General features: G+C 36.1%; 43 protein-coding genes (2 of these 43 cut by a window edge). 23 read left to right on the top strand and 20 right to left on the bottom strand.

The genetic code is table 11. The features are described 5' to 3' along the window. The 3 genes from J690_RS13605 to J690_RS13600 all read left to right on the top strand — a co-directional run. A protein-coding gene (locus J690_RS13605) for an interleukin-like EMT inducer domain-containing protein (protein WP_032036418.1) crosses the window boundary here: on the top strand, positions 1-10,016 show its 3' portion. The gene continues 484 nt to the left of window position 1, outside the view; the window shows 10,016 of its 10,500 coding nt (coding positions 485-10,500); the start codon falls outside the window, past its left edge; its stop codon occupies positions 10,014-10,016. Between the two features lie 111 nt (positions 10,017-10,127). Beyond that, positions 10,128-10,415, top strand: a complete 288-nt coding sequence (locus J690_RS0104415; protein WP_227516815.1) for a hypothetical protein — start codon at positions 10,128-10,130, stop codon at positions 10,413-10,415. After that, positions 10,415-11,185, top strand: a complete 771-nt coding sequence (locus tag J690_RS13600) for a hypothetical protein (RefSeq protein WP_032036414.1) — start codon at positions 10,415-10,417, stop codon at positions 11,183-11,185. Before J690_RS0104415 ends, J690_RS13600 begins: the two co-directional genes overlap by 1 nt. A gap of 78 nt (positions 11,186-11,263) precedes the next feature. On the opposite strand, the gene J690_RS13595 is transcribed toward J690_RS13600, so the two are convergent. Further along, complete coding sequence (locus tag J690_RS13595) at positions 11,264-13,963, bottom strand: nSTAND1 domain-containing NTPase (RefSeq protein ID WP_032036413.1); 2,700 nt, start codon at positions 13,961-13,963, stop codon at positions 11,264-11,266. A gap of 213 nt (positions 13,964-14,176) precedes the next feature. Continuing rightward, on the bottom strand, positions 14,177-14,374 hold the full coding sequence (locus tag J690_RS13590; RefSeq protein WP_032036411.1) for a hypothetical protein: 198 nt from the start codon (positions 14,372-14,374) through the stop codon (positions 14,177-14,179). A 160-nt stretch (positions 14,375-14,534) separates the two neighbouring features. Here J690_RS13590 and J690_RS13585 point away from each other — a divergent pair, with 160 nt between their 5' ends. The 11 genes from J690_RS13585 (at position 14,535) to J690_RS13535 (ending at position 27,735) form a co-directional block, all read left to right on the top strand. Next, on the top strand, positions 14,535-16,070 hold the full coding sequence (locus tag J690_RS13585; RefSeq protein WP_032036409.1) for a hypothetical protein: 1,536 nt from the start codon (positions 14,535-14,537) through the stop codon (positions 16,068-16,070). After that, a complete protein-coding gene (locus J690_RS13580) occupies positions 16,070-16,723 on the top strand; it encodes a hypothetical protein (RefSeq protein ID WP_032036408.1) in 654 nt (217 codons plus the stop codon). Before J690_RS13585 ends, J690_RS13580 begins: the two co-directional genes overlap by 1 nt. A 73-nt stretch (positions 16,724-16,796) precedes the next feature. Continuing rightward, positions 16,797-18,755, top strand: coding sequence for a defense against restriction DarA-related protein (locus J690_RS13575; RefSeq protein WP_032036406.1), 1,959 nt, complete (start codon positions 16,797-16,799; stop codon positions 18,753-18,755). After that, positions 18,755-20,266 carry a hypothetical protein gene (locus tag J690_RS13570; protein ID WP_032036404.1) on the top strand — a complete coding sequence of 504 codons (1,512 nt, stop codon included), beginning with the start codon at positions 18,755-18,757 and terminating at the stop codon, positions 20,264-20,266. The genes J690_RS13575 and J690_RS13570 overlap by 1 nt, the downstream gene beginning before the upstream one ends. Positions 20,267-20,341: 75 nt before the next feature. Continuing rightward, the gene (locus J690_RS13565; RefSeq protein ID WP_032036403.1) at positions 20,342-24,172 is read left to right on the top strand and encodes a DEAD/DEAH box helicase family protein; all 3,831 of its coding nucleotides are present in this window, start codon (positions 20,342-20,344) and stop codon (positions 24,170-24,172) included. Positions 24,173-24,297: 125 nt separating this feature from the next. Then, a complete protein-coding gene (locus J690_RS13560) occupies positions 24,298-24,747 on the top strand; it encodes a hypothetical protein (protein ID WP_032036402.1) in 450 nt (149 codons plus the stop codon). A 74-nt stretch (positions 24,748-24,821) separates the two neighbouring features. Continuing rightward, the gene (locus tag J690_RS13555; RefSeq protein ID WP_032036401.1) at positions 24,822-25,634 is read left to right on the top strand and encodes a hypothetical protein; all 813 of its coding nucleotides are present in this window, start codon (positions 24,822-24,824) and stop codon (positions 25,632-25,634) included. Then, positions 25,634-26,329 carry a hypothetical protein gene (locus J690_RS13550; protein ID WP_032036400.1) on the top strand — a complete coding sequence of 232 codons (696 nt, stop codon included), beginning with the start codon at positions 25,634-25,636 and terminating at the stop codon, positions 26,327-26,329. The genes J690_RS13555 and J690_RS13550 overlap by 1 nt, the downstream gene beginning before the upstream one ends. Then, positions 26,322-26,540 (top strand): hypothetical protein, encoded by a 219-nt coding sequence (locus J690_RS13545; protein WP_032036398.1) that lies wholly within the window; start codon positions 26,322-26,324, stop codon positions 26,538-26,540. Before J690_RS13550 ends, J690_RS13545 begins: the two co-directional genes overlap by 8 nt. 122 nt (positions 26,541-26,662) lie before the next feature. Next, entirely contained in the window at positions 26,663-26,968 is a 306-nt protein-coding gene (locus tag J690_RS13540) for a phage holin family protein (protein WP_032036396.1), read from the top strand. Then, on the top strand, positions 26,965-27,735 hold the full coding sequence (locus tag J690_RS13535) for an NlpC/P60 family protein (RefSeq protein WP_031980780.1): 771 nt from the start codon (positions 26,965-26,967) through the stop codon (positions 27,733-27,735). The genes J690_RS13540 and J690_RS13535 overlap by 4 nt, the downstream gene beginning before the upstream one ends. A gap of 190 nt (positions 27,736-27,925) precedes the next feature. On the opposite strand, the gene gorA is transcribed toward J690_RS13535, so the two are convergent. The 7 genes from gorA to J690_RS13500 form a co-directional block, all read right to left on the bottom strand. Continuing rightward, complete coding sequence (gene gorA / locus J690_RS13530) at positions 27,926-29,278, bottom strand: glutathione-disulfide reductase (RefSeq protein WP_032036394.1); 1,353 nt, start codon at positions 29,276-29,278, stop codon at positions 27,926-27,928. After that, positions 29,271-30,485, bottom strand: coding sequence for an MFS transporter (locus tag J690_RS13525; protein ID WP_032036392.1), 1,215 nt, complete (start codon positions 30,483-30,485; stop codon positions 29,271-29,273). The genes gorA and J690_RS13525 overlap by 8 nt, the downstream gene beginning before the upstream one ends. A 242-nt stretch (positions 30,486-30,727) precedes the next feature. Next, the gene (locus J690_RS13520) at positions 30,728-31,291 is read right to left on the bottom strand and encodes a TetR/AcrR family transcriptional regulator (RefSeq protein WP_031980783.1); all 564 of its coding nucleotides are present in this window, start codon (positions 31,289-31,291) and stop codon (positions 30,728-30,730) included. Between the two features lie 96 nt (positions 31,292-31,387). Then, complete coding sequence (locus tag J690_RS13515; protein ID WP_013197541.1) at positions 31,388-31,942, bottom strand: OsmC family protein; 555 nt, start codon at positions 31,940-31,942, stop codon at positions 31,388-31,390. Positions 31,943-32,028: 86 nt separating this feature from the next. Next, positions 32,029-32,364, bottom strand: coding sequence for a carboxymuconolactone decarboxylase family protein (locus J690_RS13510; RefSeq protein ID WP_013197542.1), 336 nt, complete (start codon positions 32,362-32,364; stop codon positions 32,029-32,031). 27 nt (positions 32,365-32,391) lie between these two features. Next, entirely contained in the window at positions 32,392-33,186 is a 795-nt protein-coding gene (locus J690_RS13505) for an SDR family NAD(P)-dependent oxidoreductase (protein ID WP_031980784.1), read from the bottom strand. A 111-nt stretch (positions 33,187-33,297) separates the two neighbouring features. Next, positions 33,298-33,705: a thioredoxin family protein gene (locus tag J690_RS13500; protein WP_031980786.1), complete on the bottom strand. Its 408-nt coding sequence runs from the start codon at positions 33,703-33,705 to the stop codon at positions 33,298-33,300. Between the two features lie 281 nt (positions 33,706-33,986). Between J690_RS13500 and J690_RS13495 the strand changes: the two genes are divergently transcribed. The 3 genes from J690_RS13495 to J690_RS13485 all read left to right on the top strand — a co-directional run bounded on the left by J690_RS13495 (position 33,987) and on the right by J690_RS13485 (position 36,870). Next, positions 33,987-35,096: an alkene reductase gene (locus J690_RS13495; protein ID WP_031980787.1), complete on the top strand. Its 1,110-nt coding sequence runs from the start codon at positions 33,987-33,989 to the stop codon at positions 35,094-35,096. Between the two features lie 83 nt (positions 35,097-35,179). Continuing rightward, entirely contained in the window at positions 35,180-35,881 is a 702-nt protein-coding gene (locus tag J690_RS13490; protein ID WP_031980788.1) for a DsbA family oxidoreductase, read from the top strand. Between the two features lie 695 nt (positions 35,882-36,576). Further along, positions 36,577-36,870, top strand: coding sequence for a hypothetical protein (locus J690_RS13485; RefSeq protein WP_025465974.1), 294 nt, complete (start codon positions 36,577-36,579; stop codon positions 36,868-36,870). A gap of 37 nt (positions 36,871-36,907) precedes the next feature. Here J690_RS13485 and J690_RS13480 read toward each other — a convergent pair whose 3' ends face one another. After that, complete coding sequence (locus J690_RS13480) at positions 36,908-37,444, bottom strand: GNAT family N-acetyltransferase (protein WP_032006906.1); 537 nt, start codon at positions 37,442-37,444, stop codon at positions 36,908-36,910. A 29-nt stretch (positions 37,445-37,473) separates the two neighbouring features. Beyond that, complete coding sequence (gigD, locus tag J690_RS13475; protein ID WP_004791887.1) at positions 37,474-37,923, bottom strand: Lrp/AsnC family transcriptional regulator GigD; 450 nt, start codon at positions 37,921-37,923, stop codon at positions 37,474-37,476. Positions 37,924-38,070: 147 nt separating this feature from the next. On the opposite strand from gigD, the gene kynU reads away from it, so the two are divergent. From kynU to J690_RS13455, 5 genes are all read left to right on the top strand, one after another. Continuing rightward, positions 38,071-39,321, top strand: coding sequence for a kynureninase (gene kynU, locus J690_RS13470; protein ID WP_032036388.1), 1,251 nt, complete (start codon positions 38,071-38,073; stop codon positions 39,319-39,321). 40 nt (positions 39,322-39,361) lie between these two features. Then, positions 39,362-40,768, top strand: coding sequence for an amino acid permease (locus tag J690_RS13465; RefSeq protein WP_032036386.1), 1,407 nt, complete (start codon positions 39,362-39,364; stop codon positions 40,766-40,768). Positions 40,769-40,775: 7 nt separating this feature from the next. Beyond that, a complete protein-coding gene (locus J690_RS13460) occupies positions 40,776-41,522 on the top strand; it encodes an alpha/beta hydrolase (RefSeq protein WP_032036384.1) in 747 nt (248 codons plus the stop codon). A 605-nt stretch (positions 41,523-42,127) separates the two neighbouring features. Next, positions 42,128-42,409 carry a ubiquitination-like system serine protease family protein gene (locus J690_RS0104410; protein WP_032036382.1) on the top strand — a complete coding sequence of 94 codons (282 nt, stop codon included), beginning with the start codon at positions 42,128-42,130 and terminating at the stop codon, positions 42,407-42,409. 561 nt (positions 42,410-42,970) lie between these two features. Further along, positions 42,971-44,149, top strand: coding sequence for a S8 family peptidase (locus J690_RS13455; protein WP_032032972.1), 1,179 nt, complete (start codon positions 42,971-42,973; stop codon positions 44,147-44,149). Positions 44,150-44,194: 45 nt separating this feature from the next. Here the strand turns inward: J690_RS13455 and J690_RS13450 are convergent, their stop codons facing one another. Continuing rightward, positions 44,195-45,649, bottom strand: coding sequence for a SulP family inorganic anion transporter (locus J690_RS13450; RefSeq protein WP_032036381.1), 1,455 nt, complete (start codon positions 45,647-45,649; stop codon positions 44,195-44,197). A 225-nt stretch (positions 45,650-45,874) separates the two neighbouring features. Further along, on the bottom strand, positions 45,875-46,507 hold the full coding sequence (locus J690_RS13445) for an SOS response-associated peptidase family protein (RefSeq protein WP_032036380.1): 633 nt from the start codon (positions 46,505-46,507) through the stop codon (positions 45,875-45,877). A 393-nt stretch (positions 46,508-46,900) separates the two neighbouring features. Here J690_RS13445 and J690_RS13440 point away from each other — a divergent pair, with 393 nt between their 5' ends. Beyond that, entirely contained in the window at positions 46,901-48,340 is a 1,440-nt protein-coding gene (locus J690_RS13440; RefSeq protein ID WP_032036379.1) for a glucose/sorbosone family PQQ-dependent dehydrogenase, read from the top strand. Positions 48,341-48,394: 54 nt separating this feature from the next. On the opposite strand, the gene J690_RS13435 is transcribed toward J690_RS13440, so the two are convergent. The 7 genes from J690_RS13435 to ptsP form a co-directional block, all read right to left on the bottom strand. Continuing rightward, entirely contained in the window at positions 48,395-48,838 is a 444-nt protein-coding gene (locus tag J690_RS13435) for a universal stress protein (RefSeq protein ID WP_032036377.1), read from the bottom strand. 147 nt (positions 48,839-48,985) lie between these two features. After that, positions 48,986-51,076 (bottom strand): putative bifunctional diguanylate cyclase/phosphodiesterase, encoded by a 2,091-nt coding sequence (locus tag J690_RS13430; protein ID WP_032036375.1) that lies wholly within the window; start codon positions 51,074-51,076, stop codon positions 48,986-48,988. A 579-nt stretch (positions 51,077-51,655) separates the two neighbouring features. Beyond that, positions 51,656-51,871 carry a hypothetical protein gene (locus J690_RS13425; protein WP_017480975.1) on the bottom strand — a complete coding sequence of 72 codons (216 nt, stop codon included), beginning with the start codon at positions 51,869-51,871 and terminating at the stop codon, positions 51,656-51,658. Positions 51,872-52,065: 194 nt separating this feature from the next. Continuing rightward, the gene (locus tag J690_RS13420; RefSeq protein WP_002121027.1) at positions 52,066-52,530 is read right to left on the bottom strand and encodes a MarR family winged helix-turn-helix transcriptional regulator; all 465 of its coding nucleotides are present in this window, start codon (positions 52,528-52,530) and stop codon (positions 52,066-52,068) included. 844 nt (positions 52,531-53,374) lie between these two features. Next, positions 53,375-55,093: a fructose-specific PTS transporter subunit EIIC gene (locus J690_RS13415; protein ID WP_032036373.1), complete on the bottom strand. Its 1,719-nt coding sequence runs from the start codon at positions 55,091-55,093 to the stop codon at positions 53,375-53,377. After that, positions 55,080-56,027, bottom strand: coding sequence for a 1-phosphofructokinase (gene pfkB, locus J690_RS13410; RefSeq protein WP_032036372.1), 948 nt, complete (start codon positions 56,025-56,027; stop codon positions 55,080-55,082). The genes J690_RS13415 and pfkB overlap by 14 nt, the downstream gene beginning before the upstream one ends. A 15-nt stretch (positions 56,028-56,042) precedes the next feature. Next, on the bottom strand, positions 56,043-57,671 hold the 3' portion of the coding sequence (gene ptsP, locus J690_RS13405; RefSeq protein WP_032036371.1) for a phosphoenolpyruvate--protein phosphotransferase. The gene runs 1,224 nt beyond the window's last position; 1,629 of the gene's 2,853 nt are visible here — the last part of the coding sequence; its start codon lies beyond the right edge, outside the window; its stop codon occupies positions 56,043-56,045.

Genomic DNA, 57,671 nt, shown 5'->3' with positions numbered 1-57,671 from the left:
TTGCAGGTGTGCCTATTGACCCTAAAGCTATTGAGGGGGCATTTAAAGACGCTCTTGATAAGTTAGAGAGTTTAAAAGAAGACTTAAAAGAACAAGGCGAAAAAATTGATGAAAACAAAGATCAGATAAGCCAAGAAATTGATGAAAAAATAAAAGAAGTAGAGGAGTTAATTGATAATATTAAAGATTCTGAAGCCTATAAATTGCTTGAAGAAGGTATTAATCATATTGATGAAGAAGTGCAAAAAATTCATGACCAAGTAAAAGAAGTAGGTCAGATTGCACAAAATAAAGTTGATGAAATTCGGGCTTATATTGATCAAGAAATTGTCGATACAAAACAGATTGTTGAGCAGCATGTCAGTGATGCAAACATTCGTTTGGATGAAGCCAATCAACGTATTGATCAATCAATTCAAGCGAATGAAGCGCTGGTGGCAGATGCTCAACAACGTGCTATTCGTGCTGAGAAAGAACTTGATGACAAAATTGGTTTCATCAAGAGAGAAACGGATTCTATTATTGCTGATGTTAGAAGTGATGCAGATGAAATTCGTATAGTTGCTGAAAATGCGAAAAAAATTGCAGATCAAGAAGTTTTAGACCGTAAAAAACAAGCAGCTGACACTCTAATTGTTATTGATCAAACTAAGGCCGCTTTAAAACAAGATATTGATCAAAACTTAGTTAAAGCTGGTCAAATGATTGATGATGCTAAATTAGCATTGGGTGAAGAAACAAATACTCTCATTAATCAAAAAATTGAACCAATAGTAAGCCAAACTGAAGCTGCAGTTAAGAAAGTAGATCAAGTAGCTGCACAATATGTTGAACTTGATAAGAAAGTTGATTCTGGCTTTCTGGCTGAAGCTGAAGCACGTGCAAATGATAAAGAGGCTTTAACTCAAAGTTTTGAGCTTAAGTTTGCTGAAATGCAAAACGAATTGGGTAAATCAAACGCCTTAATTTCAGAAGAATCTAAAACTCGTGCAGCTCAAGACAAAGCAATTACTGAACAAATTAGTATTGCTCAATCTCAAATTGGTGATAACAAAGCTGCCATTAATAGTGTTGAACGAACTGTAGTTGACCTTACCAAATCTGTGGCTGAAAAAACTGATCAAATACAAGCCAGTTTAGACACCACAAATGCAAGTTTATTAAGTGCGAATGAGTTAGCGCGGATGCAATCACTTGGTAAACCTTTACGTGATGATCCGACGTTTCTATCGGGGAATGGGGGATTAAGTGCCTATGCGGTACCAGCAGGCTCAACACTAACTCGACAAGCCAAATCAACGGATAACCCCGTAAATAGTACCCATGAGATGCTTTTAAGATCTACAGCATCTTTAGGTGGTGGCTGGTATCCAACTGTTCCTACACTTGTAGCTGCGCCTAATAAAACGTTTTTAATAAAACAAATTATTAAAATGCCAAAAGGGACATATTTATTACCTGTTGGCAATGCTACAGGTACTGGTTATTTACGAGTACTTGGAAATAAAGAAGGTACAGGCAAGTTTGAGGTTTATTACTCTGTTGTTCAGTGTGGCTATGATGCACCAGCAGCTATTCATGGGCATTTTCGTGTTTTAGCTGGCACTAATCCACCTTTACCAAGCACTTCAAGCCCAGTTGATGTAATCCTTGCTGATTATGAGGTCTGGGACATTACAGCACTAAATGACACCATTCCGAAAGCATGGCGTGATCAAATTACTGGTAATGCCTCATATATCGAAAAGGTTGAATCATCTGTAAAACTTGTTGATGAGAAACTTGTTTCAGAAGCAAAAAAACTTGAAGAACTAAAGACTGACTATAATTCAAATAAGACTAAAACAACGTCTGATTTAGCGACAATTACTCAGTCAGTTTCTGATGGAGATAAAGCCTTATCATTACGTATCGACCAAACGAAAGCAGCTCTGGAAGAAGCAGATCGTCTGTCTAATTCAAATATTCTAGAAGTAACTGAGTCACTAGCTGAATTTGAACAGTCTACCACGACAAAATTTACAGAACTTGATACAAGTATCTCGAAGGAAAATTTGAAGGTACAAGGTCAGATTGTAGATGTCCAAAAAAGTGTATCTACCTTAGAAAGTAATACAAACACTAAAATATCTGGCCTTTCTTCTTCACTTAAAACTACTGATGATATTGCTAAACTGGCTTTCGATAATGCAGCCGAAGCGCAGCAAACTGGTACAACAGCGGTAAAAGCTACTGAAGCACTTTCTCAAAATTTATTAAGTCTCAAGTCTCAAACTCAAGTAACTACTGGTGTGAGGGCAGTAGTAACAGCAAAAGGAATTGATGACTGGTCAACTTGGCGAACTACAGGTGAAGCTAAAGTACTTCAAGATTCTGATGCATTTGGCGGTTATATTCTTGAGCTTGGTAATAATGCTGGCAATGATGAAGCTTGGGTTCATTGGAAAGAATTAGTAAAAATTAATCCAGATACGCTTTATCGGGTGCGTGCACGTTTCCGTCGTGTTGCTGGTGAAAATGGAAGTATTTACTTAGGTATTGCATGTAAAACAGCAGATCAAATTAAGTATGTAACAACTACAAATAATCTTGCTGCAGACATGGGCTCATCAAATTACTTGTTGTCTGCAATTAAACCAAATTTAGGTGAATGGCAAGAAGTGGTACTTTACCTGAAAGGAAAATCTACAGGTGCAGCTACGGGACTTGGAACAATTGATAATCCGCGTACTTTCCCAGCACAAGCTGAATTTTATGCCCCAATGTTTATTGGTAACTATGCAGCTCAACCAGGTATAAGTCAGCTTAACTACATTATCGTTGAAGATAACAACTCTTTAGCTTCAGCAAATGATGCAACAGCAACTGCAAATGATTTATTCAAAACTGCTACTAATAGAACTGAGGCTGAAGCAGAACGGACCAGTAAGCTTGAATCAAGAATGCAGAATGCTGAAACAGGTATTCAGAGCAACGCTCAAGCATTATTGAAAACAGCTACAAAAAGTGATCTTGATAGCGCCATGGGACGTGTGGCTACTGATATCACAGCTGCAGTAGATAATATTAAAATAGGTGGGGTTAATGCGGTAGTTAATTCAGAAGCGCCAAGAAGCTCAACAGCATCAACTAGTCGTGAATACTTAATGTATGAACGAAGTAAAGAGCTCAAAGCTTTTTATGACGAAAATTTAGATAAGCCGGTTACTATTTCTTTTGACGTGAGTGTGCCCGTTGCTGGAACAGTACAGGTTTACTCTTCAAATGGATCTGCTCATTACTTTACAACTTCAGTTACTGTAACAAAAGCAAATGAGTTTCAAAGATTTGCAGTTACAGTATCCCCTAAAGTACATACAGGAAGTACTACCGAATCTACAATTGAGTTTTATGGAACATATGGTTCTGGTCGAATTCCAACGATTCAAAAATTACAGATCGAAGCAGGCAATAAGGCTACTGCATGGAGCCCAAGCCCACGTGATACTCAAAGCTCTTTAAATGCTAATGCGGAAGCAATTAAAGTCACTCAAGCTGAAGTGAAGAAGAATGGCGATACTTTATCTTCTCAAAGTATAGATATTTCTAAGCTTAGAAATGATCTAACTTTGACTAACACTGAAATAGGGAAAAAAGCCTCAAGCGAAGCACTTGAAACAACGAATTCAAAAGTAACAGAACAAGCTGGACAGATTAAAGCAGTTACTGAACAATCAAATACCTTATCAGCAAATCTTAACAAGTCTGCACCAGCTGGCACGAATTTGTTAATCAACTCTAATGTAGTAGGAACTTACAATGGAGTTTCATATCCTCATCTACGCTATAAAATGGGGGAAGACTGGGAAGTAGGAGCAAAATACACACTTCTTTGGTGTGCTGAGCATACTCGAGGTGCTGGTGATACAAACTCTAATTTAACTGTATATGCTGGTGGCGGAAGTCAGTGGGTTCAAGCTTGCCCTGCAGGTGCAGGTAAAGTAATTAATAAAGTTACTTTTACAAAAAGTTCTGCAGGCACAGGTAGAGAAATTCAATTCTATATGATTAATAAACCTACAGTAGACAAAAATTCTGTAGGTACTGTTTACTGGGCCGTATTGGTTAAAGAGGAATTTATAACTACTGACAGCTGGATTGCGAGTCCATATGACTTTAATGCAGCTTTTGATCAAGTATCTGCTAATCTCACTGAGTTTAAGCAAACATATGTGACTGAAAGGGATGCATTAGCACAGCGCACATCTAAGCTTGAAGTTGGTATGACAGATGTAGAGAAGAATATCTTTAACACTGCTCAAGCTCTAAATAACTACGCTACAAATGCAAAATTAGATGAAGTTACAGCTTCACAAACAAAGACGTTTAATACATCACTGACTAAATTGGATGAAGCACTGAAATCGGCAAATGACAGTGATTCATTGGCAGGCGATTATAACTGTAAGAATCCTGACATGTGGTATAGCCATTACGGTTATGACATGTCTCAGTATTTTAAAACTACGACAACTGGGAAAATTGGTAATACAGTTTTCAGAAAGGATACTTCAAATCCAGTTAACTGTTTTAATTACAATAAACAATCACTACCAAATACACGAACATATATTGTGAGTTTTGTTGTTCGTCGTAGCTCCGATTCAAACGGTCTTTGTTACATTCCAATTGGTCGTGCAAAAAATGATGGGGTATTTTCAACAGCAAATTATACTAGTGTAAGTGTTCCAATTGCTGAAATCCCAGCAAATGAAACTTGGACTCTTATTTCAAAAGTCATCAACATGACTTCAGTTGCTGATACATATCCCCAAATTCAGTTAGGTATTGCTTTAGGTCATACTGGAAATGCAGGGTGGTGGGAAGCGCAAGCATATAGAATTACACCAGTTCTAAATGAATCAGATGTAGACAGCACTATTGTTAAGTCTTCTATTCTTGTTGATTATTCAAGTAAGTCTGATACAACCAAAGCAATTTCAGCAGCTACTGAATCACTAGAAGCCAAATTCCGTCAGAAATTTGGTGATTTATGGACTAGCAGTTCAGCCACTCTTGATAGTACTCGTTACACAAAAACTGAAACGAACCAAGCGATTGCAGAGGAAAGTAAAATCATCAAAGCCGCTATTTCTACTAGCGGGGGCGATAATATTATTAAAAATGGTGATTTTTCTAAGCCTCTTGAAACTTCAAATTGGCGTCAAAATTCAGCAGTAGCAGGTAGCTTATTAGAAGTTTATAAGGACTCAAATGGGATTACTTGGGGGCATTTTAAATCAACCAATACAGCTACATATTTTAAAGGTTTTATTGAGACGATTACTTTAGCTGAAGGTCTAGAAGGGAACCAGAAATACACGTTGTCATTCAAGGCAAAATCATTGACAGCTGCACAATCACAAATACTCCTAATCATTCATCGTCGTGATGCTGCAGGTAGTAACAATCAAATTGGAACCTCTTGGAATAATATTTCTACAGATAAAGAAGTTTTATGTACTTATACATTTGATACTAATCTTGTTGATTTACAATATATTAATGTAATTTTATATGCTCAAATTGGATTTGCACCTGATTTTTTAATTCGTGAAGTACAAATTGAAAAAGGTGAGTTAGCAACTGGTTTTAGAAAAAATCCTCGTGAACTTGAAAAAGGATTAGAGGCTAATGCGACTGCAATTGAAGGTACCAAGGCAGATGTTAAAAAGAATGGTGAACAAATTGCATCCATTTCTGAAAATTATGTAACTTTAAAATCTGCGGTCGATAATAATAAATTATCTGCTGACGGTAAGTTTCAAGAAATTAACTCAACAATTAGCGACAACCAGCAAAATACAACACAGTCAATTTCGAACTTAGAGTCAAATTATAAACAACTTAATCAAGATCTTGGTCAAGTTTTCAATTATCGTGTCTACTCATGTGGTTGGAATGGCTTTTTCACAGGGATAAAAAACCTTAAAGGTGAAATCAAATCCGTAGCTTCAGCTCGCGGATTCTCAGTTCATGTTTTAGCTGCTGATGGGTCAATTGCTTCTTCAACTCGATACGATACATATGCTGCTATCGCGAATGCAACGGCGATGAGTAATGCTATCGCCGCGATTCCGAATGACACATTTGTTATTGTGACCAACTACGACAGTATCGGAGTAAATATTGCTACTGTTAAAAATGCCTTAATCTCTCTTGGGGCAAACCCATTTACAATTGATCAAATTACTGGCCGTGATGCATACATATTAGTAGGTCAAAAAGGAATTGGCTCGGGGAGAGGGATCGAATTACATTCAACACCTGATACGGGCCCAAATGGAGCCAAACAAATCATGCTTGCAGTTCAGGTCGTAAGTGGTATTCCGATTGGTTTGGCAAATAACAGTGGTAACTTACAAAAGGTGTTAGAAAACCACGCTCAAATACTTCAAGAAAAAATTACTCGATCTGATGCTAAAGAAGTCTTTGCAGAAGAAATTAAAGTCTTCAAAGCACAATTAGATACCTTACGTTATTCAGAAGAAAACTGGATTTTACTAGGTGATGATACTAAAAATTTAAGTATCACCACTGGTACCAATAGAACAGTTGCTGTTTGGGAACTTCAATACAAACATAAAGAAATTCCCATAGATAAAGGTGATCCAGTTGTTGCAAGAATCAAATATACCGCTGCAGCTGGTTTGGTTGGAGCGACTTGTAGCATTCAATTCCATGGAGCAACTTATAGCATTGGATTACCTTCATTTATAGTTGCTGCTAGTGGTGAAATTGAATTGACTGGTATTTTCCCTTCTGATGTAAAAGCAACTGCATTTGAAGCAATTCCATTAGGGCTGCGCTTTGATAATGCACCGTCAGGTGGAACTTTTACGATAACTAATATGTTTATCAGCCGTGGTAATTCTGCACCGAATTTTAAAGGCGGTTTTAGATCCTCTCTTAAGCAAAATGCACAGTTTGTAGAAGATACCTTTATCAAAGCAGATGCAAACAAAGGTGTTATTGCCCAGCAAATTCAACAATATGATGCTGGTGTACCTGGTGGATTATCTACAGTAGTGAAAACAACAAAAGCTACAGCTGATCAAACTTCACAAGATCTTGCAACTCTTAAAAATACTGAAATTTCGCAGTTACAAACAAGTACTAACAATCTTGGCTCGGCATTAGAAAACACAACAATGCTGGCAATGATGATCACTAACGGCAAGTTGGTGCAAGGAGACGTGAACTTTAAGAAGGGTAATAATGCAGTAGGTGTATATAACAATGCTGGCAATGGGAATGTTGCTGTTACACGTGTTGCAAAAAGTGCGGATAACCCGACTACATCAACACATGAGCTGGAAATCAAAACCATTGGAGCTGCTAATCCTACATGGGGTGGTTTTTATCAGGCCGTGAATGGCCGAGCAAATGCGGTCTTCGTTATTAAATACCTCATTAAATTGCCGATTGGATATAAGCTAGTGAATGCTGGTAACGCTATGGGTACTGGTGCAATTGATAGATTTATTGGAAGTACTGAGGGTACAGGAAAATTCGAAACTTATATTCGGATGATTAAATGCGGTGCCACAGGTTCAATTACTTACTCAGGACATGTTTATGTAGCTGGCGGATCTACACCAACTGTAACTGCACCTTTAGTGTGGACCTTAGCTCAAATTGAGCAATATGACGTTACTGATTACGCTTCAGCTGACCCGACATTACAAGATCTTGTTTCTACAGCTACAGACTCTATTTCAACATTAACCAATTTCAAAGAAACATGGGCGGCCAAACTTTCGGAGATGTCTTCAAAGTTAGACAGTAAAAACGGCGCTTATATTCTGAATGCGGATATGACAAATACTAATGTTGAGCGCGCTATTGCTGCATCATCACAGAAAATTACCTCAGAATATACTAATGCAATGAGCGTTCAGCCACTGGGTTCAGGTGGAGGCAAAATTTTCGTGAAGCCTTTGACTTGGCGTCAACCAATCACGACTACGGGAACTCTTGTAATTAAGACACCAATTACAATTGGTGCCTTCATGACTAAAGTTAAAATCTCAGGTTATAACTACAACAACAAAGAAGACAATATTTTTGATTTGGACTTGGCGTTCTATGCATATACGTCAACAGTACCATTTTATCCAAATATGACTTCGCGTTCTTTTGGTATCACCTTAGATGAAAGTAATACTACGACTAAAGGTTTGGCTTTAGCTTTAGATAGCAATAATAAAGTGTGCATCTTAATTACCAAAAAAGATGCTTGGTCTTACCCAGCTATTACGGTTGAGTCAGCAACAATTACTCATACAAACCCGCCAGATAACTTTAAAGAAGGATGGTCAGCGGCTATTGAAACGGATTTATCGGTTTATAAGTCAGTAACGCCGTTTACTGTCACTTCAATGATGGAAACGACTGCAGGTTCTCAAGCCAAAGTTGATATTCCAATGGCTCAGTTAAGTGATATTGCAGCTGATAATAAACTTACACCAGTTGAGAAAAAACAGGCGAAGTTGGTGTGGGATACACTTTATCAAACTGATACAAGTTTACGAGCTGAAGCTGTCACGTATGGAATCTCATCAGCTGCATATGCAACTGCTTTCAGTACCTTAAATACATATTTGGCTACTTTATTCGCCAATATGAATGCAACCAGTACGATTGACCGAAATCAGTTTATTACCAACTTTGCTAATGTTCACAATGCACGTCAAGCACTGGTAAGAGCAATATCTGAAAAGGCAAAAGAGATAGCCGATTCTGCAAAAGACTTAGCATCAACTACAAAAGCGACATTAGAGCGTGATTACATGACGTCTACCAAGACGAATGAAGCAATCGCATCTTCAACTGAAAGGATGTCTGCTCTGTATTCTGCAAATGGTCAAAAGATCATGGCTTCAGTACTAGAAACATGGCAAAAAGATTGGTTAGTAAAAACTCCAAGTGGAAATAAACCTGAGCTTAATTTAGTGGCCGATGCAACTTGCCGTGGGGGATATGCACTAAGAATAGGTAATAACGTTGGAAATGATGAAGCTTGGTTAAATTGGTTTGCTTCTTTGCCAATCGATGACAACAAATACTACCGAGTGAAGTATAGATTCCGCCGTGTTAGTGGTACGGGTGTTGTATACCTAGGTGCAACTTGTCAGAACGCCACTAAAACTAAGTATGTGGCCCAAGACAACACCGAAATTAATGATATTGGAGCTAGTCATTATCTTGTTGCTGGTACCGCACCTGCGCTGGGAACTTGGATAACTGGAACTGCATATTTCAAAGGTAGATCTGCTGGTGCAAGTGCAGGTGCCGGCACTCTACTAAGTCCAAAAACATTTGCGAATAAAGCTGCTTTCTTTACTCCAATGATCATCGGTAACTATTCAGGAAAAGCTGGTGAGGTGGATCTAGACTTTATTGATATTGAAGATGCAGACAATATTGCAGATTTTGAAAACTTCAAAACCACCTATACAACTGATGTGGGTGCATATGCTGGCGCATTACAAACCTTAGTTTCTGTTTACGGCCAAAATGCTATCAAGCTTAAATCACAAGCTGACTTAATTGATGGTGTGAAAGGTAAATACGTAATGGGCATGGATAATAACGGTGTGTTTTCTGGCATGTCTATGGTCAGTGAGCAAACGAATGGAACCGTTATCAGTTCAATAGGTTTTCAAGCGGATAAAATTTTCTTCACAACTGGTACATCTTCTACTAAGTACATGCCGTTCATAATCCAAGACAATCAAGTCATTATGAATAGTGATGTATTTATTAAGAATTTAACCGCTGCAAACTTTAAAGTTAAGTCTCTTACAGCGGAATTATTTAATGTAGACAAATTAAGCGCCATAACGGGTGAACTCGGGACTTTAATTACTTACAAAGATTCAAGTCAACCTCAAAAGGCAAGAATGGTCATTTCAGGTACCGCTTTCCAGATATTTGACGATAACAATGTTGAGAGAATTTATATTGGATTATAAATGGCTACATTCTTATTAAGGGACCTCGGTGGCAACGTGGTCCTTGATCTAACATCTAATCTTAGTATGTATACAGAAACGTTAAATGTAGTCCTACCAAAAGGTTCAGCAATGGACGCAATTGTACGTAAACTTGATACAGCTGAAAATCATCCAAGATGGTGGGCTTATGTAGCATCTGGTGAAGTTTTATCAGCAAATAGTGCAGTGGTTGAGTCTTATTCGAATGGAATGGGATGTGCTATTTTGACTAAAGCTATGGCTAGTGAGGCTATTCTGGGTGATTCTCTTCTCAATCAAATGGATGATACATCCACTTATTTATTAATTTATGATTGTAGAGCTTATTACAACATAGCTTTTCAGCAAACAATTAGTATTCATTTAGGTAAATGCTAATGGCTGAATACATCAAAATTCTTAATGATAATAAAGTGACAATAATTGACGATAGCTACAGAAACTTTCACCTTATCAATAAGTTTGTTAGGGAAGTAGCCTCTTCAGATCCACTACCTCCTGCAGTGCTATCTGTATCTGGTTATGTTAAGTGTCATGTTTTGAATGTATCATCTTTACAAAGACCAATTGTGGTGTTTACAGGTGTGTCTGTGATGCAAGTCAGATATGAAGAAACCTCAACAAACAATTGGAAAATAACTGTTATTTTTGACACTTTAGACGATCAAGGTGGATTTAAATATAAGAATACTTATCCTTTTACAAAGGCGACATATTATGTATTTGGGTTAATTACTCTTTTAGAAAGCGGCCATTCACCTAAATTATTGATTAAGAATGGTAAAGGTGAGATTGTATTTTCTAATTCTCATAACCCATTGAAAGTTGTTAAGGCTGAGACTTTTTATTTAAAGGGTAGTGCAAATTACTATAGCTCTTGGTTATCAGATATACCTAACTATAATGCTAATAAAACATATGGATTAGCTTTAGCATGTCCTGCACATTATGAATATTATTGGGGGGCTGGTGGTTTGAGCTCTTATATGCATTCATACTGTGCTATAAAAACTAACTCTTATAATGATCCAACTTTCTCAGGTAAGATCCTTCGAGGATATACGGTACTCGCTAATGGTATGAATACCTCTGCTAGTCTTTATTCTCCATTCCATAGTCACTTAATTGTTGATATTACTGGTTATTAATAACTTATGAATATAAAATCAGCTAAATTAATTAAAACTGATTTTAAATTCCAAGTATTCAATAATACTAACTTTATCTTAATGAAGTAGGTTACTACGAGCTAAATTTCTATAACGTAGAAGAGCATTAATATATCTTTGGCCTGATGTTTGTTTCCAGTTTTTACCTAATTCAACAGACATTTTTTCTACTAATACATTCAACTCCTCACCATAAAGAGAAATTAGTTTTTCTAATAAAATTATTGTATTAGCTTCAAGAACTTTGTTCGCTAGTTGTTTTTCAACAGAAACTTCTGGATTACTTGGCTTTGTTAACTCTATTCTATTATTGCTAACTCTTCTACAAATACCCAATGCAACTAAATCAGCAATCACATTACGAATTCCTGACTCGGCTAAATCGATTGGTTTATGTAAAATGATTTTGTCCAGTAGTATTGCTGCTTTTTCAAAAGAACTTGCAGCTAAAAATAAACTAGTTTTTCTACTGCCACCTGTAATTTCACCAAAATCTGGGGAATAGCTTTCTGCATCATATACTCTAACTTTATCCTGCAATTGGCTCATTAAACCTGCAAATCTTAACCAAGATAAGATTTTTGCGATATACCGACCAACTGTTTTCCCCTCATCTGAGGCATAAGCTTTATTAATAATTAAAGACATATCTTCAATTAGTATTATTGACTCTTCATTATTTTTACATGCTGCTAAAGCTTCTTGGTAAATAAAATGTCCTAACATTTGATTGCGAACTTTTAACGGAATCTCATCAATTTCGCAATTAAGTTTGTACTTGTCATCTTTAGTTTTAACCACTAACGCAAAAGACAGTAAATCAATAAGAATATTTTGAATTGTTCCTCTGCTATAGGTAGTTTTTTCCACTAATTCATCTATAGAGGCTGCTTGATCTTTAATCAATTCAACAAACTTTAAAGACATGTTAGCTCTATAGTTTGGCATAAAAGCCCAAGAAATAACTGGAGTTTCATTAGTGATGAGATAATCTCTAAAAACATCCCAATATACCGAAATTTTTTCTCCTGTCTTAATAAGCAGTCTATCCGCAATTAATCTCGAAACCGTATTTTCGCCAAATTCTCTAGTTGCTTCATACCTATCAACAGGTGATTTCTTAGCAACAAATTTTAAGCATTCAACTTCGCCTGAAGGTCGCTCTAAATCTTCATCGAAGAGATTTTTTATTTGCATTTGACTAATTAAAAGTTCTTCTTGAGAAATACCTTCTTTTATTTTCTTAAACAAATGAATACAAAGCTTTTTTAGAAACCAAGGGAATCCTTGGGCTTGTTGAATTAACCTAGCTTTTAATGGTTTAGTTAAATTAATTTCTGCTTCTATTTCGAAACTAGAAATCATTTTATTGGAGTCTTTTACATCAAATGTTTTTAATTTTCGTTCTGTTCTATGATCACGTAAGTCATACCATAATCCATAAGCAGGATTATCATTCCCTAAAAAGATACCCGTTCTCCAAGAAAAACCTACTACTACATTTGTTTTTTCAGCCGATATATCAAGAGCAAATCTTCTAAATGCACGAAATAAGGAAAAGAGCTCTTCTTTCATAAAAACTTCTTCGAATTGATCAAAGAAAATCACCATAACTTTATTATTCTTTTCAAGAAATTGTGCGTATTCTTGAAAGGCTTTTCCACCTGTAATTTCGTCAATATTTTCAATAGTAAAAGAAGTATCCGATTCAATAAATCCATGACTTACAGCAGTATTGAATGCTTTGCCTACAGCTTCAGCGACAAAACGTGAACCTCTTGCAGAGCGTACATCAACTGGATAAAGATAAAGTTTGTTTTTCCATTTTTTATTTGTGAAACGATCTGAAAGGTTAGCAACTAATGAAGATTTTCCATTACCAGAAAGTCCTGTTAATGCAAGAATTCTAGAATCTGTTTCTTGAGTACGAACTGACTCTAAAAAATCCCAGATTTCTTTTTGTATATCATCTCTTCCGATAAAATCCTTTGGTCGGCATGGTTTAGGATCCATAATATCATCCGCTAAAACAATGCCACTAACAACCTCCCTTGTCGTCGAAGGTGTTGATAATTCAGTTTGAGGAAGTGTAATTTTTTGCTCAAAAAGCTTAATATCTAATTCTTCTAACTTTCCTTCATTATCAAGAATTTGTCTAATACGTTCTAAACTTACTTCATTATCTGGAGAAACATATGCGATTAATCCAGTAGGTGAACCGTTTTCACTTTCTTGTAAAAGCCATACAGGAACAAGTTCTGGATGAATAAGTAGAGTTGCAGAAGTAACATTTGAATTGAATCTAATTGTATCAATATTTGGAACTTGTCCACTTACTTCTAAAGCTGAAAGAATTTCTTCACTATCATAATAAGAAAAATCTATTCCTCTCTTTAAATAATTATCGTATGTACCTTGAGCATCTTTACCTAATTTAACTGTAGAGAATAGAGCAATTTTATCAAACTCTCCTCTAAAAGACTGTGCAAAGCACAAATCAACTATTTTTGAATCAATTGAGCTTTTGTCATTAAAAAACTTACATTCTATATATACGGTTTTTTGAGATGGTTTATGAATAGCTTCAAGGTCAATCTCCATTCCTGTTCTTCTAACTTCATAACCAGTAATTTCATAAGACTGCTTTCGAAGGATCTGGGCACATAATTTCTCAAAATAAGCTCCTTTTTGTGGAGTAGTGTATTCATGAGGAACACTTACAATAATATTTTTTTCTAAAGGCAGGATGGTGCTCATCAAAAAGTCACAAAGTTATATTTTTCTATAAATTACACGATTTAATTTTATATTAGAATAATTTTTATCTTTTAATAAATATTAAATAGTCCTAAGAATTTTTTATTAATTCTATTTTTTCTATATTTAATTACTTATATTTAGAAAAAGTACATAATTATTAAATTATGTACTTTTCACGATCAATAAAAAATCATTAAGTTTTCTGCATTGCTAAATTGTTTGATCATTAACTTGTTGTTCTTCTGCAAAAGTGTAGTTAACTGCAACAGCACCAGTTTTGCGATCCCAACCTAAGGTAAGTGTTTCAAATTCTGGACGGTTGCCATAACGTTGGTTATTAACAATATCAGTAGTTTTTTGAGCTAATTCGATATCCAATGCGGTAAAAACTTTTACACCTTCAGTCATGCCAATGTCCTCTAAAGAGATTAAAAAAATATGTGCAGATAGAATTGCATGCGTTGAATTTATTAAATCTGTACGGTTCCAATTCACTTTGGAACTCATCTAAAAGTTAAAAATTGGTAGCCATCAAAATACTTAATTATTTTGGTATTTTGGCTTAGTTATGTCTTCTCGGTTCTTATCGTTGTTACTCGGTGAAAATGTTAATTCATATGATCAGCAATTTGATACCTCTAATCAGGATGCTACGGCGCAGCTTTATGAATCCATGGCACCATTTTCACTTGGGACCAATCAAACCAAAGCCAATAAAAAACGTACTAGAAAAGAAATTCTTACAAAATGGGAGAGAATGTTACGCTTTGCACCTATCGCAGAGGGGATGGGGATTCATGTTTCTGCAGCATTAGGCGGAGATTCTTATAGCGGCCAACAAGTCTTTATTACACCTGCCGAACGCTTGAAAAAGGCCAGTGGGCCAGCAGCTGAAAAACTAAAAAAACAACTAGATGAGCGCCGTGTAAAGATGGAAAAGCTTATCAATAAGAATTTAAGCAAACTTGCCCGAGATGCTATTTCTTTCGGTGATTCCTATGCACGTATTTATGGGAAAAAAGATAAAGGTGTAATTGACCTCGTATGTAATGAGTATACATATCCGCCATTAATACAGCCTTTCGAACAAGGCAGTAAGACTGTCGCCTTTTTTTGTTTAGATCCTCGTAATTGGCAAAAAACTATTACCAAACTGAATACTATTCAAATGGTACGTTTCAAAATGCCCCGTATGAGCAATATTGCTCAATATGAGCTTGTAGAAACTGGTCTTGTCACGAAAATGTTAGAGGGGGATGATCCAGATGAGCTACCAATCTTACCAGCGCATTTGGGCGGCTCATTCCTTTACGAAATTGAGGATGTTTATGATGATGTAATCCTTGCTTTGGCATCTATGAACAGCCAGCAAATTGCAGATACCGTAAATCAGATGTTCTTGACAGTAAATATGTCAGGAATGCCACCAGCACAACGTCAAGCCTATATCCGTGGTTTAGAAGGTTTACTTAAAAATCATGAGGCTTATGTCCGTGATGCGTTATCAGGTGGTGAAGCAGTTTGGAATACTGCTTTTCACATGCTTCCGGTATTTGATGAAAAACAAGTTCTAAATCCAGTGGGTGATATCAAGAATCAACGAAGCTCACCTATTAATATTGAACAGTTCATGATTAATGTCCGTTTGCTGATGGGCGGAATTGGTCTAGATCCAAGCATGGTCGGTTGGGCTGATATGTTAACTGGTGGTATAGGAGAAGGTGGAGCATTCCATACTTCTGCACAAATCATGCGTAGGTCACAAGATATTCGAACAGCATCTTCCGAAGGGATTAATCAAATTCTTCATTTGGATTGGGGGTTCGCTTACAACGAACAATTTGAGCCTGAAGATTACCCTTGGCAAGTCGAATATTATTCAAACCAAACTGCAGCAGCTACAGAAGAAATCAACAATGCTCAATCAAGAATGAATACAACATTACTTAAAACACAAGTAATCGCATCATTGAAAGAATCAAATTTAGATGTAGATATTATGGCGTACATTCTTGAGCGCGATACAGGTATGAAATATGAGGAAGCATTAACATTAGCTGAAAGTATTGCTAAGAGCCGTAAATTTCCAGAGGATGAAGAATAATGGCTTTTTTTGAATATGAAACACAGAATAAAACGTCTAATAACAGTTTTGGTAATGTTTTAAACCCCTTCAAAGAACGTTTTGCAAGAAATCCTGTCTTATGGTCTGGATTGACAGTTGATAAAGCTGTTTCTCATTATCAAGAGCTCTATGCATTAGGAACTCTCTCAGCCGCCCATTTTGGAATAGAAATTAGACCTTATCGGGCAAATAGTAAGATTGCCCAAGCGAATATTCCAATTTTTGATCCTTCGAATAAAATTGCTTGGTTAGCAAATAATGTTGATGTATCACTTCTAGATGCACAAACAGATTCAGTACATGTTGGACACTATCAACTCAACTATATAACCAGTAATGCCTCAAATGAATTAAGTATCTCATTTATTGAGACTAAAGCTGCAGCTATTGCAAATAGTGCATTAGCCATAAAGCAGATAATGTTTAATAAAGATGGTACACAACCGCCACCTATAGAATATTTAATGCGTTTGAAAATATATGCTTTTGATAAAGCTGTAAGATCTCAACATCATTTTGAAATTGAGCATTTAGTATCTCTACAAGCTGGTAATTTACCATTAGATGCAGCAAATAAAGCCCATTCAATAGTCACCTTAAATTTCACTAAAATGTTCCCAAACTTAAAATAAGCTATGGAACTCATTGGCTTTTTACATTCAATAGATTGAGAAAATATCCTCAAATTAAAATGAGGATAACTCCGTGAGTGTTAAATCAATTTTTACTCAAACACATGCACCACATCAAAGCCGATTAGTACTTGGTTTTGATTCAATGGTGAATAGTGGCGCTTGTTCAATTGGATTTATTAAAGGTGATTACCGTCAAATTAATGCCTTAGTCACTGAAGACTACACGGAAAATGACATCTGGCGAGTGATTAACTTAAAAGGGCAGAAGAGCGGTATCGAAGCTTATGATTCAGTTGCCATACTGGGTGCAATTGATGATCAGCATGCTGGTGAACTAGCAATCTTACAGTTTGGACGCATGTTTGATGCTTGTGTTACAGATGTAATTGAAACAAATCAATTTGGACTTAAACGCCACCTATCTTCCAAACAATTTAATCTGTCTGGGTCTAAACCTATTCAAAGATGGCAATTAGAGCAATTACAGAACGTGATTGCTGCAGAAACACCTGAATGGGATGGTATCAGTTTAGTTTCTCATGATGGTGATACAGCAAAACTTCTACTAGATATGCAGCGAAATGATGACCATAGCCAGCTGCTAAGTAAATTTGATGGGTTGCCTACGCTATTATCTAGTCTGGAAGTAGAAGAAGCTCATTATGATTCTATTATTGTCGATTACCAGCATTTAGAGCAGCTGTCTGCTATCTTGCATCATTCTATGGATCAGTTTTCTAAAACTGGTGTTAAAGTCATTAACGTTACTGAAAGTAAGCCATTCAAGCATAAAAAAGTACTTCAAATTGCGCTTACTTATGATTTTGATGACGGTCAAAACTTCACAATCCTTTTTCATAAGCCAGATCGATTATCCAAAAAAATTAGTCCAACGGATTCATTACTTTCGTGGAAGATTTTAATGAATAATCGTGATATTACAGCTGCAATTCAGCCAAACCAAGGAGAAGGAATTTCAATTCCTGTTCTCGCTGGTCGAATTATGAAGTTGATTAATCAAAACAGTAACCGTTTTAAGCGTTTACAATCTAAAAAAGCAGAAAAGGCCAAAGCTTTAGCAGATGCAGAAAGTCGTATTGAACAAAAACAAAACCAGTTAAATTCTTTGAATGAGGAAATTTCCAATTTATTAAATGATTTGGATCAATTGCAAACTTCATTGCAATCGAAGCAATCAGAAGAAAATAAAGAAATCATAAAAGAGAACATTCTAAATGATGATTCACCAGATAGTATTTCAGATGAAGAAGCCGAACGATTAAGAGCTGATTTAAAGCGTTTGAATGCAGATCCGCAATGGGCTGGTGAAGATGGCTTACGTTATAAAGCTTTCTATGAGCGTATAAATAAGGCTCTAGAGGGCGATTCTGAATCAGTATCTTGGGCTCAAGAATGGATATCTGAATTAGATGAACAAGATCTAGCTCAACAGCAAGCAGAACTAGAATCAAAAAAACTCATTGATGCTCAAATTGAGGCAAACCAAAAAAGGAATGAAGAAGTATTAGCAGCACGTTCAGCTGGTATGGCTGAAAACAAAATGATGCAGGCATGGTTAGACACTTTAGAAAATCCTGAAGATTCTAACAATATTGACTTTATGGGGTGGGTTTCAGATCGCCGTGGCGAGTTCTTACAAACTTGGAATAGGGCTGAAGGTTCACCAGAATATTTAACAGCATTTTATGAATATTCAAGAGCATGGGCAGATGAACATTTAGCGGATCGCCTTATTAATAAAGAGCCAATTCAAAATTCAGCTACAGATGAACCTGAAGAACTAAATACTCCAACTGAGGTTGAAGATCTTCAATCTAGTAAGACAAATGATGAAGGCAATCAACTTTATCGTTCAGTAATTGAAGGGCAGGTTAAAGTTAATCTCGAGTTACTAGAACAAATTCGGGACGAAGCAGAAAAAGACTTAAATGATCCACTTCTTATTCCGGCTGTGACAGAGCTATTGAACCAAGTACAAACAATGGAAATGGAAGCGGAGAATATCTAATGCCAATATTAAAACAAATTTCTATCCTAGATATTACTAATAATCCATTAGTTGTAATCGATCAAATGATTAGTTTTTTAAAACCTAAACCGCCCTTTACTGGGCTTTTGAAGGGTAGAACTAATAATGTGAAAACAGCCAAAGGTGAAAAGATTTCTACTGTCTTTGCTTTAGTCGATATTGATCAAGTCATTGCATCTCATACGGCGACAGGTGCAGAAAACCCAAACTATCCGCAAGAATTGCAGCCACGAGATCGAAGTCGAGAATCATCACAAGCATGGGTACAGAAAACTGCTAATGATTTAGATCCCGAAAGCCTTGGCCGCTCAGGACGGGCAGATACGGGAGCACCAATAACTGGCGATGATTTAGTAGTTGAATCAGGAAATGGCCGAACCATGGCAATCAAGCTTGCATATGAGCGTGGTACCGCAGATGAGTATAAGCAATGGTTGATTGATGAAGCCGACTACTTTGGGTTTAGCAGTGAGCAGATCCAAACCATTGCACAGCCAATATTGATACGGATTCGTAATACTGAGATCGATAGAGCTCAATTTGCGATTGATGCTAACCAAGACGATAAGTTGTCATTTACTGCTACAGAGCGGGCTAAAGCAGATGCAAAGCGATTAGATGAAAATTTACTTGCTCTATTTAATCCTAGTGAAGACGGTGATTTACTAGCAGTAAGTAACCAAAAGTTTATTCAAGGTTTTTTAACCAAATTAGGTGATACAGAAGCAGCCCAGTACACCACGAAAGATAAAAAACCAACACAAGCACTGATAAACAGAATCAAGGCCGCAATTTTTAGTAAAGCTTACAATGATGATCGTTTGCTAGAAATGATGGCTGATCATACAAAACCAGATCTTCAAAATATGCTTAATGCGCTTGGTGTTGCTGCGCCTAAATTTATTGAAGCGCAAGCTATAAGTCGTGGAAATGTTCAAGATATATCGGATCAAATCGTTGATGGAATGGAGCAAGCCATTGATCAACGTGTTGCTAATGCAATTATTGATGCAGCAAACACCATTTTATCTGCAAAGCAAAATGATCAAGATATTGTTGAGTTTGTAAAGCAGCAAGGGCTTTTTGAGGATCTAGGAGAAGGTGTTGCTGAGCTCGCCGTATTTCTCGCTAAGAATAGCCGCAGTTCAAAAAAAATGAGTATGTTATTTAAAGCATTAGCTGAATTTGCAGAGAAACAGGCTTTAGATAGCAGCAATGTAGGTTTGTTTGGTGAGCCTGAACCAGTAAGTGTAAAAGATGCTATCCAATATGCACAACAAGTGCTTGGTGATGATTTCATTAGTGTGCAAATGTACGATTCTTTGATTGAGTCCAGTAGCTCAAGTAGCCCTAAGATAATTAGGTTAACAAAAGAAGGGGCTGAACGTTTTAACAGTGCTTTGAAAATCAAAGTTGCTCAAGGTGATGACATTGAAAAACCAGAAGTAAACAAAATTAATGACATCCTATTCGAAGGATTAGATATTTAGTTCTGGAACCTACTGAAAATTAAGTACTTACGATCATTCAACATAGGAATATAAAGTTCCTATGTTGAGGGATATATGTCCAATTTTAAGCTCAAACCAATTACTAAAGATACTGTATTGGTTGCGATTTATTACATGATTGATTTCATGCATTTTCAGAGCAATATTGCTCGGTTTTTCCTTCTTATCATCCATAAGCAAATAGAACTTAACTTGCCTGTAGCGAAGCAAGCATTATCCTTTGCACGTCAAGAAAGTGACTTTCCAAAATTGGATGAAGTAGTTGAAGTCTTATATGCGGAAGCTATCAAAAACATTGATGAATCAGTTATTGAACACCTAAATAACGGTTCGAGAAATGTTATTGATCAGCTGGAGATTATTGTCTCCCTTTTTGCATGTGAAAAAGAGCTGAAGCCTTACACAACTAAAAAGAATAAAACACTACAGGTTATTGGCCTAAAAGGCATCAAATTAACCAAAGCTAAAGAATATGACCCTTATGCCTTTTATTCTCAGGGTGAAATTTTAGTACGTTCAAAACATCTTAAAGCCATTCCAGACTCACTTCTTTCCGAAGATCAGCAACTAGTAAAAGGGTTATTCTCCTATGTATCAAATACCAATTCAGATGTGGAATCAGTTGGCGAATTTCGTTTCAGATCCAGAGGACCAATTGTTTCTGCAAATGGATCAGGAAAAAATGAACTCGAGACTGCAGAAGCAATCAGAAATGATGGAGAAACTGGGGATCTCAGAAACAGTAGTACTGGCTTATCAAAAAGTGATGATGCAAGTTTACTTGGCGGCCGAAATCCAAGAAATGAATCTTCAGATGGAGATAGTAGAACCAGTACTAACCGGATTAACAGCAGCGGAAGCGGTGAACTATCTGGTAAGAGATCATCTCTTAAACGAGCAAGAGATCGATCAATTGTACAAACTGCTAAATCAGTTAGAGCTGCCATAGATGAAAAGCTGGAAGCTCAATTAAAAGCAGATAATGTTGAAACTGTTTGGAGTGATGCTTCAAATATTGATGAAGCTTTGCCATATCTACAACCTGCACAGCGTGGGGATGTTTTTAAAACGGAAAAGCACTTAATCGAGGAAAATAAGAAGGGTATTCTTTTTACAAATGGCACAGGTACAGGCAAAACCTTTACTGGGCTGGGTGTTGCAAAGCGTTTTATTAATGCTGGTCTTAAGAATATTTTGATTGTTACCCTAAACGATAAAATCGCTAATGACTTTGTAAAAAGTTCAAGTCCTTTGCATATAAAGGCTTATAAATTAAAAAGCATTAAAGATAACGGCGGGGATGAGCACTCAGTAGTGGTCACAACATTTGCTAATTTTGGTCAAAACACAAGTTTGGTTCATAAACATTGGGATCTTATTTTAATTGATGAAGCCCATACTCTTTCACAATCATCTGATGGTAAATCAACTGCAGCCTTAAACAAGCTACGAGCATTAACAGGTCATTTGCGAGGTTTTAATGAATGGTTTGATAATAAATTTGAAGATCAGATGCCTACTGAAGAACTCGATGAAAATGGCAAAGAAACTGAACAATACCTAACTGCTTATAACAAAATGCAGGTCCTTAGAAATGAACAAAGAAAAATCTGGAATCTGAACTGGAAACACCAGAAAAGTAAGTGCAAAGTTGTTTTCTTATCTGCTACGCCATTTAGTTATCACTTTTCACTTGATTGGGCGGAGGGCTATTTATTTGATTATATGTCACCTTCTGTATCTATTGATGACCAAGGTAATTTAGCAGAAGGTTTTGGTAAGGCTCGAGAGCACTTTTATATGGGAAATCTTGGATATCGAAAACGATATGGTAAGTTGACCCGTCCAGAGGCCAAGGTGGATACGGGTGTACTTGAAAGACAGTTTGCTGAAAATCTTAAAAACACTGGTGCCATGTCTGGACGCGATTTAGAAGTTAATTTTGACTATGATCGTAAATTTATTCTAATAGGCTCTCGTGTTGGTGAACTTATTGATGAAGGTTTAACTTATCTTCGCAATGGTTATAAAGAAATCGAAGGACATAAAACACGAACTTTTGAAGAATGGGCTGCTCAGACTGGAAAACCAACAACAGGCTGGGGACGTCATGCATCGATGCAAGAATATGATCGTTTATTCACTGGAAATCGTTTTAAAAATATATACGAAATTATTGCAAAGCGATTTGATTATTTAGCAAGACGCCGTTTGTTAGAAGCTATTAAAGCTGAAGCTTGTGTTGATATGGTGAAAAAGCACTTAGCATTAGGCCGTAAAGTAGTTATTTTCCATGATTATAATGAAGGTGGTGGTTTTGCACCTTTCTTAATTAGTCAGCTTGATATCGAAAAATATGAGAGCCATTTAAGGGATGATATTGAGCTTGAATATAATTCATTCAAGGAAACTCGCCCAGATCTTGTGAATCTCAATCTTGACTACGATTCACCAGTTGAGACCTTAAAGAAAGCATTTCCAAATGCTCTATTATTTAATGGCCGCATTTCAAAGCAACAACGTGAATCTAATGTAGGGTTATTTAATACAGATGGTAGCGGGCACGATATTCTTATTCTGCAGTCAGATGCTGGTTCAACTGGAATTAGCTTGCATGATACGACTGGTAAACATCAGCGAGTTCTAATTAATATTGGGCAGCCAACAAAGCCAGCCAAGTTAAGACAGACAGAAGGGCGTATCTATCGAACTGGACAAGCATCGAATGCTATTCAGAGATACTTAACTACTGGTACTGCATGGGAACGGGCTGCATTTGCAGACACGATTGCTGGACGGGCAGAAACGGTAGATAACTTTGCAAAAGGTGCTGATGCTGTAGTAAGTATCAAAGAAGCGTTAATTCAGGCTTATGAAGATGCTAAATATGAAGAGCCAAGCCTAAATGATGGGATTGGTGGTAAAGCGTATGATGAAGAAAATGCCCGTATTGCCAAGCTAACGCCATTTGATCAAGCTCTAACATTCTACTATGCAAAAGGCAAACGTTCTGAAAGTCGTGATAATCGTGAAGGTAAGGAATGGTATGCCACACCAGAACCTCTCGGATTCAAAATGATTGAATGGGCAGGGGTGCACACAGGCGATTCTGTGCTTGAACCTAGTGCTGGTGATGGAGCTATTGGTCGTTTTGTTCCGCAGGATGTAGAGCTGACAATGATTGAACCGACCGAATCTTTAGCTAGTCGGGCTCAAATGGCAAATACAGGTGCTAAAGTAATTGTCGATACATTCGAGTCTTTAGAGACTTTAAATAAGTATCATGCGATTGTAATGAATCCACCGTTTGGACATGCTGGAACGCTGGCAATTCAACATATCAAGAAAGCTTTTGGTCATCTTTATGATGGTGGTCGTATTGTCGCATTGGTACCACGTGGTTCAATGGATTCAAAAGTTGACGAGTTTATTGAAAGCACACCTGGTGCAGTTCTGACAGCTGAAATCTGGTTGCCTCAATCGACCTTTAAAAATGCTGGTACCGCCGTTTCAACTCGAATCATCATTATTGAAAAACATGCAGGCTCTAATGATGTACCTATTACACGAGAATTAGACTTTACACATCTTTCAAGTGTGGAAGACCTCTTTTCTGAAATCCGTGATATCGCAATGCCTCCAAGAAAACTACGCATTGACGAGCAGCTTGCTAAGTACGAACTTTATGTCAGAACTGAACGTAGTAAGTATGTTTTCAATGGTGACGGCGTTGATAAACCTCAGATCAAGAATATCATGCTCAAATTCTGGGGTTCGGAAGTGAATGAGTTTGATGAAATTGTTATGCCTTATAATAAGTCTGCAGAAATCATCAAGAAGATTGATGAATTTGAGCAAGAGAATGGCACTAGTCTAGCAGCTTAGAAATCTTTTAAATATTTAAAAAAGAGGTATAAGAAAACTTATACCTCTTTTGTATTGTTTACATTTTAAATAGAATAACTTTATTATATTAAGATTCATTAATTTATTATATTTAAAGGAAAAATATGAAATTTGAAGAGTTAAAGAATTTATTAGCTAATACGGGTTTTTATAAGGTTGAAAATGCTGAAACATATGTAGCATTAGACGATATTGATTTGAAATTTCATTTAATAAATGAGACTCAAGTTGCCGATGATAGTCGTGATCGCACTATTTTAGCGATTAAAAATGCCTTTAGACAGGATATGCATAGTTATAAAATCAGTGTTTTTCAATTAAATATTACTTATAATGGGGAGCTAGTTCAAAGTTTTGATATTCATAAAATTTCTGGTTTTGAATCATATACTGATGACAAATTAATTGAATTATACTTCCCAATTCAAAATGGTAAACTTATATATACGCCGATTCCTGAAGATGATATTTTCAGACGAGCGATCATTCGTAATTTAAATTCTAAACAAGCTTTTGAAATACTTTCAGAGTCTTTCAGTCCATCAATTATTTAATATCTGGAACTAGCAATTCGTTAACAAAGTGAATTGCTAAATAATAGTCCTATCTTTTATGGTAGGGCTTTTTTATGTCCAAAGCTTTAGCTTATGCACCAGCTGTCAATACAGCTAAAACAAAGTTGCCCAGTACTGAATCAGATCCTTTCTATGGCTCAATTTCAAAGCATAAATATGCTGAATTTTCACTTTGTGATAAAGATGGTAACCCAGTAGCATCACCCGTAATTCGTGCTTTATTGACTGACGGCGACAAAAGTATTGAGAGCCAATGGCAAACTCCATTTGAAAATAGCAATCCAGAACTAAAGATGCCTATGTTGATGGCTAACTTGCAAACTGGGCAGATGCTTCAAGCTGCTGCAACGCTAGGAGAGAACTCGCCATTCATGTCAGCATTAAGTGATATGGCATCAGGACCTTTAGCAACGGCTGAAATTGCGCTTAAGAGCGTTGAAGGGCGAACAAATTTAACCAAAGTGAATACAACTCAAGTATTCCTATCAACATCTTCAGTACGCCTTAATTTATCAATTTTTTTCTTGGCATTAAGTGATGCGAGATCCGAAGTTGAAGACAAGATTATGCAATTAGAAGCTTGGAGTTTACCAGTATCATTATCCTCTGATTCTACGCTGCAAAATGTCGTTAATGATTCAAATACAACCTTAGAAGGTTTGTTTTCAGGGGTTATCCCACCTTTTGTATCTCTTACTACACATGGCAAAACTTATAAACCTTTTATTATTGAAAGTGTTTCAGCACCAATAGTTGCACCAATTGATGAAAAAGGTAACCGGTTAAGTTTAGCCGTCAATATTAGTTTAATGAGTCGAACTGCATGGGACTCAAAAGACATTTACTCATTATATGGAGCCAACTAATGATTACATTTGATCCTGTGCCAGTTGGTGAAAATACCTTTCTAATGCAAGAGCTTAGTTTTGAACAGTCTCTTAAAATTTCAATCATTGCACCAAATTTTAATGAAAAAAGACTTACAGCTTTTCTTAAGTCAGCTTTAGACAGTGTAGATCCTTTACTTTTAACAATTCAGGAACGGTATCTGCTTCTGCTTAAGTATCTTGAAAAACAAAGTAATACCATGTTGGAAGTGAATACAGACTGGTCCAAAGTTTTCCTTCAATCAGAAAATAATTGGAATACAGAAATTACTCAAAATGGAGTTACGGTTAGACAGCTTATTGGAATGGAAGCGGAGTTCTTAGAGGCAAATTGCAAGAATGTCGCTGAATGGATTGCCTGCATGATGGCATTTCAGTTGAGCTATTCAAATCATGAACATTTAGCTTTATTGCCAGATAGAACAAATCCTCAATTATTTGAAGAAAAATTTAAACAGCGGCTAGATTTCATTAAGAAAATGCCAGCTAGTGAATTCGATTTGTGTTATCAGGATTTTAATAATTTAAACAATGAATTGTTTACTCATTTGCGGTTAAGTGTTGATAATCACGGTATTTTAGTCGAAAGAGGTGCAGATGACGCGCCTGCACGATTTCGCACCGCTTCCGTCTTTACAGGAATCATCAAAGAGTTGGACCGATCTTTTGCTTGAGACTGTTAATAGTATTTCTGCAAACTGTCCAATGCCTTTATCTGAAGCTTTGAAAATGCCTTTGAGTTTTGAAAGCATTTACTTCAATTCTTCTGCATGGGAAAGCCGCAAAAAACATTTAGAAAATGAAGTCGAACGGCATAATGCTTTCATAAAGCTTGGGCAGGAAGTCATTAAAGGTCTGAATGTATTAGCAAGTAGAAGTCGATAAAAAAAAAATTAAAAAAGCCTGAATTATTCAGGCTTTTTTAATTGTTTCTCTTTGGAACCATACTCATTTTAAAACTATAACGCTTGCAAAAATAACCACAAATGAAACGTGGGGAATAGGTCATGTCTGATCATCAGGCAATTGAAGTCACAGTCACTACTTTTGCTAATAAAACTACTTTTTGGAGTGGTCTAGCAAGTGCTTTTGGCTCATTAACATCAATTAATTGGTTGAGCTATACAGGTGCAATTGTGGCTGTTGTTGGCCTATTCATAAGTTTCATTTTTCAGTGGAGACGTGATCGCAGAGAACGTAAAGAAAGTGCACTTCGTGAAAAAGTGAGCAAATTACGTGAACAAGAAAGCGAACTGCGTATCAAGGCTCTTTTAAATGAGCAAATGAATCAACAAGAGAGGAACGATGAATGAAGTTCATTGAAAATAGTGCTTGGAAGTACCTTTCAGTCAAGTTGCCCGCAGTAGGTGCATTCATCATGCTTATTCTGCTACCAGCATTACAATGGGGGGTAGATTATCAAGTTATCCCTGAAAAATATCATGCGTTTGTGACTGGTACTTTAATGCTGGGCCTGTCATGGATCGGAAAGAAAATTTCTCAGCCGCGTATTAACGGACCTCAATTAACGGGCCAGTTAGTAGGAATCAACACTTTAATGAATATTCCTACACCGACAAAGCTTGACGAATTAGCTTGGATAGCTGAAGCAAAAAAACATATTGGTCTGCAAGAAATACCAGGTAAACAGCACAATCCAACTATTTTGAAATGGTTAAAAGAGCTTAAAGCTTGGTGGGCGGATGATGAAACAGCGTGGTGCGGTACTTTCGTTGCTCATTGCTTGAAATCAGCTGGTATTGCTTATCCTAAGCATTGGTACCGTGCATTGGATTACGTGAATTGCGGTGCAAAACTAACAAAACCTGCTTATGGTTGTGTTGCTATTAAAACCCGTAAAGGTGGAGGCCATGTTTGTTTTGTCGTAGGACGTGATAAGACCACTGGGAAACTTGTTTGTCTTGGTGGTAACCAATCAAATAAAGTGTGTTACGCGCTATATAATGATTCAGATTTCCAAGAGTTCCGTTGGTATGGACATACTCCTCAACCAGCAAGTAAGCGTTACACCTTACCGCTATTAAGCGGAGTGACAGCAATTAGAGTTACTGAAGCATAATGAAGTTACTATTACTTAGCTTTCTTCTATGTGGTTGTACTGCACATACAATTAATAGCAATGTAAATGTCTCTATTTGCGTAAAAGCGATTTAAAAAAAGCCCTATAAATAGGGCTTTTTATTGAATTAAAAATCAGTCTTCTTTTAATAAATGCTCTACTTCAATGATTATCTCTGGCATTACAATAATCAACGCATCGTCACGAATTCTTCAGATGATGTAGGATGAATAGCAACGGTATTATCAAAGTCCTTTTTAGTTGCACCCATCTTTAGAGCCACTGCAAAGCCTTGTAGAATTTCATCCATATTCAAACCAATTCCATGGATACCAACAATTTTTTCCTCTACACCTACACATATAAGTTTCATTTTAGTGAGTTGTTTATGTTGTGCCACGGCGTCATACATTGCTGTAAATGAAGATTTGTATACTTTAACCATATCTTTGCCAAATTCTTCAATCGCCTGTTCTTCGGTTAATCCAACTGTTCCAATAGGCGGGGGACTAAATACTACAGTGGGGATATTGTTGTAATCTAAGCATTCATTAGGCTTGTTATTAAATAACCGTTCTGCGAGCCTACGTCCGGCAGCAACTGCAACAGGTGTTAATTCAACCTTTCCAGTAATATCTCCAACTGCATAAATACCAGCGCGTGTTGTATTTTGGAACTTATCAACTTTGATAAACCCTTGTTCATCCAATTTTACATTTGTTAATTCAAGTTGGAGAGCTTTGGTATTGGGTTTCCTTCCAACAGCCCAAATAAGACAATCTACAACTTGTTGAGTTCCATCTTTTAAATGCAACATGATAGAACCGTCTTCTAATTTTGTTACTTTACTGATTTCAGCATTTTTATGAATTTTAATATTCTCACTCTGCATAATTTCTAATAATGCTTCTCCTAAGAACTGATCTAGATTACGTAGGAGTTTTTCGCGTCGAATAAAAAGCTGGACATCTGAACCTAATGATTTAAGGACACCAGCTATTTCTACTGCAATATATCCTGAACCCACAATAGCGGTACGTTTTGGTAGTACTTCTAAATCAAAAAAGCCATTTGAATCGATACCACGTTCAGCCCCTTCAATTGCAGGCCAACTCGCTTCTGTACCAGTAGCTATGAGAATGTGATCAGCTGTTAATAAATCTCCGTTTACTTCAATTGTGTTTTTATCAATAAATTTTGCAAACCCATGTATGACATCAACATTATTTTTACTGAGGACATTGTTATAAGAGGTATGAATTCTTTCGATATATGCCTGTCTATTTCTAATGAGTTTCTGCCAATCAAATGATTTTACTTCCGTAGTAAAACCATATGATGGCGCATATTGACGAATTGCATCACTAATATGAGCAGCGTACCACATCACTTTTTTAGGGACACAGCCAACATTAACGCATGTGCCACCAATATCTCCCGCTTCAATTAATGCACATTTTTTTCCATACATGGCTGCTCGATTTACAGAGGCTATACCGCCACTACCTCCACCAATTGCAATATAATCGTAATGTTTAGACATGGATAACTCCTTTATTTGCTGAATAGTAGAATCCAGCAACACCTAGAATGGGGCCAATCAATAATATCCATGCTGAATCCAAGCCAATTATTTCAAAGGCATAGGTTGTCAATGCAATAGATATGATAGTCAGTGTAAAACCAATTGAATTTTGAATAGCTAATGCCGCACCAACTTTTTCGGAGGGACAAGATTGGGCGGAAAGCGCAGAGAATTGCGGTGAGTCTGCAATAACAGATGCTCCCCAGATCGCAAATAAAACCAATAAGAACCACGCAGGTAAAAAACGCCAGCCTAGAGCAAATACCAAGCAACTAAAACCTGAGATAGATAAAGATCCTATAGCAACATATCTATTACCTATATATTTAGAAAGATATCCGCCCACCAAGCAACCAATTGCTCCACATGCCATTACAAAAAAAGTAAGGAGCGAAATGTTGTTGTATCCCAATTTTTCTGGAATACCTGATTTAGCAATAAATAAAGGAATAATCGTCCAAAAGGCATATAATTCCCACATATGACCAAAATAGCCTATAGCAGCTGCACGAAATTTTCGAATTTTGAAAACCTGAAAAGTACCACCTGATGACACTATGTTTTGTGATTTTGGAGAGATTGTTGGGTCTCCTAGCTGGTAAATTAACAAGGCTGCGATCAATGCAAGACTTGAAGAACAGATCATGACTGTTTGCCATGCAAAATGAGTGGGGAAACTATTAATAAAATAGGGAAGAGCTGTGCCTAATGTCAGCATAGCAACTAATTTTGCTAGTGCTCGCCCAGCCTGATGAGGTGCCCATAGAACGATAAGTTTCATTCCGATTGGATAGATCCCTGCAAGACATAATCCCACGAGAAAACGATATATAAGGGCATCCATAAATCCATGAGCGAACCATGCAAAGCAGAAATTAAAAAAGGCGCCTAATAGTGCTGAACAAACAAAAATATGTCTGGCTTTAAAGCGGTCTGCTATTTCTGTATAAGCAAATACAAAAGTTCCAATGATAAATCCTGCTTGAACAGCGTTGGTAATCCAACCAATATCTGCAACTTTTATTTGCCATTGTTGCATTAAATCTATTGCTGCACTATTTGCACTAAACCACAATGATGTGGCCAATAATTGAGCCAAACTAATAATAGTAGTGGCATGTAAGCCATAAATTTTTTTATTATTCTGAATGTTGCAACCTACCATATAGGGGCACTCCCATTTAGGTAGACTAATATTTAAAGTACTACCATAAAATTAGAGATTGTCCGATGGATATTTCATCTGACATAAAAATTAAACTAATTTTGTTGGGATGGTCATAGCGGGTGCTATATATGGACGAATATAAAGGGAATGCTTTATTTAAAGCATTCCTATATTTATTTACTTTTATTAGAAATAGATTAGATATTTGAATTAAAAAGATTTAAATATCTGAGCTAATCTTAAGAAAGCACGCCAACAATTTTTCCTATTACCTTAGGATCAAGCTCTGTCCCTTTATTCATTGCCCATCTTACAAAACTACTTCCTTCCATTAAACTCAATAATTGAAAGGCTTGCTGATTTGCATCACCTTCGGCAAGTTCTCCATTTTCTACACCTAAATGGATGATTTTTTCTATCCAAGTTAATTGGATTTCAAAATACTTTCGAGTTAACTCCTGCATGCTCTCTGGTAAAACAGCCATTTCAGCAGCAAGAGCTCCACATAACGGTAACATTCCTTCAGACATTGAGCTTCTAAATAAGGAAGCAAAGGCACAAAGGCGTCCGAATGCATTAGGAAAATCACGTTCGATTTTTTCAAAATCTTGAATAGTCTGTTCAATATATGTTTCGACTATTAAAATTCCTAAATCTTCTTTTTTGGGAAAATAATGATGAATACTGGCTTTTTTAATTCCAACAATCTTCTCTAAATCAGCATAACTAAAAGCAGCATAACCTCTTGATCTCAACATAAGCTCTGCTGAGTTAATTAAACTTTGGCGAGTATCAATGGTCATATTCGTAGTTCCCAGATTAGAGAGATTTGGCGGCATACTATAGCATTGTTGTTAAAGATGAATCATCTGATTAACGAGTATGCCACCCATCACATATTATTTGTTTGCAATCACTAATTGCGGTTTCATTTGAATTGATCGTGAAAAATTGGCGAAATTTGGTGAAGTTTTAAGAACAGCACTATGTATTTCATCCAATTGTTCTTGTGTCCCATCTGTATCAATAACTACAGTGTATTGGACTTCATCATATCCAGGATTAATTTTTTCATCTAAGCCTAAGAAACCTCTGAGATCCAGCTCTCCAGAAGTATCAATTTCTAATGAATTAATCTTGACACCTTTAGTAGCAGCAATAGCTACATAAGCAACTGTAAGACATGCATTAAGTGCCGCCATCAATAATTCTTGTGGGTTAGGTGCACTATCTGTTCCTAAAATTTCATGAGGTTCATCAGCAGCTATATGGAAGTTACGTTCATAAGTCTTACCAAAAAGTTCATAAGATTTCACAGTGGAAACAGAACGTGTTTGACCCGCCCATCTTGTTTGTACGTTAAAACGAGCTTTTGAAGTGGTAGGATTCTGGCTTACTCTATCTGCAAATTGTTGAAAAGCATTTAGATCAATTTCATTCACTACATTGTTCATTATAGAACTCCAATTAAGATATAAATTTTGGTGAATGGAGAATAATTTCCCCATTACTAAGCTTGTTTATCTAACCTCTAGTGAAGTTACATTTCGTCATAAGCATCTAAAGTTCGTGCTGAGTAAACATAGGCTGCACCAGCATTTAAAGCGATAGCAGTTCCTAAAGCTGCCGCAACTTCTTCTTTTGTAGCGCCTGCTTTTTTAGCTGCGCCCGCATGAGCTGATATACAACCATCACAACGCGTAGTAACTGCTACTGCCAACGCAATTAACTCGTGAGTTTTTGCGTCGAGTACTTTATTTTCACGCGTCGCAACTTCTAAGTTGTGAAAAGCAGTGGCAACGGGTTTATTTGCTTTTGCAAAATTACCAATATTTTTAACTAATGCAGATAATCTGTTAGTCCATTCACCGTTCATTTTTGAAACCTCATCATTTATTAAATATTATTTGCCTAGTTTTCTTGATGCCATGACACCACCATCAACATCCCAAATAGCACCAGTTACCCAAGATGTTTTTTCGGAAAGAAGGAATACGATAGTTTCTGCTACATCATTTGGGGTACCATTTCTTCCTAAGGGATGAAAACTATTGAAATCTTGAAGTGCATTATCTAATTGATCTGAAGGAATAAATCTTTCGAAAATACGGGTTTCCACCATTCCAGGGCTAACAGCATTTACTCGAATTCCATGTTCTGCTAGCTCTGCAGCCACATGACGAGTCATAGCTTCTAAACCCATTTTTGCCATTGAATAGGCAGATGCTGTGACAGTTTCGATAGCTTGGCGAGCTGCAACGGCAGAAACATTTACAATTGATCCTTCTTTATTTTGCGCAACCATTGATGAAGCAACTTGTTGGGTAATAAAGAAAAATGCGCGGTTTAGGTCTAGGAAATTGTTATAGTCACTTAGCGAATGCTCTAGGAAGCTTTTAGGATAAAAAATTCCTGCTGAATTAACTAATAAGTTAATGTCTTTATGTTCACTATCCAATTTGCTAATTAACTTTTGAACACTATCAAAATTTGTTAAATCAGCAGTCAGTGCAAAAACTTGTTCTTCACTTGTCATAGCAACTAATTGTTTACGGGCTGTCTCGGCTTTATCTGCGCGATTGCCAACAATTACTACCGTCCCTCCTTGTTCAGCGACTTTCTTTGCTGTTTCTAAACCAATGCCACTAGTACCACCAATGACGAGAAGTTTCTGGCCTTTAAATTGTTGCTCACTCATAAGATCACCTAATCATTAATATTGATTAAAAGTAGCCTACCTACTAGTTGGTTTGTAGATTATATGGGCTAATTTTAAATGTCAAGTACTAACAGAAAATAGTTTAGAAAATTATTCAGCTTTAATCTCCGATTTCGTTAAACACAGAGTACCAATGGAACTCTTTGCTTCGTTTTTCTCATCATTGTTTGATTCAGATTTTATGAGTTCATCTAAAGCTTTTTGATAATCGGATACAGGTTTTACTCCAACAATACGATGGATTAATTGCCCATCTTTGAACATTAAAACAGATGGTAAACCCCATATATTATAACGAGTTGTTAAAACAGGTGCCTGATCAACATTAACTGTGCCAACAATTACATTATCTTCAATACTTTCCACAAAAGTATTAAATAATCTTTCGCTATTGTGGCACGGTGGACACCAAGGAGCATAAAAACGGACTACTGCTAAACCTTCTTTCCATTCAATTTCATGAAAGGTATCTTCATTTAAAGTGTGTAATTTACGCATTATAAAACTTCCTCTTTTCTGTATTTACAGATTCACAATCCAGTTAAAGGATAGTATTTAATCAATTGTTAACCGAAATTAAATTCAGGTTAAATTAAAAATACTCTTGCCTACCTACTAGTTGGTTGATATAGTGGCATCAACTTGTCATTTGTGCAATAGGAATGAGGGAGTGCAAATCTTGTACTTCACAAACAGGTCATTGCCTGAGTCATTCATTGATTGATGAGTGTCGTTAAAGAAATTTCTTAATTATCTGTAAATCTCTCTAGAGGTCTGTGATGAATAAATTATTCACTCCCCATAATTTGGTGGATATTCAATTAAAAAACCGAGTAGTAATGGCGCCTATGACTCGTACGCGAACATTGAATGGTGTTGCAGATGAACTTACTGCGCTTTATTACTCTCAGCGAGCTTCCGCAGGTCTAATCATTACTGAAGGCTTGCCTGTTTCTGAAGAAGGGCGTGGTTATTTATATACGCCTGGTTTATATAATAATGAACAAATGCAAGGATGGAAAAAAGTTACTGCAGCAGTGCATGCAAAAGGTGGTCGTATTTTTGCTCAGCTCTGGCATGTGGGAAGAATGTCGCATGTTTCAGTTTTACCTGATAATCAAGTACCTGTATCTTCTGGAGTTATTCCAGCAACCAATACTACAGTATTTGCATATACTGATTCGGGTGAACCCGGTCCGGTTGCGCCAAGTAAACCTAGAGCTTTAGAAACTGAAGAAATCAAACGTGTTACTCATGATTTTGTTAAATCTGCACAATTAGCAATTGAAGCAGGGTTTGATGGCATTGAAATTATGGCTGCAAATGGATTCATCTTTGACCAGTTTCTCAGTACTGAGTTAAATAACCGAACAGATCAATATGGCGGAACTGTTGAGAATCGCCAACGTTTTCTTCTAGAAACTATTGATGCTATTTCCCAAGAAATTGGCCATGACAAAGTGGCTGTCCGACTTTCTCCTTTTGGTCGTATTTATGACTTGGCACCTTATGAAGGCGAGGTTGATACTTGGGCAAATATTGCGTCAGCTCTTGGTAAACGTAAATTGGCCTATGTCCATTTGTACTATCAACCTACCTATGAAACAGCACCTTTAGAAGCCCAAAATTTTAAAACTTTATTCAGAGAAACTTTTTCTGGAACTATTATCGCAGCTGGTGGCTTTAATCAACAAAGTGCTGAGGCGGCATTAGAAAAAGGTGAGGTCGATTTAATTGCTTTTGGTGTCCCTTATATTGCTAATCCCGATTTAGTCGAGCGGATGCAAAATAACTGGCCTTTGGCAGAAAGTGATCGCACAACTTACTATGGCGTAAGTGGATCTCCGGCAAAAGGCTATACAGATTATCCGCATTATAACGGCCAATAAACAGTGGAGTGCCTAGTGGATTTTTTGATGCTAGGCATTAAAACTTCGTGTTTTAAACATCTAATGAATTTACTGAGATATTTATGAAAACTTTACCTTCACAAATTACCGTAGATATATGGTCAGATTTTGTTTGCCCTTGGTGCTGGATTGCTAAAAAAAGATTTGAGAAAGGTTTAGATGCCTTTGAACATAAAAATCAGGTAACTATCCAATATCACAGTTACCGTCTAGCAAGTGGCCTTACACCACAGCCTTTTAAAGATGCATTGTATAAAAAATTTGGTGGGAAAAGTGGAGCTGATGCGATGATGAGCCATGTAAAAAGTGCAGGTGAGCTAGAAGGTCTGATCTATAACTTTAATAGTATGCTTTTTGGCGATACTTTAGATGCCCATGCCATTGTAAAGTTGGCGCAACAGAAGGGTGTTGGTGAAGTATTAACAGAAAAGTTTTTTAAGGCAAGCATAACTGAAGGTAAGTCTATTTTTGATCATAAGGTGTTGGTTGAGCTTGCTAATGAAGTTGGAGTTCCTAGTGAAGAAGCTAATAGTGCTTTTAGTAATATTTCGTTTAAACAAGAAGTTTTAAAAGATGAAGCCAGCGCACATGCCATGGGCGCTAGTGGAGTGCCACTTTTTATTGTAAATGGTAAATATTCAATTAGTGGTGCTCAGTCTGTAGAAACTTTTTTAAATGTATTAGTGCAGGTATGGGAAGAAAAGCAGAATGAACTAAAGTTCACAGAAGGCCAAAGCTGTGGTATTGATGGTTGTAGTATTTGATTGTGTGGTTGAATAAATTGATAGGGTAACTTATTTGTCACCCTATCAATTTTTAAATACAAGGCTAACAATCCCCAAGATCACAATTCTTTTCTTAAGCTAAGAAATCAGTAAAGTATTCGTCAATTGAATATCATTTTTGTAACTTATTATTTGTGTACATACTTGTGTACATATTTTTATTATAGCTTGAATTTCTGTTTAAAAGCTCATATAAATCAATTATTTGACAAAAGTACCATTCTTATCAAACATTACGATTTTAGACATATTTAAATATCTCCAAAATCATTTAAAGCAAATTTTTTAAGACACATCTACCATATATCCTTTTTAAAATCATTAATTAAAGAAACTTCGAGATATAAAATTAATTTAAAACTCCACCCATTAATTCTTTCAAAAAGGTGTTTTGATTAATGTGATGGGTAGGGAGGATAAATGATTTGAAAATTATAGCGTGTAATTTTGCAAAACAGGAAACAATAATAAGTGCTTTTTAGTGGATAACTTTTACTGTGTTTGAAGTAAAAATAGGGAGCCAAAGTTTTGCAATTAAGAAATCTTAAAAGCCATCTATATTTATAGTTAATTTTGCTTACATAGGATACGTATTGACATACATTTTATAAATTGAAGGATACTTGTTTAAAGATATATTTAAAATTAACCCTAATAAGAATTTAGAGAAAGCAATGAAAATTGGATTTATTGGCGGAGCCAATGACGGTATTGTAATCAATGCTGCTGATGGCCTTGATACCTATAAGCTTGAATGGCATTACAAAGCAGAAAAGCACTGTGAATCGCAGCCAACATTAGGTCTTAATGGGCCTGAGTATGATTACTACAACCTCTTAATACTAAGAAAAAATAAAGAGGCTAAACTCTTTTATGTACTCACTACAATGGGAAAAGATGATATCGCAAGTAAAATCCATGAGTATTGGGAGTGCTCTACATCTGTTGGCTATGATTTCGATGATTAAGAAAATTTTTATTAATAATTTAAAATTTTGACTTTAATCAAAAAATAAATGAAGAGCTTGTAATTTCATATAACACATGTGCTTTTAGTTGGTGATGGAGAGGAACCTTGGGATGATCAAAGTTTTTAACTTTGTGCATTCCAAGTCTTTCCATGACGGCTTGAGAGGGTGTATTTATGTTAGCGGTAAATGAAACGATCTTATCTAAATTCAGTACATTAAAACCATAGTCTAAAGCCGCTTTTGCTCCTTCAGTTGCATAACCTTGTTTCCAGAATTCTTTTGCAAGTCGCCACCCGATTTCCACACAAGGAGAAAAGTCAAATTGTTCAGGTTGGCTATGTAAACCAATAAACCCGATAAATTGATGGGTTTCTTTTAATTCTACTGCCCAGAAGCCCCAACCATTTTCATTAATGAGAGATGAAATTTTTTGGATTAAATTAAGGCTTTCTTGGGGTGTTAATAGAGTTGGGAAAAATTGCATAACATCTTGATCCAAGCCCATTGTTATGAAAGGCTCAACATCACTTTCTTTCCATTGTCTTAAAATTAAACGTTTTGTTTCGATCATGAGGTGTCTCTTTAATTAAAAGTAAGGGATCAAAGTGGCTTTTGCACAATCTTCTGTAAAATGATCTTGGAATTGATGCTCACTACACCTTTTATCTTATTTAAGGTATTAATGACGAAATGAGAAAAAGAACTCAAATCTTTGGTCGCAACGTGTAAAACATAATTAGATTCGCCAGTAATAATATATGCATTAATGACTTCATCAAAATTTTTGATCTGACTTAAAAAGAAGTTGTGATCATTTTCTGTGAGTTGGGCAAGCTTTATTTCGACAATTGCCTCAATTTTTATACCTAGTTTTTCATAATTAACTTTCGCTTGATATTTTTCAATTACACCATTGCTTTCTAAAATTTTAACTCGCCGATGACAAGCTGAAGCTGAAAGGTTAACGAGATCGGCCAGTTCTTGGTTACTTAACCGAGCGTTATCTTGTAAATATTTTAAAATTTTAAGATCAATTGCATCTACATTCATTTTCGAATTTCATCCATGTTTTTTAATTTTAATTCGAATTTTATACGAAAATAGTAAATTTTAATCAAATATTATCGAATAAATCGAAAGAATTAGCGTGATAAAATTCAAATACAAAGGAAATGTTGAAAATAGGTGAAATAACAAATGATTACTCACGAACAATGCCTCTATTGGGATCAGGAAGATGAACTCAAAAAGTTTAAAGATGAATTTGCACTGCCAGAAAATATCATTTATTTAGACGGGAATTCTTTAGGCGCAAGACCAAAAAAATCATTAGAGGTTGCCCAGCATATTATTGCAAAAGAGTGGGGTGAGGACCTCATTAATAGTTGGAATAAAGCAGATTGGTGGGGACTACCGACTAGACTCGGAGATAAAGTCGCGCAGCTTATCGGTGCTGAAAAAGGTGAAGTCGTTATTTCAGACTCAACGACCCTAAATTTATTCAAAGTTTTATCAGCAGCGGTAAAAATTCAAGCTGAAAAATTTCCGGAATGTAAAATTATTGTTGCAGAAAAAGATGCCTTTCCAACCGATATTTATATTATTGAAGGCTTTATCGATTTGATTCATCAGGGTTATCAAGTTGAATTGATTGATGGCACCGATGATTTATCTCGTGTTCTAGCAAAAGATGTGGCGGTAGTTGTTCTTTCTCATGTGAATTATCGGACTGGATATTTCTATGATATGGAGTCTATTAATCAACAAATTCACGCTAAAGATGCTTTGATTATTTGGGATTTATGTCACTCGGTTGGTGCGGTGCCTATGGATCTTAATCAGAGCAATAGTGATTTTGCGATTGGTTGTACTTATAAATATTTAAATGGTGGCCCAGGTTCTCCAGCGTTGTTATGGGTAAATCGAAAGCATCGTGATCAGTTCTGGCAACCTCTCTCAGGCTGGTGGAGCCACAAGAAACCTTTTGATATGGCTCAGCACTATGAACCAGCTAACAGTATTCGCCGTTACTTGTGCGGAACTCAACCCATCATTTCTATGAGTCTAATTGAATGTGGTATCGATATTTTCTTACAAGCTGATATGCAACAAATACGTGAGAAATCACTCAAATTAACTGATTTGTTTATTCAACTTGTTCAACAAGAATGTGCACAGTTTGGTTTTGAACTGATTACCCCTTTAAACCATAAATATCGTGGTAGTCATGTCAGTTATAGACATGAGTTCGGTTATGAAATTATTCAAGCTCTCATTGCTCGTGGGGTAATTGGAGATTATCGAGAACCGGAAGTATTACGTTTTGGAATTACACCTTTATATCTAGGATTTGAAGATATTTGGAATGCCGTACAACAACTTAAGCAAATTATGCTGAATAGTGAATGGAAAAATGAACGTTATCTGGTGCGTAGTGAAGTGACCTGATCGTTAGAGATCAACATTAGAAAAATGGCTAGGAGGGCCTATGAGCAGTTTTGATGAAATACAAAATCGAGAAGCGGGTTTACATAAAAAATTATCCGCAAAACAGATGGGAATGATTGCAATTGGTGGAGCGATTGGTACAGGGCTGTTCATGGGAAGCAAGTTCGCAATTAGCTTTGCTGGACCAGCCGTCATTGTGAGTTATGCCATTGGAGGCTTAATCGCATTTGCTATTATGGCTTGTTTGGCTGAGATGACAGTCCAGCACCCTACGTCAGGCTCATTTGGGGCATATGCTGAGCATTATGTAAGTCCGCTTGCTGGGTTTTTAGTCCGTTATTGTTATTGGGCATGTATTGTATTAGCGGTCGGTACAGAAATTACAGCGGTGGCTGACTATATGAAATTATGGTTTCCACATGTAGGTTCTTGGGTCTGGATTGCATTTTTTTCGCTGACGTTACTTGTGGTTAATGCATATAGTGTTAAAGCTTTTGGATTGGTTGAATATTGGTTTTCGACCATAAAAGTCTTTGCAATTATTGTATTTATTCTTTTAGCAATTGGTATTTTGACTCAAGGTCATGGAGGAACACCTCAGGTTGTCTCTAATCTAACTGATCATGGGGGCTTTTTTCCTCATGGTTTTAGTGGAGTCTGGATTGGAGTAATCATTTCAATATTTAGTTATTTAAGTATTGAAATGATCGCTGTTGCAGCAGGTGAGGCTAAAGATCCAGAAAGAGCTGTTAAGAAAGCTTTTAAAAGTACGGCAATTCGCTTAATCCTATTTTATTTGCTGTCTTTATTTCTCATTGTGGCCCTTGTTCCTTGGACAACTTTAATTGGAGCTGACGCAACCAGCCCTTTTGTGATGGTGATGAAAATTGTAGGGATTCCATATGCAGACAGTATTTTAAATTTTATTGTAATTGTCGCGGCATTATCAGCCATGAATAGTATGTTGTATATCTCAACACGTATGCTATTTAGCTTGTCACGAGCTGGTGATGCACCAAAACTATTTGGCCGTATTAGTCATAATGGTGTACCAATTAATGCGCTGTTATTGTCAGCAGTAGGTATTGGAGTTGCGAGTATTATTTATACCATTAATCCGAACTCGGCATTCCCGATCATGATTGCTTTATCTATGTTCGGTGCACTGTTCACTTGGGGTAGTATTTTTGTTACCCATATGTTTTTTAGAAGGAATATGGCACGAAAAGGAGAACAGTTAAAATTTAAGGTTCCAGCGAGTCAGTTAATCTCCCTGTTAGGATTAATCGCAATTTTAAGTATTACGATAACAACGTGGTTTACCAATGAATTCAAGTCAACTTTACAATTTGGAGTTCCATTAGTTGTTGTGCTTACTGTTTTCTATTATTTAAAAAGGTCATCAGCCAAGCTTGCTTTAAATAGTCATGAAGAATCTTTGAAGTGAGAGACCTATGCGACCATATGATAATTCTAGAACCGTAGCGAATGAACATGAAATATTGGCAGAATTTAAAAGAACAAGCTTGTTGAGCTATCAAAAATTTACCCATATCACAGATATCCAATATGGTCCGAACTCAAGATCAACTTTAGATTTATTCCCATTAGAGCAAGCCAAAAAGACTGTTATTTTTATTCATGGTGGTTATTGGCAATGGTGTGATAAATCAGATTTTGCATTCATTGTAGCGTATGTTCTAGCAAAAGGAGTCCAGTGCGTTCTTTTAGAATATGATTTAGCACCACAAAGCAAAATTTCAGATATTGTTTCTCAAATTAATCAAGCTCTCGATTTTATTCGAGAGCAAGACTGGAAAACTAATGAGGTAGTATTGGTTGGGCATTCGGCAGGGGCGCATCTGGCTGCTTTGTCATTAGGCCATTCACTCATATCCGAGATGGTTTTGCTAAGTGGAATTTATGATCTGGAACCTATACAAAGTACCCATTTAAATCATGCTCTCAATCTTTCAAGCGAAGATATCTTGAAATATAGTCCTGTTCACCAGTCAAAACGAATTACTATTCCATGTTCAATTTTATGTGGTGAACTTGAGCTAGAAGAGTTGAAATGGCAAAGCCAAAATTATTTTGAAAATAAAAGAGAGCAAGATCAGGATTTTGTTTCTTTCAAGCTTATTCCTAAAATTAACCATTATTCTATTTTAAATCATTACTTTAATAATATTTTAATTTAAGTGTTTGAAATAGAATGTAATTGAGTAAAGAAAAACAGATTAAACTTATTAGAAGATAAAATGTGAGATAAATCACAACTCAACCTAATTTTTATAAAAATTAAGTATCCTTATTGACCTGACTATAGAACTTAATTAGATTAAAAAGATAGTGCTTTCTCACTAAGCGGCAAAATGTTTAGCTGTTGTTTAGTTGAGTTTCAAGTCCGTAGCTTCCCAAGATGCGGACTTTTTTATTTGATTTTTAAAAACAATAAGATAAATCGAATTTTTTTCTTGGATATGGCGGTAATATCTATTTAATGATTAATATGAGTTAATCACATAGCCCTCTGCCAAATAAGAAACAAACTAGTATTTGCTTTTCATTATTTAACTGGAATTATCATTTAATTAATAGATTATATAAAATATATTTTACCAAACTAACAAAGTGCGAGATTACACTCGGAACTTCATGAATTTGTCATAGAGGTTAGATAAATTAAAAATAGAAAAATAAAAGAGAGAAAACTATAGCACATAATTTAATAATATATAGCATCTGTAAATAATTGGTTTAGTCGGCTCTTATAAGTTGGCTTTTTTATTTTAAAGGAGTGTTAATGAAAGTACAGTATTTTGAAGGAGGTATGTATGAACATATGTGTCCTGCTTGCGGATATCTTCATTATATTCCTGTACATTATCCTTTCTCTAACGGCAACCAATGGTTTTTTAATGGTAACTTGGAAAAACCGACATTTGATCCCATCATAAGTATAAATGAATATTGTAATTACTTTATTAAAGATGGCTTTATCGAATATAGCGTTAATTGTAGGCATCATTTAGCTGGTTGTAAGGTTGAGCTGCCAGAACTAAAATTAAAAAACTATAGAATATAATTGATTTTGGTATTTATTAATTATGCCATTTAAAGGACTGCACATTTCCTTAATTATCACATATTTTTGCAATATATCTTTACATATTTGATACTGAACACATATAGTTTAAAAAATTGTAAATCTCTTTTAGTTGAAGGCTATATTATAATTTGCAAGAATTTTCATAACTTACTGTTTTATATTTTTATTTATGGATATCTGGAAATTTTTTAAAAAGCTTTAATACAACTGGAACATATCTCATTATTTCTACATTTATATTATTTTTAATGATTATATATTTTTACATTATACATCCTACCTAAACTAAATTATAAATAAAGTAAGATAATTATTTATTCTAAAATGTTTGATGTATTGGTTTATTTGAATTGGTTCTCAATTTTAAATGAAAAAAGATAATAGCATTGTATAGGTCCAAGTTTTATGAAAACATGACGTGGTTATAATATATGGAGAATATAATAAAAATTCCTTTCTAAAGATGTTAATCCCTAAATATAAAGACTGTACTGATCATAACAATGATGTCTAAAGTAAAAAATATGGAGATTTTCTATGAAGTTTTGTCAAGTTTCGACTTTTCTTTTAACAATAGCGCTGAGCCATTTAACCTATGCTGCACCTGCTACAACAAATTCTGTATTAGGCTCATCTGAAGCAAAAGGAATTATTAAAAATCAATATATTGTTATTCTTAATAAGGATGTGGGTTCTTCTAACGAGTTTGCACAAGGTATTGCTAAACAACATGGCGGGAGGGGATTACAGACCTATGATGCTGTACTTAAGGGATTTGCAATTTATTTACCCGATGTTGCTGGTACTGCTTTTGTTGAAGCAATGAAAAAAAATCCGAAAGTCGTTTCAGTTGAAAATGACACAATCATGAAAATTGATGCCACTACACAAAGTAACCCAGATTGGGGACTAGATCGTATTGACCAAAAAAACTTACCTCTAGATTCAGCCTATTCGTACTCACAAACAGGTTCAGGTACAACCGCTTATATTGTTGATACAGGAATATTGTCTACACATCAACAGTTCTCTGGACGGGTATTAAGTGGCTATACCGCGATATCTGATGGTAATGGAACAAGTGACTGTCATGGTCATGGTACACATGTGGCAGGAACAGTTGGTGGTAGTACCTATGGGGTTGCCAAGAATGTAAGCTTAGTGCCTATTCGGATTTTAGGATGTGATGGTTCTGGTGCTTCGAGTAATGTGATTGCGGGGCTAGATTGGATATTAAAAAATGGTAAAAAGCCAGCTGTAGTGAATATGTCTTTAGGTGGTGAAGCAAACGCATCTTTGGATAGTGCAGTAGAAAATTTATTTAATAATGGTTATGTAATGGTTGTGGCTGCAGGAAACTCGAATACAGATGCTTGTAGTACTTCACCTGCTAGAGTAAGTAAGGCAATTACTGTTGCTGCTACAGATAGTACAGATACTCGAGCGAGTTATTCGAATTATGGAAGTTGTGTTGATATTTTTGCGCCTGGAAGCCAGATTAACTCTTCTTGGATTGGGAGTAATACAGCAACTAAAGTTTTGAATGGAACTTCAATGGCAACTCCACATGTTGTCGGTGTCGTAGCTGAAATGTTGCAAAGTACGCCTACTACAACACCTCAGACAATCTCGACCAATCTTTTAAATCAAGCAAGTAGTAATGTGGTAAAAAATCCTTCTGGTAGCCCAAATCGATTGTTATATAAATCACCTTAATAAGAAGTATGTCTTGAAATTGGAAAAGGTCCTGAAGGACCTTTTTTAGATTTTTGCATGAGTACCATATTTATCAATCATGATTGAACTGGCTTCATTTAAACCGCGAACCGTTACCTGAATACCGTTCTTTTGAAATTTATTCACAACTGAATCTAACATGGCAACTGAAGTCACATCCCAAATATGAGAATGGGTGAGATCAATAATGATTTCTTTAACATCTTCTTTAAAGTTAAAACCTTGCATAAATTTTTCAGATGAACTAAAAAATATTTGACCTTTTAATTCATATAGACGAGCTTGATTTTCGAATGAAGTTTCTATACGAATATCATTTTCAAGTTTATTTGCTAAGAAAAGTGCTGAAAGTAATACCCCAGTTAATACACCTAACGCTAAGTTATGGGTAGCAACTACTACAATAACGGTTGCGATCATAACGACATTACTACTTTTAGGATTATTTTTAAATTGAGTCAGTGAACTCCACTCAAAAGTACTAATTGATACCATAATCATGACGGCAACCAGAGCGGCCATGGGAATAACCTTTAACCAGTCACTTAAAAATACAACGAGAATAAGTAAGAATATACCTGCGCAAAAAGTGGATAAGCGTGTGCGACCACCCGATTTTACATTAATCATTGATTGACCAATCATGGCACAACCCGCCATACCTCCCATAAAACCTGAAGCGATATTTGCAATACCTTGACCTTTACATTCTTGAAATTTATCACTAGATGTATCTGTCATTTCATCAACGATTGTTGCAGTCATCATTGATTCAAGTAAGCCAACCGCGGCAAGGGCTAAAGAATATGGAAGAATAATAAGGAGGGTTTCTAAATTTAAAGGAATATTCGGAATTAGAAATATCGGCAAAGTGTCTGGTAATGAGCCCATATCACCAACCGTTCGAACGTCAAATCCTAAAAAAATAGCGAGTAATGTGACTACTACAATACAAATAAGGGGCGAGGGAAAGAACTTTCCAATTTTTGGAATATAGGGGAAAAGGTAAATAATTCCTAAACCTATTGCTACTAGTAAGTAGACATGCCACGTCACACTTACCAATTCTGGTAATTGAGCCATAAAGATGAGTATGGCGAGGGCATTAACGAATCCAATAACCACCGATTTAGAAACAAAACGCATGAGTTTAGCGAGTTTGAAATATCCTGCCAAAATCTGTATAACGCCAGTTAATACTGTCGCAGCCAATAAGTATTGAAGCCCGTGTTCCTTTACGAGCGTTGTCATAACCAAAGCCATTGCGCCTGTAGCCGCCGAAATCATAGCGGGACGACCGCCTACGAAAGAAATAATAACGGCAATACAAAAGGATGCATATAAACCGACTTTGGGGTCTACACCCGCAATAATTGAAAATGCAATTGCTTCTGGAATTAAAGCAAGACCCACAACAAGACCGGAAAGAATATCTGCGCGGACATTAGAGAACCATTGTTCTCGGACATTCGATAACATGAGAAATAGCCTAAGTTCTAAATTTTGAAAGGCTAGTGATGTGATATACCAACACAAGCGACTACACCACATCACTAAACAGTGATGAGTTATTTACAATAGATAAGGGTAAATAAACTTAAGGTGGCGTAAGTGTCATAGGTATAGAGAGTTTGAGGCATTTAAAAGTGCCCGAAGAATAGCATAAGTTTTTAAGGCTGACTAACCTAAGTCGACTAAACCGATTTAATCATAATTTTTCATTTCAGCTTTTGGCATTGAAGTAAATTCATTCGAAGGCATGTCTAAAAATAAGTCTTTTGCTTCAGAATGCGTGCAGTTGAGCCAATCATTTCTAAGATTATCAGGTATCACAATAACCGAACGTTTTTCATCATCAGGTTTGTGAAATTGTTTCATGAAAGGGTGATGATCAGCATTAATTGTTAATAGCGACATTGACCTAACTTTCTGTTCATCTATAAGTGTTTCTTCATAGATTGCAGCAAGGGTAAAAGGTTGCCTATCTTGACGGAAAATACCATACCAATGTGCTTTCCCATTGATATATTTAGGTTCATAAATAGCTTCAACAGGAATAAGCGCAAACTGGTCATTTAACCAAGCATGTTTAAAAGAGCGCTTTTGTTCTACTGTCTCTGTTCTGGCATTATAAGTTGCATATTTGAATGCGATTTCTTTGGCATAAGGGGGAAGCATTCCAAATTTAGCTTTTCTCCACTCAAGCTCATTTTCATTCGATAAAATGAGTGGGCAATCATCACTTGGGAAAATATCCATCTTATATTCAAAGGTTGGTTCGAATAAATCTAACTGATTGGCATGTATTTTCTTAATAGGTTTAAAGTTTGCACACATAAGACACCTTCGTTGTAAAAATAGCTCTCAATTACAGCTTCTAACTTTTAGTCTTTAGTGATGTATATTTTTATAATTAGAATTGTCTCTTTGAGTATTAATTTTTAACTATCAATTACTTCGTTAATAAATATTTATTTAACTCATGGACATTTCAAAAAAGTTTCAGATATAAAATTAATAGAATAGATAAATCGTATAGTTAAGTTGCTCATCTTAAAGAGAGTTTATTCAGTTTTAATAGCTACTTTTATGCAACAGAGCCTTTCAGAAATTTAGATTTTAATAGATTCGTTATTCATCATAATACAAATCATATAGAGAACTCGTACAAACCCTTTATTAGAGGTTTAAAAATTCTCGGAAAATTTTGACAATTTATAAGGTGGACACATGAATAAACATTTACTGGCAAAAATTGCTTTATTAGGCGCCGCTCAGGTAGTTACACTCAATTCAGCATTTGCTGATGTTCCTCTTACTCCATCTCAATTTGCTAAAGCGAAAACAGAAAACTTTGACAAAAAAGTTATTCTGTCTAATTTAAATAAGCCGCATGCTTTGTTGTGGGGACCAGATAATCAAATTTGGTTAACTGAGCGAGCAACAGGCAAGATTTTAAGAGTGAATCCAGAGTCGGGGAGTGTAAAAACAGTTTTTCAGGTACCAGAGATTGTCAATGATGCTGATGGTCAAAACGGTTTATTAGGCTTTGCCTTCCATCCTGACTTTAAAAATAATTCTTATATTTATATTTCAGGTACATTTAAAAATCCGAAATCTACAGATAAAGAATTACCGAATCAAACGATTATTCGTCGATATACCTATAACAAGTCAACAGATACGCTCGAGAAGCCAGTAGATTTATTGGCAGGATTACCATCATCGAAAGACCATCAGTCAGGTCGTCTTGTCATTGGGCCAGATCAAAAGATTTATTATACGATTGGTGACCAAGGGCGTAATCAACTTGCTTATTTGTTCTTGCCAAACCAAGCACAACATACGCCAACTCAACAAGAACTCAATGGCAAAGACTATCACACCTATATGGGTAAAGTACTACGCTTAAATCTTGATGGAAGTATTCCAAAGGATAATCCAAGTTTTAATGGGGTGGTTAGCCATATTTATACGCTCGGACATCGTAATCCGCAGGGCTTAGTATTCACTCCAAATGGTAAATTGTTGCAGTCTGAACAAGGCCCAAACTCTGACGATGAAATTAATCTCATTGTCAAAGGTGGCAACTATGGTTGGCCGAATGTAGCAGGTTATAAAGATGATAGTGGCTATGCTTATGCAAACTATTCAGCAGCAGCCAATAAGTCAATTAAGGATTTAGCTCAGAATGGAGTAAAAGTAGCCGCAGGGGTTCCTGTGACGAAAGAATCTGAATGGACTGGTAAAAACTTTGTCCCACCATTAAAAACTTTATATACCGTTCAAGATACCTACAACTATAACGATCCAACTTGTGGAGAGATGACCTATATTTGTTGGCCAACAGTTGCGCCGTCATCTGCCTATGTCTATAAGGGCGGTAAAAAAGCAATTACTGGTTGGGAAAATACATTATTGGTTCCATCTTTAAAACGCGGTGTTATTTTCCGTATTAAGTTAGATCCAACTTATAGCACTACTTATGATGACGCTGTACCGATGTTTAAGAGCAACAACCGTTATCGTGATGTGATTGCAAGTCCAGATGGGAACGTTTTATATGTATTAACTGATACTGCCGGAAATGTCCAAAAAGATGATGGCTCAGTAACAAATACATTAGAAAATCCAGGATCTCTCATTAAGTTTACATATAAGGCTAAGTAATCAAGGCCATTAAAAAACCGATCTATTAAAGATCGGTTTTTTAGCTTTAGAAAACTATTCAGTTACGACTAATACCGGTAAATGAATTTCTCCTAAAAGGGCTTGAGTCACACTTCCTAAGAAGAACTTTTTAAACCCTTTTCGCCCATGCGAACCAATCACTAATAAATCTACTTTTAGCTCATTAGCTGCTTTAATAATTTCTGTGTGGATTGTTTGACCCTCAACAATTTTTGTTTCAACAGAAATTCCATGTTGGCTAAATTGTTCTTTAGCTTGGTCTAAAATGCTCTGAATCGATGCTCTAGCTTTATTAAAATAATCCTGTGCTAATTCTGTACTATCAATGAATTCTACAGAAATGAAAGGATCTATGGTAAGTGCATATACTAGAGTCACTTTACTGCCAAAGGCCTTAGCAATTGCTGTTGCATGATTAACGGCAATAAGTGAAGTAGGAGAACCATCGACTGGAACCAAGATATGGTGATAACTCATATATTGCTCCTTATTGTCTTGTGACAATGTATGGTGCGGGAACACCGAAATTATTATCTTTATGCTTATATTATGAACAGTTTTTTTAAAATTATTGTTTATTTTTAGTATGAATAAAAACTAAAGGGTTTATTAAACATCTTATTTTCAAAGATTGTAATGACTTTCTAAGTAAGGCTGATTTTGTTTAAGTATGGAAATAACCTGAGCAGCATCTATAGCAGATTCAAACAAGAACCCTTGGCCTATGCTGTAACCAAATTGTCGAAGTAGTTCTTCTTGTTCAGGAGTTTCAATTCCTTCAGCGATAAGCCCGAGTGATAAATTTGGAGCGAGTAAACCAATTGCTTGGACAATTGCATAAATTGATGGGTCATGTTGCATCTTTTGGATAAAGCTACAATCTACTTTTAAACTGTCAATTGGGTAATCGCGAATATGGGTTAGCGATGAGAAACCAGTCCCAAAGTCGTCAAGTGCAATACGTACCCCATGCTGTTTTAATTTATTAAGTGCACGGATCACATATTCCGAGCCTCGGTCGCCTAGCATGTGCTCAGTGACTTCCACTTCAATATAATGCGTTGGTATTTGAAATTGATTAATCTTTTTCAAAAGTCTCTCAGCATAATTATCTCTTAAGAACTCAACTGGTGCAGCATTTAGTGAAACAGGGAGAGGGGTAATACCAAGAGTTATCCATTTGGCGATATCACGTAAAACTTGATGTTGCATCGTTTCACCGATCTTACTCGCTAAATTATAATCTTTAAAAGCTTCCGCAATTTGTGCAGGGTAGCCTCTTTGAGCTGATGTTGTATGCCATCTTAATAAAGCTTCAAATCCCACTACACGATGGGTATTTAGGTCTACTTTAGGTTGATAATAGGGTTGGATGGTATGATGGCGAATCAGCTGACGAGCTAAATTAAGCTGAGAAGCGACTGTTTCGGTCATTTGCATCATGCATGGATCATACATGCGAATACCACCACGACCACGCGCTTTTAGATCATGCAATGCCATATCGGCACAACTAAGCAAACCTGACTGGTCTATGGCATCTTGCGGATAAATTGCGCAGCCAATGCTCATCCCACCATTTAAGACATTTCCTAAATAGGTAATCGGCTGATTTAACTGTTGAAGTAAAATGGCTGCTAACTCTCGGACATCATTTTCAGAATTGAGATTATTAATAATAACCGCAAATTCGTCTCCGCCTAACCGCGCAACAAAGCACTTTTCATCATCTACACAATGACTAAAGCGTTTAGAGAGAACTTTTAATAGATGATCGCCTGCGCTATGCCCTAAAGTATCATTAATATGTTTAAAGTGGTCGAGGTCAATTAAAAGTAACCCTACACTTGTTTGAGTGTCTTTTGAATATGAGAGAGTACGCTTAAGTTGAAATTTAAATGAACGCCGATTATATAATCCGGTCAGTTCATCTCTCTCACTCATATTCCTAAGCTGGTTTTCTGCCAAATGTTGTTGAGTAACATTACGTGAGACACAAAGGATTTGTCCAATTTCACCATTTTCCCGATGAATCGGGGTAAGCATATTATCCCAATACTCAGGATCCTGATCTGGTAAACAGCTCATTCCTGCAAATCTAGCAACTTTACCTTGAAGAGCTTTTTTCAAAGCGACTCGACCGCGTTTACGAATGTGCGGTGGTAATAGTTCGAGCCATTTCATTCCAAATTCTGTTTCATCAACAGGTACACCTAAAGCGAGGCATCCTGATTTGTTCATGTGAGAAAGTGTGCCGTCTACGTTCAGAACTTTAATACAATCTACACTGATATCTAACATCTGATTTTGTATTTCAATGTTCTTTTGCAAGTTTTGTTGTTCTTGAATATCGTGATCTATATCTAAAAAGCTAACATACCATTCGCTAGTTTGTGAGGAGCTGCGATACTTAGATGCTTGAATCGATAGTTTGCACCATCTATATTGATTTCCAGCTCGTAAAAGTCGACATTTTAATTCGATTCTTTTTTGTAGGCGAATTGCTTCGAGCCATCTGTTTTTGACTTCATCTAAATCGGTAGGATAAATAAAATCTAGCCATTGCGCTGGCAATGGAGAAAAAGTATCCAACCAATATTCTGTACACTCTATATTGCAATATAATATCAAGCCATTTTCATCACTCACCCAAGTTGGGAGTGGAATTTGCTCAACAATAAAATGCTTTTGGGTGTTGTTCGACATTGAAGTCATAACATGCCTAGAAAGATTGTGTTGATTAATCTATTTATTAGCCATTATTGTAATCTTTCTGTAGTAAGCAAAACAGCAAATAATAAATTTTATGTGTATTTTTTTTGAACTAAAATTGAGTTATTAAAACTAATATATACTAAAGATTTAATTTATGTTTTTGTTATTTATTAATTTTTATTTATCTTTCTTTAAAAAAATATTTATGCTTATTTTTGTAAAAAACTTATTAAAACAGCAGCTTATAATTATCCATATATATTTGTCATATTAAAAATAAAACTAAGAAAGTAGAAGGAGTAAAGATAAAAAATAAAGAATTTGATAAATCAAATTTTATTCATAATATAAACAAAGAAGCTCTCAAAAGAGGTTAATTAAATACAATAATCGCTATTAAGTTTACAAAAGTAATATAAAATAATAGCTTGTATTATCGTAAAATTCTTTTTGTCAAAAAGGATATATATTTCCTTTTTGTGCATTTTATAGCCTACATTTTCCCCAAGATGTAGGTTTTTTTTATGCATAATTTTTATAGATTTTAATTATAAAAATAAAAAAAGCCAAAATGGCTTTTTATACAGTTTCTGGTTTTTTCAACTGTTGTTGTATGTACAGATTCATATAGTACTGTTCGATATAATCATCAGCATAGTTGTTTGCTAAGGTTTTTGTTGCCACTTGCTCATGTTTTAAATAGCAGTTTGATTCAAGATCTTTTTCAAGTACCCACCAGCTACGGTTAATACGACGTACCTGAAATTTGTCACTTTTGTATTTTCTTTTAGCCATTTTCCGAAATTTGCTATTCAGTTATTGAAAGAGAATTTCTACTGGAGTTAAGAGCTCAAGTCAACAGATGGAAGGTTAATTGATTATTTTATGTGGGATGCCATTTCTCTCAATATTAAAGTAGAGACATTAAAATAGTTAAGCTCTCATAATGAGAGCTTAACTATTGGGTATAAATAGATTCTTCTTTCATCTTAGCGAGAAAGGTTCTTTAAAAGTAATTTTAAACTTTCCATCATTTTTTCTAGCTGTAAGGGAGTAATACCTTCAAAAGACTGCTCAAGTACTACACTTGTAAGATCATTGATCTTGTTGATCATTTCAGTCCCTTTTTCTGTAAGTACTACACGAGTGATACGACCATCAGTTTGGCAAGAGTAAGTTTCAACCAAACCTTCATCTTTCAAACGATAAACAATTTTTGTGGTAGTCGACATTTTTGAAATAATCATATCTGAAAGTTCAGAAACACTCGCATGGGGCTTGCTGCTTAAAGCCAACATGATGCGTCGACGTGAGTTATCTAAACCATATTTTTTTAAAGCATTATCAATGTTTTGTACATATTGAGCATGTACCTGAGTAATCCAATAATATGGAAAATCTTCAAGAGTAAAAGATTCTGTTGTAGGTAAAAAACGCGCATACTTCTTTGTCATTGACTTTTCCCCATACCTTGGTGGATCGCATTCCTGGTGAACTATCTTTAATAGTTGAAAAATATAGTTTCATCAAGCAAGTTATAGCAGGACTTTACTTGATGAGCAAAAGTTATATAGCTTCATTTAACAATGACATGGTTTAATTGTCCTTACCTTTATAAAGCATTCCTATAACTTTGCGAACTTTAAATACTCTTCAGCTATAATCAAAGATTATTAAAGGTAAAAACTGCTTAACAGGGCTGTACCTAAAACTCTTTGAGTGGATATGTAAGATTGCATCTAAGCTTGCTTGATCGTTAATTGAACGATATTGCTTGCAAGGGCATCGTAGAAAAAAAATTATGATTTGAACGTGGCATTGAACGAGAAAGTTTTTGTCTCTAAAGTCATAACTATGAAAAATTAAGATATTTAAATAAAAAATATTTATATATATCATGACATTGTATTGTTTTGGTGTTGCCGAAATTTACCATACATTTAACATGAAACATCTATTATTTAGTAAAATAAAATTAGATTTCTATATTAAATAACTGATTTTTATTAATAAATTTCAAACATTATTTTAAATACTAAGCTTTTGAAATAGAGGTATTTTTGTCTATAAATTATAATTTCAATAAATTTTATCCATTAAATCTCAAAAGAGCCAACTCTAACCGTAATGCTCGCAGAAGAAGTGCCCACACAGATTATGGCAAGAGCTATTCAGATTAAATGATTTAAGTCTCAGAGAAAGAAAATTAAATATTAAATAGTTTTCAGTTTAAATTTTTATGAGATCAGGCACATATAATTTATAAAAAAAGGGAGAATTTATATTCTCCCTTTTTAATTATACAGTGGTCACAGCTTTTTCTTCTATTTTTTTCTTAACAATCGCATAGCTTATCCCTGTAACAATACTACCAGCAGCAATTGCACCAAGATATAACCAAGCATGATTAATCGCATTGGGAATTAAAAGAACAAATACACCGCCGTGAGGAGTAACCAACTCACAATGGAATAAGGCAACGAGTGCTCCAGTCACAGCTCCACCTAAAATGCAGGTTGGAATAACACGCATTGGGTCTTTAGCTGCAAAAGGAATAGCACCTTCAGAAATAAAACATAAACCTAATACGAAAGCTGCTTTTCCAGCATCTTTCTCTCCTGTACTAAATTTATTTTTAGCAATGAAAGTCGCAATAGCCATACCAATAGCAGGAACCATGCCGCCAGCCATTGTAGCTGCCATAGGCATATACGTGTTTGTTGTCAGCAGTCCAACAGTAAAAGCGTAGGCTGCTTTATTGATTGGTCCACCTAAATCAATACACATCATGCTTGCTAATATAATTCCCATTAACACGGCATTTGTTGTACCCATGTTATTTAAGAAATCTTTCATTAGCTCAAAAATATGTGCTACTGGCTGTCCAACCACATAAAACATAATTAGACCAACAAATAATGTGCCTAATAACGGAATAATTAGAATGGGTTTAAGTGCTTCTAAACTAGTTGGAAGTTTAAGTTTTTTAGCGATAAATAGTGCGATATAGCCTGCAAGAAAACCTGAGACAATACCTCCTAAAAAACCTGCTTGTAACTGAGAAGCAAGTAAGCCGCCAATTAAACCAGGTGCGAGGCCAGGACGATCAGCAATCGAGTAGGCGATATAACCAGATAACATTGGAACCATAAGCATAAATGCAGCGGCACCAATTTGTTTTAATATAGCCGGTAAGCTGCCTGCTTGTTCAGCTGCATTAAGGCCAAAGCATAAAGACAGAGCAATTAAAAGCCCTCCCGCCACCACCATAGGTAACATATAAGAGACACCTGTTAAGAGATGTTTATATACGCCAACTTTTTCGGTTTTATCTTTGTTTTCTGCAGATGTTTGTTGCTTACCTTGTTCTAAAACTTGCGCATTACTGATTGCCTCAGCAAAAGCTTTATCTGTTTGCTTTAGAGCAAAACCTGTACTACATCTATAAACACGCTTACCTACAAAACGGTCTGTATTAACTTCAATGTCAGTCGCAAGAATGACGATGTCCGCATCAGCAATAGTTTGAGGTGATAAAATATTTTTTGCGCCAACGGAACCTTGAGTTTCTACTTCAATGTCATAACCATGTTTTTCTGCGCCTTGCTGTAAAGCTTCGGCGGCCATAAAAGTATGCGCGACACCCGTAGGACACGCAGTGATCGCAACAAATTTTTTAGCTGTAGATGCTGATACGTTATTATCATTTTGCCAGTCTTGAGCAGATTTAAAATGATCTAAAGCAGTTTGAAGAGCTGAATCAGTATCACTTTTGATCTCTTCAATGTTAACGAAAGATAAAGGGTGTGTACCAAAAATATTAAGATTTTTCGGGCGTTGTCCAACAACGATAATTTGGTCAAAGCTTTCATTCACCTCGAATTCATCAAGCGAAATAATGCTGTTTTGATAACCCTGTTGAGACGCGACTTGTGCAAGCTTACGAGCTAAAATCAAAGCATTGACTTGCTGTTGCGGACTATTAATAACAAATAATAAACGTTTAGCAGTTGGCATCAGATTCACTCAATGAATTGATTATAGTTTGGGCTTTTAATTGGTTTAGCTTTTCAGCATTAGGAATACGAAAGCCTATTTGTGTTACAGCGTGGCTTGCAATTGCTGTAGCAATTTTTAATGTTTCTTCGGCAGAGAAGCCACTTAATAAGCCATGAATCATACCTGCTAAAAGAGAGTCACCGGCACCAACTGTACTTTTAACTATCACTTTAGGTGCTGTGGCATGCAGTGGGTGAGTGTCATGTAACCAGTTTACACCGTCTTCACCCATCGAAATAACGACATGTTCAATTTTAGCTAAGTTTGCAAAAAGTTTTTTTTGTTCAGCATAGGTTGTAGCAGGAAGCTGATAACTTTCTACTAACTCATCTGTATTTGGTTTAATCATCCAAGGTTGACATTCAATTGCAGCAACCAACGCTTTACCACTTGTATCAAGTGCAACATTTTTACCTTGCTGTTGAATGAGCTTAATAAGTTGCTGTAACTCATCAACACTAAAACCTTGTGGAAGGCTTCCGGCAATGGCAACCACATCTACCAGAGGCAAAATCATTTTAATTTTTTGGAAGAGGTGCTTCTTATCTAGTTCAGATACGAAAAAACCTTTTCCATTTAAATCCGTCATGCGTCCTGAATGTTCAGCAATTTTTATATTTTGGCGAGTTTCACCTTCAATATAAATAAATTCAGATTGAAATTGAGCTTCTTTAAAATGGTCATCGAAAATCTGTCTATTTATTGCTCCTAGAAAACCAGAAACAACAACTTCATGCCCCAAATCTTTTAAAACTTGAGCAATATTTAAACCTTTGCCTGCCGCATGTATTTCAACAGATTCTTGGCGGTTTACTTCACCTATCTGTAACTCATTGAGTTGTATAGTCACATCAATTGCAGGATTTAAAGTAATTGTTAAAACTTTAGCCATTACTATTCCTAATCTTTACATTTCTTGTTCGGATAACTGACGTACAGCAGTAGCGCTATCACATTCAAGTGCACGCTTAGCAAGCACTTGAGCTTGGCTGTAGTTAAGTGTACGAATTTGGGCTTTAACCAAAGGAATACTATTTGGTGACATACTAAGCTCATCGACCCCTAAGCCCATTAGAATGGGCACAGCTTTTGGATCGGCTGCGAGTTCACCGCATATACCAACCCATTTGCCATACTTATGCGCAGCTTTTACAGTTTGATCAATCAATTGCAAAATACTTGGGTGTAGTCCATCAGCTTCAGCTGAAAGGATAGGGTGTCCACGGTCAATGGCTAATGTATATTGAGTTAAATCATTTGTTCCGATACTGAAAAAGTCCACTTCTTTCGCGAGAATAGGTGCAAGTAAAGCAGCAGAAGGAACTTCAATCATGATACCAACTTGTAAGTTGGTGCATGGATGTACAGCTTTAACTTCATCAAGAATAGCTTTTGCAGCACGCCATTCTTCCACACGGCCAATCATTGGAAACATGATTCGTAAAGGACGATCATCTGCAGCTTTAAGCAAAGCAATAAGTTGTTGACGCAACAGCTCTGGCTGTCTTAGCGTTAAACGGATACCTCTTAGACCTAAAAATGGATTTTCTTCTTCAGCAATTGGAAGGTAAGGGAGTGGTTTGTCACCACCTACATCTAGCGTACGTACTACGAGTGGTCGGCCCGCTAGAGCATCTAAAACAATACGATAATCTGCTTCTTGGGTAGCTTCGCTCGGAGCGCTACTATGCGCCATAAAAACAAGCTCAGTCCTGAGTAGGCCAATGGCTTCAGCGCCACATTCTACCGCATGGGCTGTTGCTTGAACTTTTCCTAAATTGGCAGCAATTTCGATTTGATGTTGATCTAAAGTAATTGCAGGTTCTTGGCTATGACGTTCAGCTTCTTCACGAATTTTTTTCTGAAGCTCTCGTTCTTGTTTTGCTTGTTCGATTTGTTGAGCATTGGGATTTAAGATAAAAGCTCCAGTATCTCCATTAATTAAAAGAGAACTTTTTTGCTCAATATCTAGTACTTGATCACCAGCCCCAACAATTGCAGGGATACCTAAAGCACGAGCAACAATAGCACTATGAGCGCTTGCACCACCTACAGCTGTCAAAATACCTGCTACACGCTCTTTATTAAGTCGGGCTACATCACTTGGTCCTACGTCATACATGATTAGTATATAAGGCTCTTTAGGTTCTTCGATGATAATATCACCGCAGAGTTGAGCCAAAACACGATCACCAATATCACGTAAATCTGTAGCACGCTCAGCTAGTAATCGGTCTGGTAAAGCTGCTTGCTCTTTGGCTGCTGCTTCAATATGTTCATGCCATGCAGCAGGGGCAGAAAGATTTAAGTTAATTTTTTGATAAACACCATTAATCAGATCTGGGTCATCAAGCATTTCCAAATGTGCTTGGAAGATTTGCTTAATCTCAGCCACTTCAGATTTTGCAATAACTTGGTGAATATTGTTTTTAACAGCATGAAGCGCAATATCAAGTTTTTCTTTTTCTATTTTGACACTTAAGCCCATACGTTCATATTGGTAAACCTTTGGCTTAATTACATGTACAGGTCCGAA

It is taken from the genome of Acinetobacter sp. 742879 (assembly GCF_000588535.1).
Classification (GTDB): Bacteria; Pseudomonadota; Gammaproteobacteria; order Pseudomonadales; family Moraxellaceae; genus Acinetobacter; species Acinetobacter pittii.
This window is presented reverse-complemented; position numbering and strand designations above follow the sequence as displayed.

Bases quoted from the DNA above. Each gene is read 5' to 3' on its own strand.
- J690_RS13535 (WP_031980780.1), top strand. From the start codon at position 26,965: ATGAAGTTCATTGAAAATAGTGCTTGGAAGTACCTTTCAGTCAAGTTG.
- J690_RS13520 (WP_031980783.1), bottom strand. From the start codon at position 31,291: ATGACCATTGATACTCGCCAAAGTTTAATTAACTCAGCAGAGCTTATG.
- J690_RS13595 (WP_032036413.1), bottom strand. From the start codon at position 13,963: ATGAGCACCATCCTGCCTTTAGAAAAAAATATTATTGTAAGTGTTCCT.
- J690_RS13570 (WP_032036404.1), top strand. From the start codon at position 18,755: ATGCCAATATTAAAACAAATTTCTATCCTAGATATTACTAATAATCCA.
- J690_RS13445 (WP_032036380.1), bottom strand. From the start codon at position 46,507: ATGTGTGCAAACTTTAAACCTATTAAGAAAATACATGCCAATCAGTTA.
- J690_RS13585 (WP_032036409.1), top strand. From the start codon at position 14,535: ATGTCTTCTCGGTTCTTATCGTTGTTACTCGGTGAAAATGTTAATTCA.
- J690_RS0104410 (WP_032036382.1), top strand. From the start codon at position 42,128: ATGAAAGTACAGTATTTTGAAGGAGGTATGTATGAACATATGTGTCCT.
- J690_RS13510 (WP_013197542.1), bottom strand. From the start codon at position 32,364: ATGAACGGTGAATGGACTAACAGATTATCTGCATTAGTTAAAAATATT.
- J690_RS13450 (WP_032036381.1), bottom strand. From the start codon at position 45,649: ATGTTATCGAATGTCCGAGAACAATGGTTCTCTAATGTCCGCGCAGAT.
- J690_RS13525 (WP_032036392.1), bottom strand. From the start codon at position 30,485: ATGGTAGGTTGCAACATTCAGAATAATAAAAAAATTTATGGCTTACAT.
- J690_RS0104415 (WP_227516815.1), top strand. From the start codon at position 10,128: ATGGACGCAATTGTACGTAAACTTGATACAGCTGAAAATCATCCAAGA.
- J690_RS13565 (WP_032036403.1), top strand. From the start codon at position 20,342: ATGTCCAATTTTAAGCTCAAACCAATTACTAAAGATACTGTATTGGTT.
- kynU (WP_032036388.1), top strand. From the start codon at position 38,071: ATGATTACTCACGAACAATGCCTCTATTGGGATCAGGAAGATGAACTC.
- J690_RS13425 (WP_017480975.1), bottom strand. From the start codon at position 51,871: ATGGCTAAAAGAAAATACAAAAGTGACAAATTTCAGGTACGTCGTATT.
- J690_RS13560 (WP_032036402.1), top strand. From the start codon at position 24,298: ATGAAATTTGAAGAGTTAAAGAATTTATTAGCTAATACGGGTTTTTAT.
- J690_RS13465 (WP_032036386.1), top strand. From the start codon at position 39,362: ATGAGCAGTTTTGATGAAATACAAAATCGAGAAGCGGGTTTACATAAA.
- J690_RS13440 (WP_032036379.1), top strand. From the start codon at position 46,901: ATGAATAAACATTTACTGGCAAAAATTGCTTTATTAGGCGCCGCTCAG.
- J690_RS13515 (WP_013197541.1), bottom strand. From the start codon at position 31,942: ATGAACAATGTAGTGAATGAAATTGATCTAAATGCTTTTCAACAATTT.
- J690_RS13505 (WP_031980784.1), bottom strand. From the start codon at position 33,186: ATGAGTGAGCAACAATTTAAAGGCCAGAAACTTCTCGTCATTGGTGGT.
- J690_RS13415 (WP_032036373.1), bottom strand. From the start codon at position 55,093: ATGCCAACTGCTAAACGTTTATTATTTGTTATTAATAGTCCGCAACAG.
- J690_RS13555 (WP_032036401.1), top strand. From the start codon at position 24,822: ATGTCCAAAGCTTTAGCTTATGCACCAGCTGTCAATACAGCTAAAACA.
- J690_RS13600 (WP_032036414.1), top strand. From the start codon at position 10,415: ATGGCTGAATACATCAAAATTCTTAATGATAATAAAGTGACAATAATT.
- J690_RS13430 (WP_032036375.1), bottom strand. From the start codon at position 51,076: ATGACTTCAATGTCGAACAACACCCAAAAGCATTTTATTGTTGAGCAA.
- J690_RS13480 (WP_032006906.1), bottom strand. From the start codon at position 37,444: ATGATCGAAACAAAACGTTTAATTTTAAGACAATGGAAAGAAAGTGAT.
- J690_RS13495 (WP_031980787.1), top strand. From the start codon at position 33,987: ATGAATAAATTATTCACTCCCCATAATTTGGTGGATATTCAATTAAAA.
- J690_RS13435 (WP_032036377.1), bottom strand. From the start codon at position 48,838: ATGAGTTATCACCATATCTTGGTTCCAGTCGATGGTTCTCCTACTTCA.
- J690_RS13455 (WP_032032972.1), top strand. From the start codon at position 42,971: ATGAAGTTTTGTCAAGTTTCGACTTTTCTTTTAACAATAGCGCTGAGC.
- J690_RS13550 (WP_032036400.1), top strand. From the start codon at position 25,634: ATGATTACATTTGATCCTGTGCCAGTTGGTGAAAATACCTTTCTAATG.
- J690_RS13485 (WP_025465974.1), top strand. From the start codon at position 36,577: ATGAAAATTGGATTTATTGGCGGAGCCAATGACGGTATTGTAATCAAT.
- pfkB (WP_032036372.1), bottom strand. From the start codon at position 56,027: ATGGCTAAAGTTTTAACAATTACTTTAAATCCTGCAATTGATGTGACT.
- J690_RS13540 (WP_032036396.1), top strand. From the start codon at position 26,663: ATGTCTGATCATCAGGCAATTGAAGTCACAGTCACTACTTTTGCTAAT.
- J690_RS13500 (WP_031980786.1), bottom strand. From the start codon at position 33,705: ATGCGTAAATTACACACTTTAAATGAAGATACCTTTCATGAAATTGAA.
- J690_RS13420 (WP_002121027.1), bottom strand. From the start codon at position 52,530: ATGACAAAGAAGTATGCGCGTTTTTTACCTACAACAGAATCTTTTACT.
- J690_RS13580 (WP_032036408.1), top strand. From the start codon at position 16,070: ATGGCTTTTTTTGAATATGAAACACAGAATAAAACGTCTAATAACAGT.
- gorA (WP_032036394.1), bottom strand. From the start codon at position 29,278: ATGTCTAAACATTACGATTATATTGCAATTGGTGGAGGTAGTGGCGGT.
- J690_RS13590 (WP_032036411.1), bottom strand. From the start codon at position 14,374: ATGACTGAAGGTGTAAAAGTTTTTACCGCATTGGATATCGAATTAGCT.
- gigD (WP_004791887.1), bottom strand. From the start codon at position 37,923: ATGAATGTAGATGCAATTGATCTTAAAATTTTAAAATATTTACAAGAT.
- J690_RS13460 (WP_032036384.1), top strand. From the start codon at position 40,776: ATGCGACCATATGATAATTCTAGAACCGTAGCGAATGAACATGAAATA.
- J690_RS13490 (WP_031980788.1), top strand. From the start codon at position 35,180: ATGAAAACTTTACCTTCACAAATTACCGTAGATATATGGTCAGATTTT.